Consider the following 55,724-nt stretch of genomic DNA (forward strand, 5'->3'; position numbering starts at 1 on the left):
TCAAGCCAGCGTCATTTAGGCGCTGGCTTGGTTTTTCGGCCTTCTAGGCCGCGCTTCAAGCCACCCCTCTTAGGGGTGGTCTTGACTACAGGAATGGAAAAAGAAACAAAATATTAAAGACTCTTTATGCGTTCCAGCGCTTCTTTGGTGGCCTCATGGGTTCCGAAAGCGGTAAGGCGGAAGAATCCTTCCCCATTTTGCCCAAAACCAGCGCCCGGGGTTCCGACCACCCCTGCTTTTTCAAGGAGAAGATCGAAGTAATCCCAGGAAGCCATACCTTCAGGACACTGGAGCCAAATGTAGGGGGAGTTTTTGCCGCCGGTAAAGTAGATATCCATTTGGGTGAGGGCTTCAGCGATCATCCTTGCATTTTCCATGTAATAGGAAATGTTTTCCTTAATTTGCATCAGGCCCTCGGGGGTAAACACGGCTGCAGCGCCCTTCTGGACAATATAGGAAACACCGTTAAACTTGGTGGTCTGACGGCGGAGCCAGAACTTGTTGAGAGACGCACCATCAAATTGCAGCTGCATGGGAACGATGGTATAGCCGCAGCGGGTACCGGTGAAGCCGGCGGTTTTGGAGAGGGAACAAAACTCAATGGCGCATTTTTTAGCCCCCTCAATTTCATAGATGCTGCGGGGAAGGGCAGGATCGCTGACAAAAGCTTCGTAGGCCGCGTCAAAAAGGATCACAGCCTGATTTTTCAGCGCGTAATCCACCCAAGCTTTCAGCCCCTGATGGTCATAGACTGCACCGGTGGGATTGTTGGGAGAACACAGATAGATGATGTCTGCCTTGACATTTTCATCCGGCAGAGGAAGAAAGTGGTTCTCTTTTCTGGCATTCATATAGAGAATTTTCCGCCCGTCCATGATGTTAGTATCCACATAAACCGGATAAACTGGGTCAGGTACCAGCACCGTATTATCCGGAGAAAACAGGTCTAAAATATTGCCGACATCGCTTTTGGCGCCGTCGCTGATAAAGATCTCTTGCGGTTCCAGAGAGATGCCCCGTTTGTCATAGTAGCCGCGGATAGCATCTTTCAAGAAATCATACCCCTGCTCCGGCCCATAGCCGTGGAAGGTATCCGCCCGGCCTTGGTCATCACAGGCGGACTTCATAGCGTCTACTACGGCAGGGCAGAGGGGCCTTGTCACGTCGCCGATGCCGAGACGGATGATTTTCTTCTCCGGATGGGCGGAGGTATAAGCGGTTACCTTCTGATTAATGGTGGAAAACAGATAGCTGTCTTTGAGATTCAAATAATTTTGATTCATTTTCATTGTGGTTCTCCTTTTTGTCCAGGATTTTGCAGCCGGTCGGCCGCTGCGACGAATTCACGGAATAGGGGATGGGCCCGGTTGGGACGGCTTTTAAACTCAGGATGGTATTGGACCCCTACAAAGAAGGGGTGATTGGAAAGCTCTATTGCCTCCACCAGACGTCCGTCAGGGGAGGTACCGCTGATGGTTAGCCCAGCGGCTTCCATCTGATCCCGGTAGGCATTGTTAAATTCATACCGGTGCCGGTGCCGCTCTCCGATTTCAGCTTTGCCATAGGCTTCCTTCATTTTGGTTCCCTCTTTGATGACGCAGGGATAGCGGCCCAGACGCATGGTACCGCCCTTGGGGAGATTCCCTTGCTGATCCGGCATGAGATCGATGACATAATGCTCACTATCCTCCGAAAACTCCCGGGAATGGGCGCTTGGAAAGCCTGCTTGGTGCCGGGCATATTCGATGACAGCGATCTGCATGCCAAGGCAGATGCCAAGGTAGGGGATTTTTTGTTCCCGTGCGTATTGGGCGGCGGTAATCATCCCCTCAATGCCCCGATCCCCAAAGCCGCCGGGAATGATAATCCCAGAGACACCGGCGAGTATTTTGGCGACATTTTCCGGTGTGATCTTTTCCGAGTCCACCCATTGAATGTAGACTTTATTCCCTGTTTCATAACCTGCGTGGGAAAGGGCTTCCACCACCGAAAGATAGGCGTCATGGAGTTTAACATATTTGCCGACAAGGGCAATGGTAACCGGACGGGTGGCGTTTTCAATGCGGGTGAGCATCTGCTGCCACTCGGTCAGGTCACAGGGCTCATCAGCTAGATGAAGCTTGCGGCAGACGATCTCGGCCAGATGATTGTGCTCCAGCATGATAGGCGCTTCATAAAGGACAGGAAGGGTGAGATTTTCGATGACGCATTCGGGCTCCACATTACAAAACAGGGCAATTTTTTGCTTGATGCTCTTTTCAAGCGGCTCGTCGCACCGGGCGATGATGATATCCGGCATGACGCCGAAGGACTGCAGCTCTTTGACAGAATGCTGGGTGGGCTTTGATTTGTGTTCACCGGAACTTTTGATATAAGGAACCAGGGTCACATGGAGAAAGAGACAGTTATCCCGCCCTACCTCATGGGAAACCTGGCGGATAGCCTCCAAAAAGGGCTGGCTTTCAATATCGCCGGTAGTGCCGCCGATTTCGGTGATGACCACGTCAGCATTGGTCTTTTTACCAACAGAGTAGATAAAACTTTTAATTTCATTGGTGATGTGGGGGATGACCTGGACCGTTTCCCCTAGGTAGAGACCTTTCCTCTCCTTGGTCAGCACATTCCAGTAGACCTTGCCGGTGGTCAGGTTGGAGTAGCGGTTGAGGTCCTCGTCGATAAAGCGCTCATAATGCCCCAAATCCAGATCGGTTTCGGCGCCGTCTTCGGTAACGTAGACCTCCCCATGCTGATAGGGGCTCATGGTACCGGGATCCACATTGATGTAGGGATCCAGCTTCTGGGCGGCCACCGTCAGGCCTCTGCATTTGAGCAGCCGCCCCAGAGACGCCGCTGTAATGCCCTTGCCAAGGCCTGAGACAACGCCGCCGGTGACAAAGATATATTTGGTCATGCCTCCACAACCCCCTCAAATACTTTTTCACATTCCCCGGTCATATAAACGGTCTCGTCTGTGTAACAGATGGTGAGCTGGCCGCCTTTGAGCAGGACCGTAATATCCTCCCCCTTCTTGCAGTAGCCGTTGAGGACACAGGCCACCGCGGCGGCGCAGGCGCCGGTTCCACAAGCCCAAGTTTCCCCGGAGCCACGTTCCCAGACCCGCATCTTAATGGTGTTTTCTCCGACTACCGTGACAAATTCTGTGTTGACCCGCTCGGGGAAAAGAGGATCATATTCAAATTCCGGCCCAACCTTATCAATGTCCAAGGTATCCAGATTATCCCGGAAGACCACACAATGGGGATTTCCCATGGAAACGCAGGTGATCCGCTCCTCTCTGCCGCCGATCGGGACGGGATGGTCTATGATGACGTCCCCTTCCAGATTCACAGGGATTTTTTGCGGATCCAGCTCAGCAGGCCCCATATCCACCGTGACAGAATCCACCACCCCGTTTTCTACATAGAGACGGAGCTTCTTGATGCCGCTGAGGGTTTCGATGGTCAGCTCCTGTTTGGGAGCAATGCCGTGTTCGTACAGGTATTTTCCTACGCAGCGGATGGCGTTGCCGCACATCTTTCCCTCGCTGCCGTCTAGGTTGAACATCCGCATTTTTGCATCAGCCACCTCGGACGGGCAGATGAGCACCACCCCGTCACCGCCGACTCCGAAGTGCCGGTCGGAGAGATAAACGCTGAGGGATTCGGGAGCTACTACATCCTGTTCGAAACAGTTGAAGTAGATATAGTCGTTGCCGCAGCCCTGCATTTTTGTAAATTTCAGTTTCATACGTTCCCTCCTCATATGATTGATGTCCACAAGTTCCGTATTCTGTTGGCTGTAACGGCTAATCAAGGAGTCAGCCAACGCGTTTGCAGTATCGATAGAGGTTAGGCATGCGATGGCCCGTTCCACAGCCTTGCGGCGGATTTTTACGCTGTCCCTGGCTGGCAGGCGCCCTTTGGCCGAAGTGGAGATGATATATTGGATCTTTCCGCTTTCCAAAAGGGTCATGGTGTTGTCTTCGGATTCGTGTATTTTATTCACTTCCTGTACCTGCATCCCTGCCCGTTCCAGTACTTTCGCCGTGCCTTTGGTAGCATAGAGATCAAAGCCTAAAGCCGCGTATTTTTTCGCCACATCCACGATTTCCGCCTTGTCGGAATCCCGTACTGTGATGAAAACGCCGCCCTGTTTATACATTTTGTAGCCTGCCGCGCAAAGCCCTTTGTAGAGAGCCTCGCTGAGGGACTTTCCGATCCCCAACACTTCGCCGGTGGACTTCATTTCAGGGCCTAGCTGGGTATCTACATCGCTGAGTTTCTCAAAGGAAAAGACAGGAACTTTGACCGCTACATAAGGCGGTGTTTTGTAAAGGCCGGTACCATAGCCCATCTGGGAGAGGCGCTCACCCAGCATGGCTCTGGTGGCGAGCTCTACCATGGGAACTCCCGTGACCTTGCTGATGTAGGGCACGGTGCGGGAGGCCCGGGGATTAACTTCGATGACATAGATTTTGCTGTGATAGATGACATATTGGATATTGACAAGTCCTCTGGTTTTCATGGCAAGAGCCAGCTGGCGGGTAAAGTCGATGAGCTGCTCTTTCAGCCTGCCGCTGACATTCCAGGCAGGGTAGACGGCGATAGAATCGCCGGAGTGGATGCCGGCTCGCTCAATGTGCTCCATAATACCGGGGATGAGAATATCCTCCCCGTCACAGATGGCATCCACCTCAATCTCCACCCCCATCAGGTATTTGTCAATGAGGACAGGGTTTTCAATATTATGGGAGAGGATGATCCTCATATACTCTTCGATGTCCGCGTCGGAGAAGGCGATGATCATGTTTTGTCCCCCTAGCACATAGGAGGGACGCATGAGCACCGGATACCCTAGCCGATTGGCAGCGGCAAGGGCCTCCTCGGTGTTCATCACCGTATCACCTTTGGGGCGCTGGATATGAAGACGTTCCAATAGCTCATCAAAGCGCTCCCGGTCCTCCGCCATGTCGATGCTGTCAGCCGGCGTACCTAGGATATTGACTCCCTGGCCGACCAAGAAGTTAGTCAACTTAATGGCGGTGCCGCCGCCAAAGGCCACCACTACGCCCATGGGATTTTCTGTCCGGATGACGTTCATCACATCCTCTGGGGTCAGAGGCTCAAAGTAAAGCCGGTCGGCAGTATCGAAGTCGGTGGAGACGGTTTCTGGATTGTTGTTGATGATGACCACCTCATAGCCTGCCTTTTTCAGGGTCCAGACACATTGGACAGAAGCGTAGTCAAATTCAATCCCTTGGCCGATGCGGATGGGACCGGAGCCCAGCACCACCACCGTTTGCTTGGAGCTTTTCCTCTCCTCCAGCAACCGTTTTGCTTCGCAAGCCTCGTCATAGGTGGAGTAAAAATAGGGAGTCTGCGCCTCAAACTCAGCGGCGCAGGTGTCGACCATTTTGAAAGAGGCCAAGAGGAAACAGGGAATCTTCTGGCCGCTGAGGCTTTCGATACGCTTGTCGGGATAACCCAGGCGCTTGGCCTCCCGATAAAGGTCCTCATCCAGAGTTTTGGTGCGCAGAGACGTTTCCATCTGTGCCAGGTTTTTCAGCTTATATAAAAACCATAGGTCGATCTTTGTGATATTATGAATTTCTTCCGGAGTGATGCCGCGCATCAGGGCCTCGAAGATGGCAAAAAGCCGCTCGTCGTCACAGTCATAAAGCTTTTGATGAACCTCTTGGGTGGATAGCGCGGCGAATTTCTTCATCCGCAGGCCGTCTTGGCCGATTTCAGCACCCCGAACCGCCTTCATGATGGCTGCCTCAAAGGTCTGGGCGATAGCCATCACTTCGCCGGTGGCTTTCATCTGGGTGCCTAGAGTCCGCTTGGCGTAGACGAATTTGTCAAAAGGCCATTTGGGGAACTTGACCACTACATAATCCAGCGCCGGCTCAAAACAGGCGTAGGTTTTCCCGGTCACCGCGTTTTTAATTTCATCTAGGGTATAGCCGATGGCGATTTTCGCAGCCACCTTGGCGATGGGATAGCCGGTGGCTTTAGAGGCCAGCGCCGAGGAACGGGATACACGAGGATTGACCTCGATGACGGCATATTCAAAGCTGGTGGGATGCAGCGCAAACTGGCAGTTGCATCCTCCTTCAATGCCCATGGCGTCAATGATAGAAAGAGCGGCGCTGCGGAGCATCTGATATTCCTTATCGGAAAGGGTAACCGCCGGCGCGATGACAATGGAGTCGCCAGTGTGCACTCCTACTGGATCAAAGTTTTCCATACTGCACACGGTGATTACGTTACCGGCGGAATCCCGCATTACTTCAAATTCAATTTCCTTCCAGCCGGCGATGCATTTTTCTACCAGGATCTGGTTGATGGGGGACTGGCGCAGGCCATTCCCAGCGATTTCTTGAAGCTCCTCCGGCGTATTTGCAATACCGCCGCCGCTGCCTCCCAAGGTAAAAGCAGGGCGGACAATGACGGGATAGCCGATTGTTTGCGCAAAATCCAAAGCGGAATCTACATCGTTGACCACCTGGGAGGGGATGACGGGCTGGCCGATCTGCTCCATGGTATCCTTAAATAACTGCCGGTCTTCCGCTTTATCGATGGTTTCCGGATTGGCCCCCAGAAGCTTGACACCGTGGGACTGCAAGAATCCCTCTTTTGCCAGCTGCATGGAGAGGGTCAGTCCTGTCTGACCGCCCAGGGTGGACAATAGGCTATCTGGATGCTCCTTTTCGATGATCCGTTTGATGGTATCGGTGGTCAGCGGTTCCAGATAGATCTGATCGGCCATCACCTTGTCGGTCATGATGGTGGCAGGGTTGGAGTTGACTAATACCACCTCCAAGCCATCCTCTTTTAGGGCGCGGCAGGCCTGGGTGCCGGCATAGTCAAACTCCGCCGCCTGACCGATAACGATAGGGCCGGAGCCGATGACCATTACTTTTTTAATATCCTTTCTCAGCGGCATATTATCTTCCCCCTTCCATCATCTTCATAAATTCGTCGAACAAAAATCCCGTGTCCAGGGGACCGGCAGATGCCTCCGGATGAAACTGCACCGAGAAAGCAGGCATATCTGTGTAAGAAATCCCTTCGCAGGTGCCGTCGTTGGCATTGACATAGGAGAGGGCAGCATTTGGGGGAAGGGAGCCGTTTTCTACTGCATACCCATGGTTTTGACTGGTGATATAGACACGGCCGGTTTGCAGGTTTTTGGCTGGCTGGTTGGCACCTCGATGTCCATAGTGGAGTTTGTGGGTTCTAGCTCCTTGGGAAAGCGCCAGTAACTGATGGCCTAGGCAGATGCCGAAGGTAGGAAGTTTCGCCTCGCAAAGCTTTTTCAGCTGCGTGATGATCCCGGTGTTTTCCATGGGATCGCCGGGGCCATTGGAAAGCATGATGCCATCGGGCTTTGCCGCTAGGATATTCTCCGCAGTGGCGTCATAGGGCATACGGATCACCTCACAGCCCCGTTTGATCAGTTCCCGCTGGATGTTTTCTTTGGCGCCGAAGTCCCAAAGTACCACCCGGTGCTGTGGGTGGGCCGGAGTGAAAGTCTCAGCCTGTTGGCAGCTCACCGATGCCACTGCGTGGGTCACACGGTAATCCTGCACGGCCTGGGAATTGCACTGACCAAGGTCATAAACAATCTCTCCATTCATAACACCGTGTTCACGGATGACCTTGGTCAGCTCCCGGGTGTCGATACCATAAAGCCCTGGAATGCCGCAGGCTTTTAAAAAGGCGTCAAGTTGGCCCTCGCTGCGGAAGTTAGAGGGAACTTGACACCAGTCGCGTACAATATATGCGGTTAAAGAGGGCCTTTTGCTCTCAAAATCGGAGGGAATGACCCCGTAATTGCCGATGAGAGGAAAGGTCTGTACCACCATCTGTCCATAATAGCTGGGGTCGGTCAGTGTTTCCAGATAGCCAGTCATCCCGGTGGTAAAGACAGTTTCCCCAACCACTGGCTTGACGGCTCCAAAGGCCTTCCCCTTGAATGTCTGTCCATTTTCCAACACAAGATATGCGTTTTGCGCCATAACGATCCTCCCCTGTATACTAAGCTGCATTCCCGTTTTAGTTTTCATAACGGGATACAATTTCTTTTGCGATTTCCTTACGTGTCACCCTGCGATCCATGGCCTCTTTTTCAATGGCGCGATGGGCCTCAGGCTCCGTCATATCCAAATACTGGATGAGCAGACATTTAGCCCGGTCTACCAGACGGATCTCTTCAATTTTTCCACGAAGCTTACTGTTTTCTTTTTTTAGTCCCAACATACGCCGCCGGGAAGCAGCCATGAGTTTGATGGACTGGAAAAAAAGCTGGCGGCTGATGGGCTTTTCCACTACAAAAACACCGGCGTCCTCTACCTTCTGGGAAACAAGGTCTGCCCGCTCAGATTTGCAGAGGATAATCACGCCTGCTCCGCTGGACTCCGCCACAAATACAGCCAATTCATGGCCGTATTCATCGCTCAGTGGAGCATTGATGACCACCAGGTCAAAGCTAGTCTCCAGCAACAGACGCCTGGCATCTCCACCACTGGCAGCGGTGGAGATGGAAGTGATACCGCTCATCTTGAGAAGCTCTGCCAGAAGCTGGGTACCCTTACAGGCAGTTGTCACAATCAGAGCACTTTCCATGGATCCACCGCCTTTCATCAGTCTGTGTCATATAAGAATACCTTAAATCTGTAGGAAATATTGATCCTGTTCATAAGCGTGTTTATCCAGCGCCTTTTTATATCCCAGATATTCAGCCTCTTTTTGTTCCATATATTTTTCAATTGTGGCCTGGGGCAGGACTTCTGCCACAAAGCTGCTATTTTTCGCAAGCTGCAAGGCGGACCAAAGATCCCCTGGAAGCGTTTCAAAGGTTTTGGCCTGCTCCTTCATCACATCGAACAGGTTCAGGTTGGTGGGGGCACATAACTTCTTCTTCTGAGCAATCCCCTCTAATCCCGCCGCAATGAGCAGGGAATAGGCGAGATAGGGATTGCAAGAAGGGTCAGGAGAGCGCAGCTCGATTCGGCTGTATTTACCTGTGGCCGCCGGGACCCGGATCAGCTGGGAGCGGTTTTGATGGGACCAGGTCAAGTACCTGGGAGCCTCAAACTCCCCAAAGCGGGCATAGGAATTGGTCAGGGGATTGAGAAAAGCAGTGATTTCAGGAATCCGATCCATGATCCCTTGCAAAAAGCTCTCCGCTTCTTTGGAATGCCCTGCCTCATTGGTTTTAAAGATATTCCGGCCATTTTGGGAAAGGGACATGTTAATATGCAGCCCATTTCCACTCTTGTCCGGGAAGGGTTTGGGCATAAAGGATGCAAAAAGCCCGTTTTGCGCCGCGATATTTTTGACCACTGCCCGGAAGGTGACCAGATCGTCCGCCGCCTCAAGGGCATGGGAATACTGAAAATCGATTTCGTTTTGCCCCGGCCCCTGTTCATGGTGGGAGCTTTCCGGCTGAATCCCCATTTCCTCTAAGGTCAGGCAGATTTCCCGACGCACATTTTCCCCCTTATCCAGGGGAGCGATGTCGCAATAGGTGCCATGATCATGGGGAATCATGGTGGGGTTGCCGTCTTCATCCCGCTCGAAAAGGTAAAATTCACATTCAGAGCCGATTTTGCAGACATATCCCATATCCGCGGCCTTTTTTACCGTCCGGCGCAGAATGTCCCGCCCAGAGCCCTCAAAAGGGGTGCCATCAGGCCGGCGGATGTCGCAGAAGAACCGGACAACCCGTCCTTGGGAGGGGCGCCATGGAAGAACGGCCAGGGTGGCAGGATCCGGAACCAGAAATAGGTCGGACTCTGCCACATCCATAAACCCACGGATGACCGAAGCGTCAAAGGAAATACCAGTTTCAAAGGCGCGGGGAAGTTGGGCGGGCATAATGGAGATGTTTTTTTGCTTTCCGAAAATATCGCAGAAGGCCAGACGGATAAATTTGACGTCGTTTTCTTCGATGAACTCCAAAACCTCGGTCATGGTCTGGGTCATGTAAATTCCTCCTTGCATCTCCCCGTGAGAGGAGGTGGTTAATTGGGTGTATATAGCCGCTGATAGGGATTTTTGGTATTAGGGGTGAGCACAAAGAAGCTGCTCTTCATAATGTGGTCTTCATCCTCCCCAAAGGCCGTGCAAAACTCATGAACCAGGGGCCGGATTTCGTCTAGATCGTCCTGGGTCGCCTGAGACGCTTGAACCTGGGCTGGCAGATCGGCGGGCAGGGTTTTACAACGGAGAAAAATCTTGCCACCGTGCATGCCAGTGCCGCAGAAGTATCCAACAGGTACCTGAGCATCGCAGTGGAGACCCAGGATCACAATAATACCGCCAGCTTGGTATTCTCCCAGAAAGCTGCCGGCCCGGCCGCCCACCACCAAAGCGGGGATTTTGTCTTGATATTCCTTCATGTGGATGCCAGCCCGGTAGCCGACATCGCCATGGATAAATATTTTTCCACCCCGCATGGCGTAGCCTGTGGCGTCTCCCGCCTGGCCATCCACGTAGATAGCGCCGTCGTTCATGGTATCGCCGGTGGCATCCTGGACATTGCCGCGCACTGTAATGGTGGAACCATCCAGATAAGCGCCTAAAGCATTGCCTGGAGTGCCCTCAATGGTAATATCCTTCCCGGAAAGGCCGCTGGCTATATACCGTTGGCCCATACAGTTTTTGATGGTGATTTTTTTATCTTGCGCAGACCTGATTTCCTCGCCTAACGTCTGAAAATGTTTGCCTTGGCTGTTGATCGTCATTTTGGTTCCCTCCCCAGCATTTCTTCCCGGTCTTTTCTGGAGAAAGCCATCAGCTGCGGTTTCTCCCGGAGCAGATCAAAGTCCACGGTGTCTAGAGGCACCTGATTGCGGATCATGGCGGTATAAATACCGGCTCTGGCCACATCTCCGATGAGGATATAACCCTTGAGCAAGCCATCTTTTGTGACAAGCCGTTTGTAGGTGCCGGTACCGGACTCAATATAGCTTTCCCCGTCATAACTGCCGGCTGTGATCATGTGCAGTCCAAAGAATCCAATAGCGTTCATGGGAATGGCTTTGTCATAGGGCTTTTCCCCGCCTACCATGTGGATGCCAGCGCTCTCCCCCTGCATATATGCGGCAGGAAGGAGGGCCAAAACCCGTCGCTCACCACTGGTGATGTCAAAGCTTTCGGTGCAGTCTCCCGCCGCGTAGATATCTGGCTGGGAGGTTCGACCGTCAGCATCCACCTGGATTCCCCGGCCGACATGGATGCCAATATCTTTGGCAAGCTCTACGTTGGGCCGGACGCCGACGGCGATGACAAGCAGGTCAAAATCAACGGCCCTACCGCTGGAAAGATAGGCCCTGTTTTCCTCAAATCTTGTCACACTATCCGAGAGGATGAATGTAATGCCATGTTCCTCAATGTGGGCTTTTACAAGATCAGAGCCCTGTTCGTCCAGAATACTGGGCAAGATCCGATCAGCCAGATCCACCACGGTAATACTTTTCACCAGCCGTTGGATGCCTTCGGCGCATTTGAGGCCAATGAGGCCGGCGCCCATAATGAGCACCCGGGTTTCAGGCGTAACAGCAGCCTGGATGAATTTGGCGTCATCTAAAGATAGGAATGTGGATTGATAGGGAACGGTATCCAGCCCCTGAATGGGAGGAATGAAGGGAGTGGAACCTGTCGCAATTAACAGTTTATCATATTTTATCAGACTCCCATCCTCCAGTAAAACATTTTTTTCGTCTTTGTGGATGGCTTTGACGGTTTTCCCTGCCATAAAGGTGACATGATTGTCCTGATAAAAGCTTTCCGGCCGGTAGAGCATCCCTTGTTCTGTCGTTTTCCCATACAAGAGATAGGAGATCAGCGGACGAGAATAGGTAGGATAGGGCTCTTTTGAAATCACGGTAATAGAGCTTTCTTTATCAGATTGCCGGATGCCCTCAATACATCCCACCGCTGCGGCAGAGTTTCCAATGATGACAATATCCATGCTTTGCTCACCTCTCTTCAAACACAATGGCCTGGTTAGGGCAGCCTTTGACGCAGGCAGGGCTGCCGGTGGAGTTATTCAGGCATAATTCACACTTTTGGATGACGCTTCCGTCATCTGACGGCATTACTGCGCCATACGGGCAGGCCATAATGCAGGTATAACATCCCACACATTTGTCCTGATCCACCTGGATGACGCCGTCATGGATGGATAGGGCGCCGGTGATGCAGCTTTTGACGCAAAGGGGCTCCTCGCAATGGCGGCAGCCTACAGCAAAGCTGACGCCGTTTCGCTCCTCAATGCGGATGCGGGGGTTGATCTTTACATCCCGCAGCGCCACCGCCATATCCCTTTCTCCAGAGTTGGCGAAAGCGCAGTAGTATTCGCACAGATGGCATCCAAGACACCATTTTTCATTCACATAAATTCGTTTCATATGGCAGCCTCCCTCTATTCTCCGGCGTGTTTAATCCCTAAGATGGACAGCTCTTTTTCGGTGAGGCCCACCCCCCGGAGCATGAGACGGTTGCCGCGCAACGCTTCAATGGAGTTGATGCCCATGCCGCCCATGATTTCCTTAATTTCGTGATTCCATGCGGTGACTAGGTTAACAAGACGCTGGGATCCAATATCCGGGTTAAGCCGCCGAACCAGATCGGGACGCTGGGTAGCAATGCCCCAGTTGCATTTTCCTTGCTGGCAGCTGCGGCACAGATGGCAGCCTAAGGCAAGCAGGGCGCTGGTTCCGATATAGACCGCGTCGGCGCCTAAGGCAATGGCCTTGACAATATCGGCGCTGGAACGGATGGAACCTCCCACCACCAGGGAGACATTGTTGCGGATGCCTTCGTGACGGAGCCTTCCGTCAACGCTGGCCAAAGCAAGCTCAATGGGAATCCCCACATTGTCACGGATGCGGGTGGGAGCAGCACCGGTTCCGCCCCGGAATCCGTCGATGGCGATAATGTCGGCTCCGGAGCGGGCAATACCGCTGGCAATAGCCGCCACATTGTGAACTGCGGCGATTTTGACAATCACCGGTTTGGTGTAGCCGGTGGCCTCCTTTAGGGAAAAGACCAGCTGTCGCAGATCCTCAATGGAGTAAATATCGTGATGAGGCGCAGGAGAGATAGCATCTGTGCCTTCGGGGATCATCCGGGTTTTGGAAATGTCACCCACGATCTTCATGCCGGGAAGGTGTCCGCCGATTCCCGGCTTGGCACCTTGGCCCATCTTAATTTCGATGGCGGCGCCTGCCGAGAGGTAATCCTTATGTACGCCGAAGCGGCCGGAGGCCACCTGAACGATGGTGTTAGGACCGTATTGATAGAAATCCTCATGAAGTCCGCCTTCACCGGTATTATAATAGGTACCCAGGGCTTTGGCGGCACGGGCTAGGCTCTCGTGAGCATTATAGCTGATGGAACCATAGCTCATGGCGGAGAACATAACAGGCACCTGTAATTCCAGATGAGGCGCAAGGTTGGGGATGATGTTGCCCTCTTGATCCCGTTCTACCTTCTGCGGCTTTTTGCCCAAGAAAACCCTGGTTTCCATTGGCTCCCGGAGCGGGTCGATAGAAGGATTGGTGACCTGGGAGGCATTGAGAAGGATTTTATCCCAATAGACAGGGTAATTTTTCGGATTTCCCATGGAAGAGAGAAGGACGCCGCCGCTCCCCGCCTGGCGATAGACCTCACTGATCACCTCTCCCGTCCAGTTGGCGTTGATCTTAAAGGTGTGATCGGATTTGACGATTTTCAGCGCGTGGGTGGGACATAGGGATACACACCGATGGCAGTTGACACACTTGCTGTCGTCAGCCACCATGATATTTTCTTTTTCTCGGTAAGAGTGCACCTCATTGGCACACTGTCGCTCACATACACGGCAGGCGATGCAACGGGAAGGATTGCGCACCACCTCATATTCGGGATACAGATAATCAATGCCCATTATCGCACACCTCCATTTAAGGTAATGATCACTGGCTCTCCGCCTCGGGGCGCCCAGATATTGTCAGGATTGGGTTCTACCACCCGGATAGCGGATTCCTCACTGGCCACATAGACCTTTTCATCTTTTTCGGCCACCACCATAGAGCGGAGCTTGAGCCGGTCATTGAGGGCCATCATGCCGCCTTCAAATCCCAATAGGATAGAAAAGGGGCCGGTGACCAGAAGTCCAGAAAAGGCGCTGCGCAGGAAGGTAAGCTTTTGGCATTCGTTTTCCGGCATTGCCTCAATGGTGGACCAGAAGGGCGCCGCCATCACGCTGGCAATTTCTTCATAAGAGAGTCCCTGTTTGCGACGCAGGTAATCCACTATATAGGTAAGAACCTCTGTGTCAGTTTGGAGGGTGCATTTATAACCATACATCTCTATGTAGCGGCGGTTCGCGTCGTAGGAGGAAATCTCACCGTTGTGCACGATGGAAAAGTCCAGCATGGCAAAGGGATGGGCTCCGCCCCACCAGCCCGGTGTGTTGGTAGGGTACCGGCCGTGAGCAGTCCAGCAGTAGCCCTCGTATTCATCTAAGCGGTAAAACCTCCCCACATCCTCGGGAAAACCAACAGCTTTGAATACCCCCATATTTTTTCCGCTGGAAAACACGTAGGCACCGTCAATATGGGTATTGATGCGGATAACGCAGCGTGCCACAAATTCCCGCTCGTCCAACTGACTGTCTGCGAGCCGGGTGGGTAAAGGATTGACAAAATATCGCCAGATCAGCGGTTCGTCGGTGATTTCAGGGATTTTGCGGACGGGGATTTTGGATAGGTTGACAATATCGAAATGCTGCTCCAAAAAGTGTTCGCATTCCTGCTTGCTAGAAGTGTTGTCATAGAAAACATGAAAGGCATACAGATCCTTGTATTCCGGATAGATGCCGTAAGCGGCAAATCCACCGCCTAGCCCATTGGAGCGGTCATGCATAACGGCGATAGAATCAATGATATCCTCACCGCAAAATCGTTTCCCGTCTTTTGCGAAGATACCGGAAATGGCACAGCCTGACGGAATTCTTATCTGGCCTTCTTTGCGCATATGGTCTCCCCCTTGTTTTTTTATGCTTTCTCTTCCGATCCGGAAGAATAGGAAAGGACTGTCTATAATACAAAAACAAAGGCGTCCATCAAAGCGAACTGGGATCGTGCGAATCAGTACTCTTTGATGAACGCCTTTGTTCATTGGGAATATTATATAAGAACACAGCAGTATTTGTCAACGTTTTTGCAAGAGATTTTTTATTTGCTTGCATACTTTGTAAAAAATAACTATTTTTAAAGAGAGATGGAAAATAAATTTGCAGTTTCTTAGACAAATCATGCAAAAACAACAAATTTTCTATTGACAGTGACCTAGAAGAGGAATATAATGACGCCATAGACAGCAAAGGCGCTGTGGGTGAAAAGCCCGCGGCGCCTTTTTTTGTTGCTTTTCTAGAGGGCAGCAAAAAGCGAATAAAGAGCTAGAAAAAGCATGGGGGTATGTATATGGCAAAAACTTTGATTCCTAAGGGATATAAATCCTGCTTAGGGCTTTATGAGACCCAGACGGCCATCGGGAAGATTAAAACCCGCTTTGAGGAAAATTTAAGCCGAATGCTCCACCTGAAGAGAGTAACAGCACCCCTCTTCGTTGATCCCAAAACTGGGCTGAACGACGATCTCAATGGGGTGGAGAGGCCGGTTAGTTTTGACATCAAAGAGACGGGAGAAACAGCTCAAGTAGTCCATTCCTTGGCCAAATGGAAAAGAATGGCCCTTTACCGGTATGATTTTCGGGTAGGAAACGGCCTTTATACCGATATGAATGCCATTCGTCGGGATGAGGAGATGGATAATCTCCATTCCATCTATGTGGATCAGTGGGACTGGGAAAAGGTGATCGACAGATCCCAGAGGAATTTGGACTATTTGAAGGAAACGGTGGGCCTGATTGTAGATGCCATCTGCAAGACCTTGGATGAGATGAAACGGGACTACCCACAGCTTCCTGTCTTTCTCTCCCGGGATGTCAGTTTTATCACCACCCAAGAGCTGGAGGATATGTACCCAAATCTGAGCCCTAAACGCCGGGAGGACGCTTATGTCAAAGAGCACCCCACTGCATTTATTATGCAGATTGGCGATAAGCTCCACTCCGGAAAGCCTCATGATGGACGGGCGCCAGATTATGATGACTGGCAGCTCAACGGTGACATCCTCTTCTGGAATGAGACCTTGGGCCAGGCATTTGAGGTTTCGTCCATGGGTATCCGGGTGGATTCCCAGAGCCTGGCAGAACAGCTTCAAAAAGCCGGATGTGAAGAGAGGAGATCTCTTCCTTTTCATAAGATGCTGCTGGACGGCAAGCTCCCCCTTACCATCGGCGGAGGCATTGGCCAATCCCGTCTGTGCATGCTGCTGTTGGGAAAAGCCCATATTGGAGAGGTTCAGGTATCCTTGTGGAGTGATGAAATCATCACAGAATGTAAAAAAGCTGGAATTGAGCTTTTATAAGCAAGCAATAAAAACAATAGAAAGACGGAGGGATCATCATGAACAATCTGCCTGAAATTTTTGGTAGTATGGTTTTTAACGATAAAACAATGCGGGAAAAGCTTCCCAAGGAAACCTATAAGATTTTGCGCCGTACCATTGACCAGGGCAAGAAGCTTGACATCAACATTGCCAATATTGTAGCCAATGCCATGAAAGATTGGGCGGTGGAAAAGGGCGTTACCCATTTTACCCATTGGTTCCAGCCTATGACCGGCATTACAGCGGAAAAACATGACAGCTTTATTTCCCCTACCGACGGTGGCAATGTTATCATGGAATTTTCCGGGAAAGAGCTGGTCAAGGGTGAGCCGGATGCTTCCTCCTTCCCCTCCGGCGGCCTGCGCGCCACCTTTGAAGCCAGAGGCTACACCGCCTGGGATCCGTCCTCCTATGCCTTTATCAAAGACGACACCCTATGTATTCCCACGGTGTTTTACTCCTATAGCGGTGAAGCGCTGGATAAAAAGACCCCGCTGATGCGTTCTATGGAGGTGCTCAGCAAACAGGCCCTGCGGATTCTGCGGCTGTTTGGCGACACGGAAACGACGGTGGTCAACACTACAGTCGGGCCGGAGCAGGAGTATTTTCTCATTAACAAAGAGGATTATTTGGCGCGAAAAGACTTAGTCTTCTGCGGTCGGACCCTTTTCGGAGCCATGCCTCCTAAAGGGCAGGAGATGGAAGATCATTATTTTGGCACCATCAAGCCCAGGGTTTCCGCTTACATGAAAGAACTGGATGAAGAACTGTGGAAGCTGGGCGTACTTGCCAAGACCAAACACAACGAGGTCGCCCCTTCTCAGCACGAGCTGGCTCCGATCTTTACCTCCACCAATGTGGCCACCGACCACAACCAGCTGACCATGGAGATGATGAAGAAGGTGGCGGACCGTCATGGGTTGGCCTGTCTACTCCATGAAAAGCCCTTTGACGGTGTTAACGGCAGCGGCAAGCACAACAACTGGTCCCTTTCCACCAACAGCGGCGTGAACTTGCTGGAGCCAGGGGATTCTCCCAGAGAGAACGCCCAGTTCCTGCTCTTCCTAACTGCCGTCATCAAGGCGGTAGACGAATACCAGGATCTTCTGCGGATTTCGGTGGCAAGCGCCGGCAACGACCACCGGCTGGGGGCCAATGAGGCTCCGCCGGCCATTGTATCGATGTTCCTGGGCGATGAATTGTCCGCCATCCTGGATTCCATCATTGAGGGCAAAGATTACCAGGGCATAGCCAAAGAGGAAATGAAGGTAGGCGTCCATATCCTGCCCCGGTTCCCCAAGGACACCACCGATCGAAACAGGACCTCGCCCTTTGCCTTCACCGGCAATAAATTTGAGTTCCGGATGCTTGGCTCTAACTTTTCCATTGCCGGGCCCAACATGGTGCTCAACACCATTGTGGCGGAGGAGCTTTCTCAGTTCGCCGATGTACTGGAGCAGGCCGATGACCTTGCATCCACGCTCAATAAGCTGATCAAAAAGACCATCAAAGAGCACAAACGGATTATTTTCAACGGGAACAACTATGCAGAGGAATGGGTGAAGGAGGCAGAAAAGAGAGGGCTTCTCAATCTCAGGACTACAGTGGACGCACTGCCTCATTACATCGAGCCGAAAAACATCAAATTATTCACCAAACATAAAATCTTTACCGAAAGCGAAATGTATTCCCGTTACGAGATCCTTCTGGAAAACTACTGCAAAACGCTGCACATCGAAGGAAAAACGATGCTGGATATGATAAAGAAAGACATTATTCCCGCAGTAACCGCGTATTGCAAGGAACTTTCTGAGACGGCACTCTCCAAAAAGAGTTTGTGCCCTCAGGTTCCTTGTGTAACTGAGGAGTCCATCGTAACGCTACTTTCCGAACTAAGCAACGGAGTGTTTGAAAAGACCCAGCAGTTAGAAGCCGCACTCTATCATACAGAGCAGATTTCTGACATTCAGGCACAGGCGGAGAGCTATCGGGATGAAGTCATTCCCGCCATGGAAGCGCTGCGAAAAGACGCGGATGAAATTGAGTCCCTGGTGGGAGAAAAATATTGGCCTTATCCCACCTATGGAAAGATGCTCTTCAGCGTCTGATAGCAGAATGCTGGTTTCTATTTTTTGGAGAATGCCATCTTTTCGAGTAGGATAAGAAAATCCTAAATGACAACTTCTATACAATAGATAACATACTCCCCAATTCTCGGGCGGACCTGCTCCTTACCAGGTTCGCCCACTTTCTTTGTCAAAATATGAAAAAGGACAGCTGACAGCTGTCCTTACCAGAGAGATGCTTACATGGATTTTCCCCGGCGGGGGGAATGCGGACCGGGTACAGGCCTCCGGGCCATTGGGCTACAAGAACGGTAGCGGTTTTGCCCCCAATTGTTCCTCGGATTTTCGGGGGAAGGGTGAACCACCTTGTTCATGGTGGAAGCGACACTGAGAAATTGAGAGGTGAGAAACCCCATCTGTTCCAGAAGAATACGGCGTTTGGAGCGATTGGATAGGGTGTTAATGGAATTTTTGAGATGGCCTAGGTTCTCCATAAAGATGGGGATCATGGCGCCTGGTTGTGAGGATGCCAGATGATCTAGGTCAATGCTTTTCAGCTGTCCGGACAGCCCGTTGAGATTGTTCTGGATATGGAGTCGCTTTTGTTGATTGTCGATCTCCGTGACCAATTCGGACATGTGGCGGATGGTTTCCTGCATAGCGGCGATCATCGGAGCAATCAGGGCTTCTATGGAATGTTGGTTCATCAAAAACCTTCCTTTGCCTCAATCTGTGTTATATCTATATGAGAGCAAAGGAAGGTTTATGTTTTTGGGCATAGAAAAAGACGGACTCAACCGCCTTTTTCCGTGATGGATTTTATTTTTGACAAGGTTTCCTCTACCTTGGTGTTGACCTTAGCGTAATCCATGCTGGAGATATAATACCTTTCAATATCATCGTGGATATTTTTGGCCTCTACCAATAGCCGAATGGCCTCATCCAGCATTTCACGGGCCGCCTTGCGGTTGAAACTGATGCGCTGTTTTCGAATTTTCAGCTTGGTCATGTCGGTGAAGCGTTTGGCGTGAATGCGGCGGTAGGGCTCCAACTCCACATTAGTATATCGGTTGGTGGTGATAAAGGCCATGCCGATGGTGGGAATCATCAGATGCTCCAGTTTTTCATAGGGAGAGAGGGGGCAGTAACAAGAGATAATATCCAGTTTGGCGGATAGGGCACTGCTGCGAAGAGCGTGGAGCAGCAAACGGGAGGCAGCACCCCATTCATCGTCAATTAGATAGATGCGGTCGCACATGGTTTTTACAGAATCGGTATATGTAATTAGCCCCTGGGGAGTGATGGTGCTGAGAAAACGGACAGCTTCTGTACCGTGATCTACATCGGTGGCACGAAATTCTTTGGCTGCCAGTCGCCGGGCATAGCGCGCGATTTTCTCCGGGTCGGTACATTCCACCGCAATGCGGTAGGTATCATAGATCAGGGAGGAAGCTGCGGTGAGAAAACGGCAGCAACGGTCGTGGCAGGCGGAGTTCTTAGCGCATAAGTCCACAATCTCCCTCCGATCCCGCTGCAAACGGTCCTCATCCCAGCAGTCGGTGAGATTGACGACCGACTCAAACGCGCCGGGATATTTGGGCTCAATGACATGGGGAGGAGTTCCGTCGGCGATGGATATCTTAAACTTGTTGCTAATAACACCGTCGAGGGAATCGGGATCCGAGGAACAGTGGATTTGTTCCACCAGCGGATCGCCTGCTTCCTGCAGCGCCTGGGCCACCTTTTTCATCAGGCTGGATTTCCCAGTACCGGGACCACCTTTGATGACAAATTTGTGCCAGCCATCCAGAGGGGTGCCTAGCTGGTCAAAACGGGAAACAAAACCTTGAGGTGTATTGGACCCCAAGAAAAAATGGACAAAGCTGCCGCCGTCTTTCATAGTCAAAACCACCTTTTCTCCGCACAGACTGCGCTTGTGTATGCCCGGCATCCGCCTGGCCGCCGTCCCCATGCTGTACGGGAGATGAGAACGGCCTGAAATCGCTGTTTTCTATGTCGAAATCTATACAACACCATGCTATTCAGTTCAAGGCGTTTTTGACACTGGAAGAAGGTGGCTTAGGCGTATTTTCTTCAAAAGGGACAAAGATGGAAGAGACCCTATTTCAAAGGCGGCGGAAAGGAGCTTATTTTCCTGTTTCGTCCCCATAGGTATGCTCGCAAATTTCCCTGACTTTTTCTCGGAGCCCAAAGAAATCCTCCATGGCAGCGGGTTTGCTGGAAGGGTTTCGCAGCAGTGCCGCCGGGTGGTAAGTTCCCATCATTTGAACGCCGCTTTTTTCGAACCAGACGCCGTGCTCCTTGGTCACTTTAAAGTCAGGCTTAATCAGCTTTTGGGCGGCAATACGCCCTAAGCATACGATAATCTTAGGACGCAGTAGCTGAACCTGGTTTCTCAGATAGCCAATACAGGCCTCTTGTTCTTCAGGAAGTGGATCCCGATTTTGTGGAGGACGGCATTTGACGATATTGGCAATATAAATATTCTGCTTTCGGGAAAGGTCTACGGCGAAAAGCATCTTGTCAAGCAGCTGCCCGCCCCGGCCCACAAAGGGCTCGCCGGTAAGATCCTCCTGTTCGCCAGGACCCTCGCCAATCAACATAACTTCGGCCTTGGGAACCCCCACGCCGAAAACAACATGGGTGCGGGTCTCAGAAAGCCCGCATTGTTTGCACTGGAGACAGTGCTCCCGCAGCAGTTGCAGGTCGTTTATCATCGTACTTTCTCCTTTGGCTTTTTGTATTAGTATACCATAACCAAAACAGGAGAAAAATGGGTTGTTAAAATATTGTCAATTGTTGCATTGTGATGTCAAAAAAAGTACAATAAATACGGAAGACAAGCCGTATGAAGGCATGAAGCCGGCAGAGAGCGGCAGGTAAATGCTGCGTACCTATGCTGCCGGAGCATGATGTTCCGGCCAAGGGGATAGAGAAAAATAGCGGCTTGTGTAATGGAGGAATGTACAATGAAAATTTTGGTTGAAACTTCTGCCCGCCACATCCATGTGACACAGCAGGATCTGGAGACACTGTTTGGCCCTGGCGCCGAGCTGTCAGTGAAAAAATATCTCTCCCAGCCCGGACAGTTTGCCACCAACGAGCGCCTGACATTGGTTGGACCGAAAAAATCTATGCCCAATGTGTCTATTCTGGGTCCGGTTCGTACGGCAACACAGATTGAGATTTCTCTCACTGATGCACGTTCCCTGGGTTTGGTTGCGCCGATTCGAGAGTCCGGCGACGTTGAGGGTTCTGCTCCCTGTAAGCTGATTGGGCCTTGTGGTGAGGTTGAGGTAAAGCAAGGTGTGATCGTTGCAAAACGCCATATCCATACCACACCGGAAGATGCGGAAAAATTGGGCGTAAAAGACAAGGAGATCGTCAGCGTAAAGGTGGATACACCGGAAAGAAGCCTGACTTTTGGTGATGTAGTGGTTCGGGTCAGCCCGAAATTTGCTACCGCTATGCACATTGACACCGACGAATCCAACGCTGCAGGTTGCTCTGGTGAGGTCTATGGCGAGATTGTCAAATAGATTAGGTTAAGAGAAAAGGCGCGGCTTTTTGCCGCGCCTTTCTTTCATGGATATAAGAAGCGACATAGATAGGGAAAAGAATGTAGTATAGTTTGCTTTTCGTCTCCTTGACTGAATTTTCTTGTTTTTATAGAAAAATAGAGAGAAAAGAAAAATCCCCACGGCATTCAAACTGCCGTGGGGATTTTTTACATGGGGCTTATTCCAGCTCCATGTGACGAGAAAGAAGGTAAGTGGTGAGAAAGTATTTAGCCACTGCAAATATAACAGCCAAGAGCAAGAAAACACCAATGGCCAGATTGATGTAGCCCACATATTCCGGAACCATTTCCGTAGGAACGCCGTTAGAAAATCGTTGGCCGATGTCCTCAACCCAGCCGGTGCTGGCATAGGCGATGAGCCAGAGAATCCGGCTTTCAACAATGGCGAAAACAAACAAGGTACCGATACCCGCCAAGACCTTCCACCTGCGGCAGAAGGGGAGATGGGCCACTGCGGAAGCACTGTAGAGGGACAAGACCATACCAAAGATGGAAGCCAGACCGCATCCGATGAGAAGGATGATGGTCAAAATAACATTATTTTCCCACCATGCTTTGAGAAGATCCATGACTTGGGGCAGAAGAATCTCCTGGGTGAAGATGCCGCCATGGATTTGCAGCAGCAGAAGGAAGGAAAGGACCATGACAATGATGGTGATCAGGCACCAGATGACCGAGACGAAGAGCCGGGCCAGTACCTGCTGATGGACGGTAGCGGGAAGGGTCATATTGAGATAGCCCTCCCGGCCATAAACCCGTTTGTTAAAGGCGCCAAGTATGCTCATGAGCATGATGACAATGGCGGCGACGATAACGGCAAAGACGCAGATGGAAGCAATATATCCTACTACTTCTAGCTGGGGCAGGTCGACCATCCAGGTGAGAAGGGTGCTGATTATGAGGGCGCAGTAAATCCCTAAAAACTCACGGTAGGTGGATTTAAACTCATATTTCATCAATCTACCTAGCATTTGAATACCTCCCTAAAGAGCTGATCCACTGATTTATGGGTTTTCTCCCGCAGGGCATCGATTTCATCGCAAAGCATGACCTGCCCCTGTTTCAGGAAGATGACGGTGTCAAAAATACGCTCTACATCGCTGATCAGATGGGTAGAGATGATGACGGAGCTATCTTCACTGTAGTTTTTCAGCACCGTATCCAGGATGAAATCCCTAGCGGCAGGGTCAACGCCGCCCAGAGGCTCGTCGAGAATGTATAAGTGGGCATCTCTGGACATCACCAGGCAAAGCTGGAACTTGTCGATCATACCCTTGGACATGGATTTAATCTTCTGCTCGGAATTCAGCCCCAGGCGCTCTAGCATCTGGAAGGATTTCGAGGCGTTAAAATCCCGATACATATCGCTGAAAAGATAGATGGCGTCTTTGGCCCGCATCCAATCGGCAAAATAGTTCCGATCAGGCAGATAGGAGACCAGTGCTTTGGTGGAAGCGCCAATGGTCTGACCGTCAATCTGAACATCGCCCCGATAATTGGTGATGAGCCCGGTCAATATTTTGATGAGTGTGGTTTTGCCGCTGCCGTTAGGTCCCAGAAGGCCGATGATTTGTCCTTTGGGCAGGGTCAGATTTACATCTTTGAGGGCGGCAAAGGAACCGTAATTTTTGGATAGATTTTTGATGGTTGCCGCTGGCATATTCTTGTCATTCATTCTCCTCGTCCTCCTTTTCTAATCTTTCTTCTAGTTTTTCCAGCAGCTGCTGTTTGGTAAAACCTAAGTTCCGCATCTGCTGAATAAAGCTTTCAATCTGCGCTCCGGCAAGCTCTGTTCTGGTCATTTCAATCAACTCCCCGTCATTGGTAATGAATCTGCCCGCTGTGCGTTCGCTGTAGACCAAGCCATCCCGTTCCAGCTCAGAGAGGGCCCGTTGGGCCGTGTTGGGATTCACCGCATAGGTTTGCGCCAGATCCCGAACGGACGGCAGTCGCTGTCCCGGCAAAAGCTCGCCGGAGACAATTCGCCGCTTGATACTTTCAATCAGCTGCAAATAGATCGGTATATTTGGATTAAAGGTTTCCGTCAAAAGAATGACCTCCTTTCCCTTTATGTATTATTGTATTAAGCATCTAATACAATAATACAATGTTTTAGGGATTTGTCAAGGCCTTTTTCAAAAAAAAATACCGGCAGTGGGTGAACACTGCCGGCAGGAAACAGGAAATTATCCCAAACTGTCAAGAATTTCTTTTCCGAAGCGCTTTTTGAGGATGGAAACGGCTTTTTTTTCGATCCGGCTGACATAGGAGCGGGAGATCCCCAGCTTTTTTGCAACCTCCCGCTGGGTCAGAGGGATTCTATTGCATAGGCCATATCTCATAACGATGATCTGCTTTTCTCTCTCATCCAGGGATTCGCCGATATACCTATAAAGCTTTTCGGATTTTAGCTTTAAATCAATGCTGTCGAATACACTGGCGTCATCGGAGACAATATCCATGAGGGTCAGGCTGTTGCCGTCCTTGTCGGTATCAATGGGATCGCTGATGTAGACATCCTGAGCGGATTTCTTTAGGTTGCGAAAGTGCATCAGGATTTCATTTGCTATCCTCTCTTTGAGGGAACAGGGAGGGAAATAGCTGAAGGCATTGGCCATCCCAAAGAATCTGGTCAAACAAATCCATGATTAGCTCTTTTTTTTCTTCGATGGATAGTGAAGCAAGACAACCTTCCAGAGAGAGCAGAGCGGCAGGGGAAGGGCAAGGCTGCAAATCGCGGGTACTGGGTGAGACAGATGTTTGAGAGGAAATTGTGCGCTGGTATTGCCGCAAACACTGTAAGAGTGTGGGGACATCCGCTTTCGTTGTAATGACCGCCTTCCATACAGCGGCGTCCAGGAGAAGCCCAGTGCCGTTTTTACACGGGCACCCAGAGATACCTTCCCGTTCTTTCCGCCGGCAAAGGTAGTAGAAGACAGCCTGGCCTTCCGAAGTATACCGGCCGGTTTTTTTGGCGCGGAGAAGGGTACCGCAGTGCCCGCAGGTAACAATTCCGGACAGGAGAGGCGGAGGAGAAGGGGAAGAAGCATTGCCGCGGGGAGCATGGGCGAGCAGACGCTGGACCTTGACCCAATCTTTGCCTGCAATGAGGGCGGGGTGCTGTCCGGGGGCAACAATCCAGTCTCGGGGCGGACGAATTTGATGAGGACAGCCTTTGACTTGCAGAGTTTTATTGTATACCATCAGGCCATTTTCACCATCATAGAAGGCGGATTCTCCCCATATCCGAGCGCCTAAACTGGAAAAGTAGCGGAAGGTATCTTCATCAGCGGCAGCATAGACAGGATTGGTCAATATCTGGCGCAGGGCAAACCGGCGCAGTGGCTTTCCATTTTTGCTCTGTATCTTATCAAGGCGCATTTTATCTTCCAACTGGGTCAAGCTCTTGCAGGAAAGATATCCCCTATAGACGGCTTTCACAATATCCAGTTGGCTGTCTATCGGCACCAGACGGTAGAATTTACGATTTTTGCCATCCTTGCCTTGGTGTTCCACCATTTGGGAGGAAAATCCGGTAGGGGGGATGCCTCCTAGCCAGCGCCCGGATTTGGCTAGCTCCAGCATATTATCCCGGATGCGTTCGGCAATGGTCTCCCGCTCCAGCTGGGAGAAGACAGATGCAATATACATCATGGCGCGGCCCAGAGGGGAAGAGGTGTCAAACTGTTCCTTGATGGATACAAAAGAAATGGAGAGACGGCTCAGCTCCTCAATTAGACGAGCAAAATCCCCGATGTTGCGGCTGACCCGATCCAGCCGGTAGCAAACAATGGTGGTAAATTTGTGCCTTCTCGCGTCCTCCATCATAGCGAGGAATTGAGGCCGCCTGGTATTTCTACCGGAAAAACCCTCGTCCTCGTAGATCAAGAGATCCTGTGGGTCTACCTCCAAGTGAAGACGGCAGTATTGACGGCACATTTCCACCTGATTTTCCACACTGTCCCCCTGTCCGGTAAATTTGGATTTTCTTGAATAGATGGCCACCGCCGGCCGGCCCATCCAATCGCCCCCTTTCCCCTTATGTTATGCATCATGGCTTGGACGGCATGCGCAGGAGAACAAGCGCATAGAATCAAAAGGGAGGGGAGAGGATCATTGTGGAAGTAAAAGTAAAGATTCTGGGGCAGGAAAAGGGGGAAGAAAATCTAAGTAAGTCATTGGCCCGCTGGCACGGAAAAATCATCCTGAAAAGGATAGAAAAAGCGGAGCTGACCCGAACAGAGAAAATGGATTTGCTCCAGGAGATGATCGATCTGCTAGAAAAAAAGCCACCGTTAGAATAACACTCATTTCAGCCTAAAAAGAAAAGCCCTGCTTTTGCAGGGCTTTCTCGCTTAAGGTTATGTTTTATTTTAGGAATCCTTCAATGATTTTAGCTTCGGCTTCCTGTTCTGTCAGGCCAAGGGTCATGAGCTTGGTGATCTGCTCTCCTGCGATCTTGCCGATAGCAGCTTCATGAATCAGAGCAGCGTCCACATGGTTGGCGGTCAGCTCTGGGATGGCGCTGACCACGCCGTTGTCCATGATGATGGCGTCGCACTCAGAATGACCGGTACAAGCACAGTTGCCATAGATCCGGGAACGGAAGACCTGATGAGATTTACCTCTGGCTACCGACCGGGAGATCAGGTCCACGCCGGAACCGTCTCCGTTGAGCTCCACCTCAAAATCGGTCTCGGCGGTCTGGTCGCCATGGGTCATGATCTTTTCCTTAATGACCAGACGGCTGTCAGCGTCAAGTTTTGCCCGGGTGACACGGCGGGTGGAATCCACCCCCTTGATCTGGACAGTGTCCATCTCCATGACGGCACCTTCGGCCAGTTCAGCATAGGTCTGGGGATTGATGATCCGTTTGCCAGTGCCCTCGCCAATGCCGATATGTTTTTCCAGATAGCGCACATGGGCCCCTTTTTGAAGGAAAAAGCGGTGAATGCCGTTATGCTGGGAAGCTTCTTCCCCTTCGGTATGGACGCCGCATCCCGCCACAATGGTGACATCAGCGTTTTCCCCTACATAGAAATCGTTATAGACCAGATCATCCACATTGCTGTGGGTGATGCAGGCGGGGATATAGACATTTTCATCGTGAGTTCCGGGCTTGATGAGAATATCAATCCCCGGCTTGCCCAGTTTGGATTTGATCTCAATGTTTTCGGTGGATTGGCGGCCGGCACAGCCGCTGTCTTCCCGGATATTGTAAGCGCCGTTGGGCTTATCAAACAGATCGGAAACCAGCCCAAGGAGTTCTTTGGTAATCGTATTCATACAGTTTGCGCCTCCTCCTGTTTGGGGCAGAATTGGCATCTGCTGTCCCCGGAAAGCAGGGTGGGAAGAATCTCATCCCGCGGTCCGTGGGCGGTGATTTCGCCGTCAGCCAGGACGACGATTTCATCAGCGATGTTGAGAATCCGCTCCTGATGGGAAATAATGATGATGGAGCCTTGAATTTCTCGACGGAGCTTTTTAAAGACGTCGATGAGGTTGTTAAAGCTCCACAAATCGATGCCGGCTTCTGGTTCATCGAAGATGGTAAGACGGGTTTTGCGGGCCATCACCATGGCAATTTCGATCCGCTTGATTTCGCCGCCGGAGAGGCTGTCGTTGATCTCACGGTCAATATAATCCTTGGCGCACAGCCCTACATCCCGTAGGTAGTTGCACAGCTGCTCTTCGCTGAGTTTTCCGCCAGCGGCCAGCTCAATAATATCCCGCACCGTAATCCCTTTAAAGCGGACCGGCTGCTGGAAAGCGAAACTAATACCGGCCTTTGCCCGCTCGGTAATATCCATTTGGGTGATATCTTTTCCATCAAAAAGGATACTGCCGGAGGAGGGCTGATAGATGCCGGCAATCACCTTGGCAAGGGTGGATTTTCCACCGCCGTTGGGACCGGTGATAACGATGAACTGACCGTCTTTAACGGTTAAATTCACATTCTTGAGGATTTCTTTTTCCCCAGGAATATCCATGGAAATATTTTTCAGTTCCAGCATTTTTGATTTCTCCTATTTTTGGTTGTATGGGATGAATTTGACGAACATGTGAATATCTTGTGTTTTTATTATACCACGAAAATACAAAAATCAAGATAGTTTGTCTTTTTTTTAACGGTTTGTACACAATTTTAGTATACAAAGGACAAAATACGTGGAATTGGGAGGATAGCTTTTTCTATACAACGTGCCGCATAGGTGGCAAAGCGGGTTCCCTTGGTATAGTCAAAGGTAGAGACTGCCTTAATGAGTCCAATGGTGCCGATAGAAATCAGGTCATCCTGATCCTTGTAGTTGGCGTAGTACTTTTTGATAATGTGGGCAACCAGCCGCAGATTGTGTTCAATGAGCTGATTGCGTGCCTCGGTATCTCCCTGTTTGATTCGCTCAAGGCATTGCTGTTCCTCCTTGGCGGAAAGAGGCTTGGGAAAGGTACCATTGCCGGTGATATGTAAGGCAAAATAAAGAAGGTTGCACAAAGCGAAACAAATCAGGAAAGAATACATAAAACTACCCCATTTCTATTGCTTGATGGTGAAAAAGAACGGATTTCCTTGTATGGGGAAAACAAATGCAACAAGGGCCATAAAGTAACATATGTGCGGACGAAGAATTTTGTGCGTGTCCCGGAAGAAGGAGAAAATTCAGGGGTAAAGCAAAGATAAAAAGCCGGAAATCGCTTGAAAAGGCAAAAAGAAACAGGACGGTATCTGCCGTCCTGTTCAGTCGAATCGCGAAAATTTTTATCTGACTATTATCCGCTCAATAATAACAACCCCAGATCAATCTAAGGCTGACACCGTAATATCAGCTGTCTGTGCCTGGGTCAGGGAGAGAAGGTCCTCCACCCCAAGCTCAATTTGATAGCCGATTTTCCCCCCGCTGACGATGATGGTGGAAAGATTTTGGCAGGAGGCGTCAATCACGGTGGGATAGGCCCTTTTCATCCCAATGGGGGAGCAGCCCCCCCGAATATAGCCGGTGACCTGTAGGAGATCCTTGACATGGATCATCTCCACCGATTTTTCACCAACTGCCCTGGCAGCGGCTTTCAGATTGAGTTCCTTTGCCACAGGAATCACAAAAACATAATAATTGCGCCCGGATCCCTTGGTTACCAAAGTTTTGTAGACCTGCTCTAAGGGCTGGCCCATTTTTTCAGCCACGGCAATGCCATCAATCTTTCCGTCGCTGTGGTCATAGGTGTATTCCTGATGTGGAATATGGGCTTTATCCAAAATTCGCATGACATTGGTTTTATTGCCTGCCAAAGAAATTCCTCCCATTCTTGTTGGTTATTTTGATTATAACCACTTATTTTTTTTGAATAGAATGATACAAGAAATGATAATGATTCCACTCACGCCGATGACAATGGGATAACCTAACATCCAGTGATATTCCGGCATGTCAAAATTCATGCCGTACCATCCGGCAACTAAACTGAGCGGAGAAAAAATAGCGGTAATCACGGTGAAGAGCTTCATGAGGCTATTGAGATTAATATCTACTTGGGCTTGATAAGCTTCTCTAACTTGGGTGACATAGTCCCGCAAATTGCATACATTGGCATCTAAGCGGTCAACCCGTCCCGAAAGAATATGGACAAAACGCAGGTCACGCTTGTCAAGCAGTCCATTGAGATTTTCTTCCATAACGTCAAAGAGGCTGGCAAGCTGTTCGTAATAACGACGAAGTTTCATCAGCTTTTTACGCAACAAAACAATTTCCTTGATACAACTTTGTTTCTTTGAAGTAATAAGCGCCTCTTCTAAATCAGAGATTTCCTGCTCTAAATCTTCCAATTGAGAAAAATCTTCTCTTGTCAGCCGGTCAAAAAAAGTAAGCAATAACTTTTGCACAGATGCAGTTTCTGTTGGAGCTTCATCTAAAATATTATCTAAGAGAGGATTATCATCGCTTGCAAAAACCAAAAAATGAGGAGCAAAATAGATAATTGTGCGATTCATGGGTGCGGTTAGATCAGAAAAATCAGGGACGTTTAGGCAAAAGTAGTCAAAACCATTATGGCTCTCTAACTTAGAAGGACCGCTTTTAGCGTATTCCTGAATAATACGATCAGGAATACCAAGATGGCTACCATAAACCGTTAATTCTTTTAATGTGAGCCGATAAAGGATGTCACCGTTTTGTTGTGGGGAAGGCGGGAAAGCGTCCGCGTCTTTCGCGGTAAAATAGGAAATCATAATGACATCATTCCTTTCAGCCTTATATTGTAGCACGGTAGCTTATCCAGAACAAGTCAATAAAAAGGAGCCTTTGACCTCGGTCAAAGGCTCCTTTAATTTGGTTGCAATTAGAAAGCAGTTCTATAGATTTCAGCAATTTCTTCCACAGAGGTGGGACGGGGATTACCAGGAGTGCAGCCGTCAGCCAAAGCGGCCTCTGACAGGCGAGGAATATCCTCTTCCTTCACACCGATTTCGTGGAGAGTCTGGGGAATGCCCACATCTTTGGAGAGCTGGATGACCGCGTCGATGGCAGCTTGACGATATTCATCCTGGCTCATCTCGTCAACGCCCTGGACACCCATGACACGGGCGATTTCACGGAATTTTTCTCCGGTATAAGGAGCATTATACTTCATGACATAGGGCAGAAGTACGGCGTTGGCAATACCATGAGGAGTGTCATAAACACCGCCCAGCTGATGGGCCATGGAGTGAACAATACCCAGTCCGCAGTTGGAGAAAGCCATGCCAGTCATATACTGGCCGATGGACATGTCAAAGCGGCCGTCAGGATCATTTTCAACAGCCTTGCGCAGGCTTCTGGCGATCAGCTCAATGGCTTTCAGGTTGAGGGTATCGGTCAGCTCCCAAGCGCCGTTGGCAGTATAACCTTCGATGGCATGGGTCAAAGCATCCATACCGGTGTTGGCAGTCAAAGACTTGGGCATGGAGGACATCATCTCAGCATCAACAATGGCCACCACTGGAATATCATGAGGATCGACACAGGGGAATTTTACCTGACGCTCCTCATCGGTGATAACGTAGTTCATGGTCACCTCTGCCGCAGTACCAGCGGTGGTGGGGATGGCAATGATGGGAACGGATTTATTCTTGGTGGGGGAGACACCGGCCAAGCTCTTTACATCGGCAAACTCCGGGTTATTGATGATGATACCGATCGCCTTAGCGGTATCCATAGAAGAACCGCCGCCGATGGCAACGATAAAGTCGGCACCGCTCTTTTTATAAGCTTCCACACCGTTTTGTACGTTTGCAACAGTGGGATTTTGTTTAATATCGCTGTAAATTTCATAGGGGAAGTTTTCTTTGTCCATCAAAGCGGTAACCTTCTGGGTAACACCGAACTTGATCAGGTCTTTATCGGAGCAAACAAACGCCTTCTGAAAGCCCCTGGATTTGATTTCATCCGGAAGCACAGAGATGGCGCCTGGTCCGAAGTGGGAGGTTTCGTTAAGAATCATCCTGTAAATTGCCATGATTGCACTCTCCTTTTTGTTGTAAGATAACTTGAAATAATAGTTTCATTATACTACAAAACCTGTCTGCTTCCTAGGCATATATTGTGAAATTTCAGCCCAAATTTTTGACAAAAATGAAACGGAAAGTTCTATTTGGAGGGATCTTTCTCCCCCTCGCCTTTGATGGCCTGCCAGTACCGGAAAGAGGCCTGCTCAGTTTTATTGTCCCCAAAGACATAGTAATGCTTGTCCTTGATGGGGTCGGGAAGGTACTGCTGGTCAAACCAGTGGTTTTTCCTCTCATGGGGATAGACGTAGCCAATAGCCCGTCCCATTTTCTGGGCACCGGAATAATGTCCATCTTTGAGATAAGCGGGAATTTCCCCAACGCCGCCCTGTTTAATATCGGACATGGCAGCGTCGATGGCCATCATGGCGGAGTTGGATTTGGGTGCGGTGGCCAGAAGAATGACCGCTTCTGACAGAGGAATCCGGGCTTCAGGGAGACCCAGCTGGAGAGCGGCATCCACGCAGGCTTTTACGATAGCAATGGCCTGGGGATAGGCAAGCCCTATATCCTCAGCAGCGGTAACCAGCATCCGGCGGCAGGGAGAGAGCAGGTCCCCTGCATTGAGCAGCCGGGCTAAGTAGTGGACGGCAGCGTCCGGATCAGAGCCTCGGATCGACTTCTGAAAAGCAGAAAGGATGTCATAGTGTTCATCAGCATCTCGGTCGTAGCGCATAGAACTGCGCTGGGAGATGGCTTTGGCGTCCTCTAAAGTGACTTTTCGTATTCCGTCCTCCTCCCGAGCGGAGAGAACGCACAGCTCCACGGCGTTGATGGATTTTCGCACATCTCCACCGCAGGATAGGCTGATGTGCTCCACCACCCCAGCCTCGATGTCAAGGCTCATAGAACGTTCTTGCTCCAGAAAAGAAAAAGCTCTGCGGATGGCATTCTCTACATCCAGGGGGGTCACAGGCTTAAATTCAAAGACGGTAGAACGGGATAGGATAGCGTTATAAACATAGAAATAGGGGTTTTCAGTGGTGGAGGAGATCAAGGTGATGGAACCATTTTCAATAAATTCCAGCAGGGTCTGCTGCTGCTTTTTATTTAGATACTGGATCTCATCTAAATAAAGCAGAATACCGTTTAACCCCTCCAATGTGCCGGTTTGGGCCACAATATCCTTGATGTCGGCGGTGGAAGCGGTGGTGCCGTTGAGCTTATAGAGCTTTTTTCCCGCGCTTTGGGCGATGATACGGGCCACGGTGGTTTTGCCTACGCCGGAAGGCCCGTAAAAGATCATGTTGGGGATTTCCCCCGACTCCACGATACGCCGGAGCACCGCGCCTTTTGCAACCAGATGCTGTTGGCCCACCACCTCATCCAAGTTTTTGGGACGCATCCGGTCCGCCAGAGGTGCGCTCATAGTTTTCTCTCCTCTCCCTGGGGATGATAGAAAGAAACGGGAATCCTGCGGATCCCCGTTTCTGGAAGTTTTTTTCTCAAATTAGCCGTTGGGAAGCAGGTATTTGAGGGCTTTGTCAATGGACTGATCCCAGAAATCCCAGCCGTGCACGCCGGGCCACTCCTCATAGTGGTAGTTGATGCCGAGCTCCTCCATCTTCCTTCTAAACTCTACATTGTAGGGATAGAGGAAGTCCTCCGTACCGCAGCTGGCGTAGATGGGGATCTCCTTGGCCTGGGGCAGTTTGGCATAGTTTTCTGCAATGGCATACAGGTCGTCTTCGGGACCGACCTCCACCTTTTCGCCGAATACACCGGTGATATCGGGATAGGGGAAGAGCTTCCGGCTTTCCTCGTTGAGCATGGAATGCTTCAGATCCACAGCAGAAGAAAATGCTGCCGCGCCGCCATAATTTTCCGGGTTGCGCATGAGCATCTTCAGCGCGCCGTAGCCGCCCATGGAGCAGCCTGCAATAAAGGTATCTTTGGGATCGGCAGAGATGCCGAACATGGCCTTCATCAGACGGGGCAATTCCTCAGAAATAAAGGTATAATAGGGCAGACCATACTTCATATCGGTATAGAAGCTGCGCTGAACCGAAGGCATGACAACACAAAGCTCATACTCCCGGGTATAGCGTTCCAACGCTGTGTAGCGGGACCACTCCAAAAAGTTGCCGGAAAGACCGTGGAGCAGGTAGAGCACCCGAATAGGTTTTCCGGGACGTTTACGGATGCGGTCATGGGGAAGGATGATGGCAAGGTCGGTATCCATATGCATCACTTCAGATTTGATGCAGCCTTTTAAAAATGCCATAGAAAGACCTCCTTTTCTTTATCAGGGAGCATAAAGCGCCCGATTATCCATAGTAATCGATGATATCGCCCTCGTATTCCACATGGTACTCCATGTCGCCTGAACCACCAGGCTGGCCAAAGTGAAGAACACCATACATGATGCCATTTTTGATGTAGACGGCAGCACCCATATCGCTCATATAGTTAGCTGTCATGGAGGAATAGTGCCCGGCGCTGGATTTCCACATATTAAACAGCTGCTGGGCGGTCATGGTGTCGGTTTCAGCGATATTCTCCGCGAAATAGAGGAAATTGTAGCCTGCGGCCAAAGCAGCGGTTTCACCGGTGGTGCCATTGGGCCTGGTGTGTGAAAAGAGGCTGGACAGCTCCACACAGCGGGTATAAGCACTTTGACAGAGGGCAGCGCTGTAGTTATAAGCGGGAAGCCCCAAGCTGGCCCGCTCATTGTTGACCAGAGTGAACAACTGGGAAACAATGTCCGAATCACTGGAAGCAGCCGCTGCAGTAGACGGAGGGGCGGTGGTGGTTGTCTGAGGCGGCGCTGTTGTGGTTGTGGTCGTGGTCACGGTGGTCGTAGTCGTAGTGGTTACTGGTGTAGTCGTGGTCGTGATCGGTTTGGAAGTAGTGGTCACCGGCGTGGTGACATCGGAAGAAGACTCTTCCTGTTGGCCGCAGCCTGAAAAAAGCAGGCAAAGGCCAAGACACAGAGAAACAATGCGAACGGGAAACTTCATAGATTACCTCCAACCGCCCACTGGGGCAAAATCATCTCAATCAAGGGATACTTACCACAGCCCATTTTGCATGAATAGGCTATTTATTCATAGAGAGGATACTTAGCGCACAGGCCTTCCACCGTCTTGCGGATGTTATCAGCCTGGTTCTCAAAGTCGGTAGCAGCCAGATAGATCATGTCGGCGATGACCTTCATGTCTTCCTCCTTGAGGCCGCGGCTGGTAACGGCAGGAGTGCCGATACGGACGCCGCTGGTAACAAAGGGACTCTGGGGATCGTTGGGCACCGCATTCTTGTTGACGGTGATATACACTTCGTCCAGACGATGCTCTAACTCTTTGCCGGTGATATTCATGTTTTGCAGGTCCACCAGCATCAAATGGTTGTCGGTAGAACCAGAAACCAGATGGAAGCCATGCTCAATCAGTCCATCTGCCAGAGCACGGGCATTGCGCACGACCTGTTGCTGATAGGCTTTGAATTCTGGCTTTAAGGCTTCGCCGAAGCACACAGCTTTAGAGGCGATGATGTGCATGAGGGGACCGCCCTGGAGTCCGGGAAAGATGGCCTTATTGATCTTCTTGGCAAGCTCTTCATCATTGGTGAGGATGAGGCCGCCGCGGGGGCCGCGCAGGGTTTTATGGGTGGTCGTGGTGGTCACGTCAGCATAGGGCACAGGGGACTGATGGAGTCCGGCGGCCACCAGGCCAGCGATATGGGCCATATCCACCATCAAATAAGCGCCGCATTCCTTAGCGATCTGGCTGAAGCGCTCAAAGTCAATAAAGCGAGGATAAGCGCTGGCACCTGCCACGATCAATTTGGGCCGATGCTCCAAAGCCAGGCGGCGGACTTCTTCGTAATCGATCATCTGGGTTTCCGGAGAAACGCCATAGGAAACAAATTTATAATATTTACCGGAGATATTAACAGGAGAACCATGGGTCAGATGGCCACCATCAGCTAGGCTCATGCCTAGTACAGTGTCACCGGGGTTTAACAGGGCGAAATAGACAGCCTCATTGGCCTGGGCGCCAGAATGGGGCTGCACATTGGCAAATTTTGCGCCAAAAAGTTTGCAGGCCCGATCAATGGCAATGCGCTCCACATCGTCTACATAGACACAGCCGCCATAATACCGTTTACCAGGATAACCCTCTGCGTATTTGTTGGTGAGCACGCTGCCCATAGCGGCCATGACAGCCGGGGAAACAATATTTTCTGAAGCGATCAGCTCCAGGTTGCGGCGCTGACGCATCAGCTCGTTAGACATCGCTTTTCCTACTTCCGGATCGGAAGCAGAGACAAACCCGATGGTATCCATCATATTGTTGTACATGTTTTCTCTCCTCTCATTCTTCGAAGCTCGGTCTTGTTTCATTATAGTATGCTTTTTCCGCGATTTCAACAGATTCCGGGAGAATCAGCCGGAAAAGGCGACAAAAATACGAGGGATTAGTGCAGAGGAATCAAAGGACATGGGCGGGATATCGGGGAAATAAAGGGCCATCCGCAGTGCATAAATGAGGATAAAAACCGTAGCGAAGAAAATCCAGATCTGCTTTTTACGAAAGAGATAGGTGCGCCCCCACAAAAGGCAAAAAAAGAATCCGGCAGCATAAATGGCCACTAAATAAACACAAGGATTGGCCTTCCAAGCGCGGGCAAAATCCAGATGGAGAAGATGATATGCTCCGCGGGTAACACCGCATCCAGGACAAGGGATGCCAGTGACAGCATAGAAAGGGCACCGGTAGAAGGAGGGCAGGATCAACAGGAGAATGGCTGCCGCTATGATGATGAGCAGCGCTGTTAAAAGACGCCGGGGAAGGGGCTGGCTGTCGATCTTCATAATTTTCTCCTTTCCAGCAAATGAGAAACTCCCCCATCATGGGGGAGCAGATAGTGTCAATCAAAGAGCATGGGCTTATTATGAACCCTTACACTAAGTGCCATGCCAATGGCCATATAGGTGATGAGCACCGAGGTGCCGCCATTACTGAAAAAGGGCAAAGTGACGCCGATGACCGGAAGGATGTTAAGGCACATGCCGATATTCAGAATGCATTGGAAAGCGATCATGGCGAAGACCCCCACACAAATAAAGGAGCCTAAATCGTCCTTGGAATAGCGGGAAATACGCAATAGCCGGACACAGACACCGGTGAGGATGAGGATAGCCGCGATACATCCAAGAAAGCCCAGGGCTTCACCCAAAAAGGCGAAGATAAAGTCGTTGTGCATTTCGGGAATCTGGCGGTACTCGTCTGCAAAAAGCCCCTTGCCGGTGAGCTGGCCTGAGCCGATGGAAATGCGCCCTACATACTGCTGCCAACCAATATTTTTAATATAATCGGGATTATCTGGATTAAACAGATAGAGGATGCGCAGCTTCTGATCATTGTTTAAGACAAAAAACCAAGCAACAGGGGCAGCGACCAAAACAGCGCCAAAGGCTGCCGCAATATATTTCCAGGAAAGGCCGGCGGCAAACATCATAGAAATAAAGATAAATATAAAGATGAGAGCGGTTCCGTCGTCACCCTGCAAATGGATGAGAAAAGCGGGAATTGCCCCATGGATACACAAAAGGATAACATTGCGCAGGCTATTGATCTGAGGCCGTACAAGGGAAAGATGATAGGAAAAGGTCAAAATAAAAGAAAGCTTTAGCAACTCTGAGGGTTGGAAGCTCATGCCGAACGGCAGCTGGATCCAGGCAATGTCATCGGCGCCTTCCCGTCCGGTACCGATGAAGAAGACAAGAAAAACCAGGGCCAAAGCAATAGGAGCGTGGACCTTCCACATTTTGGCCATAAAGTGATAGTCGATTTTTGATATAATGACAGCGGCAATGAGACCAGCCCCTGTGGCCAGGGTTTGGACCAGCATCCCCCGTAATGTACCATAAAACGCATTATTGTAAGAAGCTAGCAATAAAAGCCCCATACAGGAGGCCATCATACAAAAAAGAAGCAGGAGCTTGTCCGTGCTTTTTATATAATCGCCGATTGCGGCGAGAATTTTTTTCATTGGCTTCACCTGCCTAGAAACATTGTAACCGATCTAGAGGAAAAATTTATGGATAAGATATGAATTTACAATCTTCTCCACATATTTTATAAATAAACACTGGAATCGTTAAAGTAAGTCTTATTATAGCGCCCATCAAAGCCAAGTGCAATAAATCTGAGAAACAATCATGGGAATGAATCTTTTCGGAAAAGGGTTCTTATGGTATAATGATAACCAAATTACACTGTGGAAATTGTCCGGCTATATTCTGTGGGAAGAAAAAAGAAAGTGATGCCGGGCAAGAAAGTTAAAAAGCAAGCAGAAAGAGGTGGGGAGTATGCTATCTGATATCGAGATTGCACAGGCGTGCAAGATGCAGACCATTGACAAAATCGCGGAAAAGCTGGGTCTTCATGAGGAAGAATTGGAGCCTTACGGAAGGTATAAAGCTAAAATTTCCGACGATGCCCTTTCACGTTTTTCAAAACGGCCTGATGGAAAGCTGGTTTTGGTGACCGCCATCAACCCAACCCCTGCGGGAGAGGGGAAAACGACCACCACGGTAGGATTGGGACAGGCCATGGAGAAAATCGGGAAAAAAGCGGTGATTGCCCTGCGGGAACCCTCCCTGGGTCCGGTGTTCGGCATCAAGGGAGGAGCTGCCGGCGGCGGTTATGCTCAGGTGGTGCCCATGGAGGACATCAACCTCCATTTTACCGGGGATATGCACGCTATTACGGCGGCCAACAATCTCCTGTGCGCCATCATTGACAATCACATGCAGCAGGGCAACGAGCTGGGCATTGATCCCCGCCGGATCTTATTTAAACGCTGTATGGATATGAATGACCGGGCGTTGCGCAATTGCATTGTGGGACTGGGGGGAAAGGTTAACGGCGTTCCCCGTGAAGATCATTTCCAGATTACGGTGGCCAGCGAGATCATGGCCATTTTATGCCTTGCCACCGACCTTGCCGATCTCAAGGAGAGGCTGGGCAACATCCTCGTGGCCTATAGTTATGATGGTACTCCGGTATACGCCAGACAGCTGCAGGTTGCCGGTTCCATGGCGGCGCTGTTAAAGGACGCGCTGAAACCCAACCTGGTACAGACGCTGGAGAATACACCGGCCCTCATGCACGGCGGCCCCTTTGCCAACATCGCTCATGGCTGCAATTCTATCAGAGCGACCAAACTGGCCCTAAAGCTGGCGGATTACTGTATTACCGAGGCGGGCTTCGGCTCCGACCTGGGCGCGGAGAAGTTTTTGGATATCAAGTGCCGTTACGGCGGTCTGACACCTGCCTGTATTGTCATTGTCGCTACCATGCGGGCGCTAAAATATAACGCTGGCGTTCCCAAGGCAGAGACCTCCATCCCGAATCCAGAAGCTCTTCGTAAGGGCATGGTCAATCTGGAAGCCCATGTGGCCAACATGAAGAGCTATGGAGTGCCGGTTGTGGTTGCCATCAATCGGTTCCTCACCGATTCTGACGAGGAGATTGCCATACTCTCTGATTTCTGCGAGAAAAATGGGGTGGAATTTGCCCTTTCCGAAGTCTTTGCCAAAGGCGGTGAAGGCGGCATTGCCCTGGCGGAAAAGGTGGTAGCTGCCTGCGAGAAGGAGAATCATTTCCACTTCCTTTACGATACGAATCTGCCCATTAAGGAAAAAATTGAGTCCATTGCTAAGAATATCTACGGCGCAGATGGCGTGAATTATACGGCCCAGGCGGAAAAAAACATCAAAGAAATTGAGAGCTTGGGTTTTGCCGGCCTTCCGATCTGCGTAGCCAAGACCCAGTACTCCCTGTCCGATGACCCGGCAAAACTAGGCCGTCCTACGGGATTTTCTATCACCGTCAGGGAAGCAAGGGTGTCCGCAGGAGCGGGATTTATCGTAGTGCTGACTGGGGATATTATGACCATGCCAGGCCTTCCCAAAGCACCGGCGGCCTGTAAAATTGATATTTCCCCAGAGGGGAACATTTCTGGACTTTTCTAAGAGAAAGGCATTTTGCTATGAAACAGTTGATTTCCCACAGCTCTGAAGAGACGGAGCGGATTGCCGAGCAATTCGCCAAAAAGCTCCGTCCCGGGGACGTCGTTGCCTATGAGGGGGGACTGGGCGCGGGTAAGACCGCGTTTACCCGGGGCCTTGCACAAGGTTTAGGCATCAGGGAAGAGGTATCCAGCCCTACATTTGCCCTTGTCAACGAGTACCGAGGGGAACACACCCTCTACCACTTTGACATGTACCGGGTGGAGACATATGATGACCTGTACTCCACAGGATTCTTTGACTATTTAGATGGGGAAGGGATTCTGGCCATCGAGTGGAGTGAAAATATCTATGGCGCCTTACCGGAAGGCACCATCACTGTATCCATCCGGACAATAGGGGAGAACGACCGGGAAATTACCATCGAAGGAGACGACCGCTTTTGAAGATACTAGCCATTGAATCATCGGCCGGCAGCGCCAGCGCCGCCATTGTGGAAGAGGAAAAGGTCCTGGGGGAGTTTTTTACCAACACTCGGTTGACCCACTCCCAAACCTTGATGCCTATGGTGGAGTCTTTGCTCCGGTGTACCGCCATCTCCCTGGATGATATTGACGCTTTCGCCGCTGCAGTAGGACCTGGTTCCTTTACAGGGCTTCGCATCGGTGTGGCTGCCGTCAAGGGCTTGGCAAGAGCAAAGGAAAAACCCTGCATCCCGGTGTCTACCTTAGAGGCTATGGCCTACCATGTTCCGCTGTGGGACGGCGTTGTCTGCGGAGTGATGGACGCCCGGTGCAAGCAGGTGTACACGGCCCTTTTTGCTGTGGAAAACCAGCAGATCAAACGTTTGACGCCGGATGAGGCCATCTCTTTGGAAGAGCTGAAAGGCAGGCTGGCAGCGGTGAAAAAAAAGGTGATTTTGGTTGGAGACGGGGCCCAGCTGTGCTATAATGAATGTAAGGATCTTCCTGGCGTCTGCCTTGCCAGCCCCCAGATGAGGTTCCAGAGGGCTGCCGGGGTAGGAATGCGTGCCTTGGAGCTTGCCCAGGAAGGGCGTAAGGTTACGCCCCAGGAGCTTTCTGTCACCTATCTGCGCCTGCCCCAGGCGGAGCGGGAGCTGAAGAAGAAACAGGCGGCGGGACAAAATAAATCATGCCAGGAATAGGGTAGAGGAGGATAAAAATGAGCGTAAAACCACTCATCATGGACCATCCATTAATTCAGCACAAAATTTCACTGCTCAGGGATAAAAACACCGGATCCAAGGAGTTCCGGGAGATGATTGCCGAGATCACCATGTTGATGTGCTACGAGGCAACACGGGATCTGCCTACAAAAGAAGTAGAGATAGAGACCCCCATTGCCATTGCCAAGACCAAGGTGCTGGCGGGGAGAAAGCTTGCCTTTGTTCCTATCCTGCGGGCAGGCATCGGCATGGTAGACGGCGCATTGGAGCTGGTGCCGGCGGCCAAGGTAGGCCACATTGGCCTTTATCGTGATCCAGAGACCCATAAACCGGTGGAATACTATTGCAAGCTGCCGGCGGATATCGGGGAACGGGAGGTCATTGTTATTGATCCCATGCTTGCCACCGGAGGTTCTGCTGTGGATGCGATTCAGATGATTAAGCGTCGCGGTGCCAAGAATATCAAATTTATGTGCATTATTGCGGCACCAGAAGGACTTGCCGCCCTTACTGAGGCACATCCTGACGTACAGATTTACTGCGGGGCCCTGGATGACCATCTCAACGAAAACAAATACATTGTTCCAGGCCTGGGAGATGCGGGTGACCGCATTTTCGGCACAAAATAAATGACAAACACAAAAAAGCCGGTGGATTTATCCACCGGCTTTTTTGTGTTTTTTCACTTTTTTGTTGTAAAATAACGACGTTAGGCGTATTCTAATTAAAGATAAGATTGTCTGTTATTGGAGGACACATAAGGGTATTTGTGGAGATTTGAAAGACTATTTTCTGCTGTAGGTGAATGACTATGAAAATCAAAGAAAAATGGAAACAAGAGATTCTGCGCTACCTGGCTATGCTGGTAGGATGTTTTTTCTACGCCCTATGCCTAGATCTATTTTTGGTACCCAACCACATTGTGGGGGGAGGCGTTACAGGAATTGCCACCCTGGGCAATATTCTTTTTCAGTGGAATGTGGGTATTGTCTCTATTCTCCTTAATATTCCCATTTTGCTGTTGGGACTAAAAACCCAGGGCCTCCCCTTTATCATCCGCTGTTTTATCACCAATACCATGCTGGGTATTTTTACCGATCTGCTGGCCTTTTTACCCTCGATCACCTATAATCCTTTGCTGGCGGCCATGTACGGCGGTCTGGCCCAGGGAATTGCCATCGGACTTTTCGTCCGATTTTCCATGTCCAGCGGCGGAACGGAACTGCTGGGCCGGGTTATCCACCATGGATTGCCCCAGATCGGCATTCCGGCCTGGATTGCCATTTTAGACGGTATGATCGTCCTTACCGGTGCTATTGTGATGAAAAATCCGGAAAATGTCCTTTACGCGTTGATCTTAATTTTTATCAGCACCAAGGTGAGCGACATGGTCCTCACCGGACTCAACCGGGCAAAACTGTGCTACATCATCACAGAGCATCCGGAGGAGGTGTCCCGCTGCCTGCTTGCCAACAGCCCCCGAGGTGTTACCAACCTGACGGGAAAGGGAATGTACTCAGGAACACCCCGAGGGGTCCTGCTTACCTGTGTCAAAAGCCACCAGCTCACCGAGATGAAAAGATTGGTACGTTCGGTGGATGAGGCGGCCTTTGTCATTGTGAGCGAGACTACGGAGGTTCGGGGAAAAGGTTTCGAAAGCATGGACGCGGATATTTGAAAAGCGGCGGGGGAAATTTTTCCCGCCGCTTTTGGATGATCTGTATGATAACATGGCAGAGGTGGTCAGTTTCGATCTGTTTTGGATGCGGGCGAAAATCTAGGACAAAGCAAAAGGCCCGGAGCGCGAAGTGGCTCTAGGCCTGTGCCGGTGGACAAAACGAAGAGAGTCGAATCTTTACAGTAATCTTTGAAGTGCTAGATTTTTTTGATAATGCAGATAAATCCAATACTCCCTACAGAATCGCTGCGTTTTCGGTATAGTCTGTGCCACACTGCCGCCGAAGCGGCAAACAGAGATTGTACAAATCATCCGCTGTGGCTTCCAGTCTGGCGAATCGGGCCGCCTGGGGGGAGCTTTCTCTTAGTTTGGCCAGGGAGGTGGAGAGAGGCAGGGCACAGGTTTTCCGGGCAGCAGCCAGAATTTCCTTACCCTTCCCATTCATCCCCAACACCCGGAGATAAGGTGGCGGGATTTTGCCATCTTCCCTTGTCAGCCCCGCCAATGCAGATAATACGATCCGCCGGATACGGGCATGGGAATAGCGTTTGGTTTTTACGAGGCTGTAAAGACCGTCCAGAGTAGTCGCGACGCGGACGGCCTGCTCAATCCGATATTCTAACCCTTCCGAAATGTCGGGAAGCCGGGCCAGCTCCTCTGTCGACATCCGGCGCAGCTGGCCTAGGGTGAGAAGCTCTGCGGCCTCTTGGGAGATGGGCATGAGACCGTTTTTTAGCGCCTGCTGGTAGAGAGAGAAGGCTTTTTCTGGAACAAAGCCTACCAGAGCGCTAACTTCCCCTTGGGAAAGGAAACCGCGCAGATAGGAGGCGCTGGCAAAAGAGCCGGAAGGATGCTTGCTGTCATGTTCGGCCCCGGCTCGCAGCGGGGAAACAGGACGCATTTTACTGTTTTGAGAGAGCAACTGCTTGCAGTATTCTATCCCCAGGATGTTATTGGGCTGCGAGAGAAGAGAGGCGGTTTCCAATCCAGCTAAATCCGCTACCGCTTTCTGCCTGGCAGAGGCAAAGGACAGCCCCTGGGCCAGGTGTTTGGACAGAGCTTTTCCAAATTCAGGAGATAGGAGGAGTTGGGCGCAGGCTGAGAGAGAAGCTGCATTTCCACACTCACTGCCAAAGGCCAGGGTATCCACACAGCCCAAAGCGGAGAGGGAAGCTACTCCACCGCAGGCAAAAATTTCAGCGGTGGCAAGGGCATAAGGGAGGGGCAGCTCCAAAACAAGGTCCACGCCACAGAGCAGGGCTGCCCGTGTACGGACCATCTTTTCTAATACAGCACACTCTCCCCGTTGGACAAAGTTGCCGCTCATAATGGCGACAACATGGGTGTATCCCGACTCCCGCAAGGTATGGCAGAGGTAGGCATGGCCATTGTGGAAGGGGTGAAATTCCGCAATGACAGCGGCAACTTTCATCTGAGAGGCCTCCTTATGTCCCTGTAGGGATGAAAAATGTAAAAGAAACGGATAAATCCCGAAAAAAACGGGGGAAACTGCATATTTATTCTTGTATTTTTGAACTTAATGTAATAATATATAAATATATGAGCCTGTGTCAAGAATGGCGGTGATTTTACCGCCGTTTCTTCATTTGGCAAGGGCGTTCCGGTGAGCCCGGAGTGAGTCTTGGAAGAAAGCCGGAATTTGCCGGCGCAAAATATGGAGGTTAGGATTACGTTATGAAGATTCTGGTTATCAATGCGGGCAGCTCATCGCTGAAATATCAGCTGATTGATATGGACGGCGAGCATGTGCTGGCAAAGGGCAACTGTGAGAGAATCGGTGTGGATGGACTGATTACCCATACCACCGCTGATGGCAAAAAAATCAAGATTGAGCGGGCATTTCCCTCCCATAAAGAGGCATTCCTGGCAGTCATTGAAATGTTGACCACCGGTGAGGGCAAGGTCATCAACGACATGAAGGAAATTTCCGCCATTGGCCATCGTGTTCTCCACGGCAGCGAGGTCTACAAGGTATCCACCAAGATTACCGATAAGGTAATTGAAGATATTGCGGCCTTTAAAGACCTGGGTCCTCTTCACAATCCGCCTCAAGCTGTTGCTATGAAGGCATGTCAGGATGTATTCGGCAAAGATACTCCCATGGTGGCCGTATTTGATACCTCTTTCCATCAGACCATGCCGGAAAAGGCATATATCTTCGGCATTCCCTATGAATACTATGAGAAATATCACATCCGCCGTTATGGTTTCCATGGCACCAGCCATCGCTATGTGAGCATGCGCTATGGCCAGATCAAAGGCAAGGTAGAAGGCACCAAAATTGTCACCTGTCATCTGGGCAATGGCTCTTCCATCACCGCCATCAAGGATGGAAAATGTATGGATACCTCCATGGGCTTTACCCCTCTGGATGGCATCATCATGGGCACCCGCTCCGGCGGTGTAGATCCTTCTGTGCTGACCTTCATTGCAGAAAAAGAGAACATCAGTCCTTCGGAAATGAGCGATTTGCTCAATAAGAAATCCGGCTTCCTGGGTATTTCTGGACTTTCTTCCGACGCCAGAGACCTTGTCAATGCTTCCCATGAGGGCAACCATCGGGCAAAACTGGCCTGTGACATTGTCCGCTATCAGATTAAGAAGTTCATCGGTGCTTACGCGGCGGCGATGGGCGGCCTGGATGCGGTTATCTTCACCGGCGGCATCGGAGAAAATTCCGGCGAGCTGAGAGAGGAAGTCTGCGAGGGCCTGGAGTTTCTGGGTATCGAGCTGGACAAAGAGCTCAACGCGAAGACCCGCGGCGAGGAGAAACTGATTTCTACCGGCAAAACCGAGGTCTGGATCATCCCCACCAACGAGGAGCTGCTGATTGCTCGGGACACGAAAGAAATTATTGAAAAATAAGAGACGAAAGAGCGGGGGCGCTGAGGCGCTCCCCTTTTTGTCTGTATGGAGAAAAGCAGGGCTCTGTTTTCATTTTCCTTGTGAAACTCTTGACAGAAAGAACAACTGGTTCTATAATAAAGACAAATTTAACAGTCTGTTTCAGGGCGAGGTGAAATCCCTCACCGGCGGTGACCAGCTTGGTGCTGGAAGTCCGCGAACTCCAGATAGGAGCCGATTTGGTGCAATTCCAAAACCGACGGTATAGTCCGGATGAAAGAAACGACGGCAGTGAGCTGATAGTTCGCCTATGGCGCATGGAATACCATGCATCCTAGGCGTTTTTTATTGCTCTTGTCAAGATTTCCCCCAAACAGACCTCTCAAATTCATTTTTGGAGGTAGTTTTTATGAAAGTCAGTACCAAAAAGATGGCTGTCATGGCCATGCTGGCGGCAGTTTCTGTCCTGCTGGTCCTTATCCACATTCCCTTCCCGCCTGCGCCCTTCCTGGAATATGATCCAGCAGATATCCCTATCCTGATCGGCACCTTTGCTTATGGTCCGACGGCGGGCATCATTATTACGGTGGTCGTTTCTATTATCCAAGGCTTCACCCTCAGCGCTAGCAGCGGTATCATTGGTATTGTCATGCATATTTTGGCTACAGGCAGCTTTGCCCTGGTGGCGGGACTGATTTATCAAAGGAAAAAGACAAGGAAATCTGCTATTTTGGCCTTGGGACTTGGAGTTATTACCATGACGGTGATGATGGCTTTGATGAACCTAATCTTCACACCCATTTTCATGGGAACCCCGGTAGAGACGGTAGCGGGAATGCTCCTTCCTATCATCATCCCCTTTAACCTGATGAAAGCGGCAATCAACGCGGTGGCTACCCTGCTCCTCTACAAAGCGGTCAGCCGTTTTATTAAGGAGGATAGGCCAGAAATCTCTACGAAAAAGGTCGCATCTATTGACACCCAGGTGAAAAAGGGCTAAAATAGAGCCAATATAAAAAAACAACATAGCCTTATCAAGAGTGGCGGAGGGAACAGGCCCGATGATGCCCGGCAACCTGCAATGAAATGCGTAAGGTGCCAATTCCTGCGGCTTTGACCGGAGATGAGGAAAACATGTCCACAGCGCGCCCGGTCATTTGACCGGGCGCTTCTTACTGTCAAGACCCAAAAGGAGTGCCTGTTTAGTACAGGCGCAAATGAAAGATAAGGCTGCATCCAGAAAGGAAGGTAAACATGGCAAAATACCTCTTTACATCTGAATCTGTCACCGAAGGGCACCCTGATAAAATCTGTGACCAAATTTCTGATGCGGTCCTCGATGCCATCCTCACCCAGGACCCAGACGGCCGAGTGGCCTGCGAGACAGCTGTGACCACCGGCATGGTCATGGTTATGGGAGAGATATCCACCTCCTGCTATGTGGATATCCCTAAAATTGTACGGCAGGTTATCGGGGAAATCGGATATGACCGGGCAAAATATGGCTTTGACGCTGACACCTGCGCGGTGTTGACCTGCATTGACGAACAGTCTTCCGATATTGCTCTGGGGGTGGACAAAGCCCTGGAAGCAAAGTCCGGCAGTGCTTCTGATGCTGATGAAACCGGCGCGGGAGACCAAGGCATGATGTTTGGCTTTGCCTGCGATGAAACTCCGGAGCTGATGCCTCTGCCCATTTCTCTGGCCCATAAGCTGGCATATCAGTTGACCAGGATCCGGAAGGAAAACAGAGTTTCTTATCTACGGCCGGATGGCAAGACCCAGGTGACAGTAGAATATGAAGATGGCATTCCCAAACGGGTGGATACCATTGTCATTTCTACCCAGCACAGCCCCAATATTTCTCTGGAAACCATCCGACAGGATATGATCGAACAGGTAATACGTCCGGTGGTGCCGGTACGTCTCTTGGATGAAAATACAAAGATTTTGGTCAATCCTACCGGCCGCTTTGTAGTGGGAGGTCCTCAGGGTGACTCGGGCCTTACCGGCCGTAAGATTATTGTAGATACCTATGGCGGATATGCCCGGCACGGCGGCGGCGCTTTTTCCGGAAAAGATCCGACCAAGGTGGACAGAAGCGGCGCTTATGCCGCGCGCTATGTAGCCAAGAATATCGTGGCGGCGGGACTAGCCAAAAAGTGTGAAATTGAGCTTGCTTATGCCATCGGTGTGGCAAAACCCGTCTCGGTCATGGTGGATACCTATGGCACGGGATCCTATCCTGATGAGGAGCTGGCGAAAGCCGTTGAAAAGGTCTTTGACCTGCGGCCGGCAGCCATCATCCGTGACCTGGATCTGAGGAAGCCGATTTATAAGAAGCTTGCCGCATATGGGCATATGGGCAGAGAGGATCTGCAAGTCAAATTTGAGGAGACGGATAAAATAGACGATTTAAAGGCTTATTTTGCATAACACACTTTTCAAAAAAGGAAGGGGAAACTGATATTTCCCCTTCCTTTTTGATGCTTTTCACCATCTTTTTGTCCCAGACATACCATGGGGTGAGGTGATGAAAATGAATACAGTCTGGCTGATCGCTATCGGGTTTTTGACCCTGATAGGGATAATTGAGGTCATAGAGATGATCAAGCGCTGGGTGATGCGGGGAAAAAACCAGGGCCAGTTTCTGATCTGTGTACCGGTGGGTGGAGAGGAACCTGCCCTGGAATACAAAATCCGCAGTTTGGTCCAGAGGATGAACGAAAGCGATTTCGCAGCCGGAGAGCCGGTATATCTGGTGGATGTGGGAATGGATGGCTACGCCATGGAGATCTGCCGGCGCATGGGAGAACAATACCAGCAAATCCATGTTTGTAACAGCGGGCAGCTCAAAGCTTTGATGGAGTCGGGTTTGATTTGCAAAGAGCAGGGGAATGAGATATAATAAACATAGAAATTACAAGGTCCTGGAGGCCGCGCTTCCAGGGCCGTTTCCATTGGCGGAGAAAATGGCAACGGAGGCAGAAAATGCAGGAGAGGGAACTGACAACGCTGGAAGGCTCGGTGGAAGATATCGTATTTGCAAGTGATGAGACCGGCTTCACTGTGCTGGAACTCAATACCGGGGAAGAGCTTGTCACAGTAGTCGGTCAGATGGTGGAGGTCAGCGAAGGGGAACAGCTGCGTTTGGTAGGAGAATATGTCTCCCACCCCACCTATGGCCTACAGTTTAAGGCGTCTCTCTGTGAAAGGAGCCTTCCCGCCACCGCCAATGCCATCTATAAATATTTAAGCTCCGGGGCGGTCAAGGGGATCGGCCCTGTCATTGCCAAACGGATGGTGGACGCCTTCGGGGATGAGACGCTGGATATTATGTCGGAGCATCCGGAGCGGCTGACCGAGATCAAGGGCTTGACTCCCAAAAAGATAGAATCCATCGGACAGGAACTCAAACGGGTATTTGGAGTGCGCAGTGTAATGATGTTCCTCAGCCGGTTTGGCATCGTTCCTATGGTGGCGGTGAAAATCTGGCGGAAATGGGGAGCCGTCGGTGTGGATGTCATCAAGGCAAACCCTTATGTCCTATGCGCTTATGACATTGGCCTGGATTTTTCTGAGGCCGATGAAATCGCCCGGACCTTAGACTTTGATTCCGACGATACCCTGCGCATCCGGGCAGGGATTGTCTATGTCCTTTCCCACAATCTGCAAAATGGACATACCTGTCTGCCTAAGGACAAGCTCATCTCGGCCGCTGCCCAGCTGTTGGATGTTAGCAGCGATGAGGTGGAAAACGCTATGGTCCTGTCTTTGGAGGAAAACGAGCTGGTGGAGGAAATGCTGGGAGATCGGGTATTTCTTTATCTGCCGGAGCTCTATGGCGCGGAGCGATACATTGCCGGCCGGCTGGTCATGAATATGCGGTTGCTGACAGCGCCGGAACGCAAGAGAGACGGAGATATTCATAAACTGGAGCAACGCAAGGGGATTTCCTATGCTGTCCAGCAGAAAAAGGCCATTACCCAGGCCATGGTCAGCGGCGTCTTTATCCTGACAGGCGGGCCGGGTACCGGAAAAACCACCACCCTTAACGCCATCATTGATCTATTTGAGGAACAGGGGGATACAGTGGCCCTCTGCGCGCCCACCGGACGGGCCGCTAAACGTCTGACGGAATTGACCGGCCGGGAAGCAAAAACCATCCACCGCCTGCTGGAGGTGGACTTTACCGACCCTGGATCCCGGAGTATGGTGAAATTTAAGCGGGGAGAGAAAAATCCGCTGAAAGCAGATGTGGTTATTGTGGATGAAATGTCCATGGTGGACACCCTGCTCTTTGAAGCCCTCCTCCGCGCCATGAAACTTTCAGCAAAGCTGATTCTGGTGGGGGACAGTGACCAGCTTCCGTCTGTGGGAGCAGGAAACGTCCTCAAATCCCTCATTGACAGCGACTGCATCCCTTATGTGCGGCTGGACGAAATTTTCCGCCAAGCCGCTCAGAGCCTGATTGTCACCAACGCACATGCCATTGTGGGGGGAGAAGAGCCGGAGCTTTCTCAGCGGGACAACGACTTTTTCTTTATGGAAAGCCACAGCTATACAAAGACGGCCCAGATGGTGGCGGATCTGTGTGCACGGCGGCTGCCGGGTACCTATGGACTTTCCCCTCTATGGGATATCCAGGTGCTGGTACCCTCCCGCAAGGGGGAACTGGGTGCCATGGAACTCAACCGTCGTCTCCAGGAGACCCTCAATCCCCCCTCCCCTGATAAGACGGAATTCGTTTTTAACGGCATCACCTACCGGGAGGGAGACAAGGTGATGCAGATCCGCAATAATTATGATATGGTCTGGACCCGGGATAATGGAGAAAATGGCAGCGGTGTCTATAATGGAGACATTGGCCAGGTGGTCAAAATTGACCGGGGCAGTCGTATGATGCAGCTGCGCTTTGAGGATCGAAGCTGTTCCTATTCTTTTGATGGGGCAAACGAGCTGGAATTGGCTTACGCTGTTACCGTTCATAAAAGCCAAGGCAGCGAGTTTGAAGCCGTGATCCTTCCTTTGATGCACCCGACCCGGCGGCTTTATTTCCGCAACCTTTTTTATACGGCGGTGACGCGGGCAAAAAAGCTGCTGATTATTGTGGGCCCCAGAAGCGCAGTCAAATTTATGGTAGAAAACAATAAGAAAACACTGCGGTATTCGGGCCTGAAGGAGTTTATCCAGTGGGAAGTGGAGCAGCAGGAGGGGTAGAAAATGAACGGGACAATCGAGCGGCTGTTGTCGGTTCTGTTCTGTAAGCGATGCGCTATCTGTGGCAGGATCATCGGGCAGGAGGAAGAAATCTGCTCCTTGTGCCGCGCCGATCTCCCCACCATCGGCAGCGATATTTGCCCCTTTTGCGGGAGAGATCGGGCAAACTGTGTCTGCGAGGGGGATGAATTTGCCTTTGACGGTGCGGCCGCCCCTTTTTACTATGGAGGGAAGGCGCGGCACCTGATCCATCAGCTAAAATTTTACGGCCAACGGGAGCTGACACCATTGCTGGCCGTTTTCATGGAGACAAGGGTAAAAGAGGCCTTTCCCTCTGAGCAGTTTGACCTGATTGTCCCTGTACCCATGCACAGGTCAGAACGGCGGGAACGGGAGTATAACCACAGCGCCCTATTGGGAAAAGAACTTTCCCGGAGACTTGGCATTCCGCTCAGAGAAAAAGCCATCACCAAGGTGCGGGAAACCAAACGCCAGCGGGGCCTGCCTGCTGGGGAGCGGCGCACCAACCTGTCCGGTGCTTTTTCGGCTTGCTTGCCGGACTGGGCCAAGACAATTTTGCTGGTGGATGACGTGCTGACCACAGGCTCCACAGCGGGGGAGTGCGCCAAGGCGCTGAAGAAGGCGGGCGCCCAGCAGGTCTACTGCATAACCTGTGCCGCTACTGTGTTGGAACATGGAAATGGGACAAAAGAAAATCTTTGAGTCCCCAATCATCGTTCAGGAAATTTACTTGAAAAAACAAAAAAAACTACATATAATAATGGATTGAATATAAACGTTTAAAGATTTCATATAGAGAATAGGGGGACATAACGTGTCATCAATGGATATCGGTATCGACCTTGGAACTACAACAGTCATCATCTATTTTAAGGATAAGGGCGCAGTGCTCAGCGAACCGTCTGTAGTGGCAATCAATCGAAAAACAGATGAAGTAGTGGCGGTGGGAGAAGAAGCCTACCGCATGTTGGGAAAGGCGCCGGACAGGCTGCAGGTCATCAAGCCCATGAGTGATGGTGTCATTTCCGACTATGCGGCTACGGAGGTTATGATTAAATTTTTTCTCCACAAGGTCTTTGGAAACAGCATTATAAAACCTCGGGTGAGCATTTGCGTACCCTCCCAAATTACAGGGGTGGAGTCTAAAGCCGTGGTGGATTCCGCCGTCACCGCAGGAGCGCGGAAGGTCTATTTAATTGAAGAGCCGGTTGCGGCTGCTTTGGGGGCGGGACTGGATATTACAAAACCAAACGGCAACATGATTGTAGACATTGGCGGTGGCACTACCGACATAGCTGTCCTTTCCTTAAATGGAATTGTCACCAAGCAGTCGATTAAGGTTGCAGGCAACAAGATGGATGATGCAATCATCAGGCATATGAAAGATTATCACAACCTGCTCATTGGTGAGCAGACGGCGCGGCACATCAAAACAGAAGTAGGCTGTGCCTATCCCCGTGAGGACAGCAAATCAGTCGCTGTTAGGGGAAGAAATCTGCTCACCGGTCTTCCACAGATGATCGACATCGGTTGGAAGGAAATTTACGGAGCTATCAAAGATCACGTCGCGGAGATCATCCTCAGTGTCCAACAGGTCATTGAGCGGACCCCCCCAGAGCTAGTCGGAGATGTTTACAGTAACGGTATTGTGATGACGGGCGGCGGTTCCTTGCTCTATGGCATGGATACCCTCATTACCGAGCAGACCAAGATCAAGGCACGGGTGGCGGAAGATCCGGTCAACTGTGTGGCCAAAGGAACGGCCATGTCCTTTGATTATCTGGATAAGCTTTACGATGGCTTTGTGGATACAGGAATCAAAATGAAGTAGAAAAAAGCAGCCTACAGGCTGCTTTTTTTATTTTTATGCAAAAATTCTAAGGCCGATAATTTTGATAGTGTTGGACAAAATAATGCCAGGCTGTTCATTTGAGCCAGGAAGGAGTAGGTGCGTTTTGTCTAAGCTAAGTGAGAAAGAATTGGCCATGCTAGAGGATCAGCTTGGATATGAACAGGTGCTTGTCAAAAAATATAAAGCCTATGCCCAGGCCACCGATGACCCCCAGGTCAAGTCAAAATGTGAGCAGATTGCCGCTGCCCATCTCAACCACTATGAGAAGCTGGCAAAGAACCTGCAAAGTTAGGAGGACGTCATGAAAAGACTAGACGAGATAGGAATGAATGACAAAGACAGGATGAGTGATGCTCTGGCCTCCCAGAAATTCATTACTGGTATCTATAATTCCGGCGCCAACGAATGCGAGCATATGGAGCTGAAAAGTGATATCATGGGGATACTCCACGAGGAACACCAAATCCAGCAGGATATTTTCGATGATATGAAAAAAAGAGGCTGGTACGAGAGCAGGGAAGCTGACCCGGAAAAGCTGGAACAGGCCAGAAAAAAATACCTGAGGAAATAGAATAGGCCGGCTGATTATCCCAGCCGGCCTATTCTATTTCGAGGATTTTTTAAACGAATCATGTTTAATATGCATATCCACCTGGTTAAAGGGAATTTCAATTTGATTTTTATCGAATTCTTTCTTTACCTGTTCATACAGGTCGAAATTAAGGTCCCAATAGTGCTTGCTTTCCACCCAGACCCGACAGGCAATGTCCACCGAGTTAGCGGAATGAGAGCAGACGCGGATCATAGGTTCAGGATCCTTCAAAGCCAAGGGATTATTTTCTACAATCTGACGTAAAATCCCTTTGGCTTTTTCTAGATCGGTGTCATAACTGACAGAAAAGATGAGATCCAGCCGGCGTTTTTCCTCGGCAGAATAGTTGACGATGGTAGCATTACAGGCTTGCCCGTTGGGAACAAAAATCCGTTTGTTATCCGGTGTGTTCAAACGGGTATAAACAAGGCCGATTTCACAAACGGTACCAGAGACCGCCTGATCCTCTACCTCAATATAGTCCCCAAGGGTAAAGGGACGGGAAAAGAGAATCAGAATACCGCCGGCGACATTCTTGAGACTGTCCTGAAGGGCGAGGGAAATAGCGAGGCCCGCGCTTCCGAGGACGGTGACGAAGGTAGCGGTGGGGATGCCTAAGGTACTGGCTACTGTAATTAGCAGTAGAATCAATAGGACAATATGCAGGACGGACTGAATAAATCCGTGGAGGCTCACATCCAGCCGGCTTTTTTTAAGGCCCTTGGCAATCAACTTCATCAAGATTTTTATAATGACATATCCCACTGCCAATACGATGAGAGCAGTGACTAAGGTAGGAAGAAAATCTACCAGTTTATCTACAAACTGAGACCACATGGTCGACAGCTTGGAGGTATCTTGTGTCACCGTTTCCACGATTTTTTCTGCGGTGTCTTCCATCATCTTACCTCCCATGATAGTGATAGACGCCCTCACTTTTTGCAAGGCGTCAAAGATTATTTCATATGAGCATTATAATGGGAAAAAAGAACAAAAGCAAACACTTTTCGTCAAAATTGAAGGGCAAGAGGTGAATTTTTAAGAAAGTGTTGATTTTATGGATAGGACGTATTACTCTATAAAAAGGCCTGAGAAATATTTAGCCAAATTTTGCTCCCCATATTTAGTTTATTCTCTCAGCGATAAACTTAATTGGCAAGAATCAGGTACGTCCTGTTAGAAAGACAGCGTGCCTAGAATTAAAGGAGGACGCCGAATGCCATCATTTTATCGAGTGAAAGACGATTTGCTGAAAGGACGCTATGATTCTATATTTTCAGCTTTATATTCGCCCGATACAGTAGAGCGCCAGGTGAAAAGGTACCTAGCTGCCCTAGAACGATTTGCCAATCTTTACGGAGATGAGCGAGAAGTTTTTCTTTTTAGCGCTCCTGGGAGAACTGAGATTGGAGGCAACCATACAGACCATCAATGTGGCAGGGTTTTGGCGGCAGCGGTTAATTTGGATATGATTGCCGTGGTTTCCCCCAACACGGACCATCTAGTGCGGCTGAAATCCCATGGGTACAATATGGACACTGTTTCAATTGATGAACTGGAATTCCAGCAAACCGAATCAGGTACATCGGCATCTATTATTCGAGGAATACTTGCTAGGCTCAAAGAATTGGGACACCATATCAGTGGATTTGATGCCTATACTACTTCCGATGTATTAAAAGGCTCAGGGCTTTCCTCTTCAGCCGCTTATGAGGTGATGATCGGTACCATCCTTAACCATTTGTACAATGGGGGAAGACTTGGCCCTGTTGAGATCGCCAAAATCGGAAAATTTGCAGAAAATGCCTACTTTAAAAAACCTTGCGGCCTGATGGACCAAACAGCCTGTGCCATGGGCGGATTTGTTGCCATTGATTTTAAAGATCCTGAAAAGCCCTTGATTGAGAAAATCAAAGTGGATTTTTCAAAATATCATCATGACTTGTTTATCGTGGATACAGGAGATAGCCACGAGGATCTAACCCAGGAATATGCCCAGGTGATTTCAGAAATGGGAGAGGTGGCGCGGGCATTCGGGAAAAAGGTGTTGCGGGAAGTGGATTTTCGTACCTTTGCCGATTCAATTTACGACTTTCAGGTGGTATTGCGCCAAAAGCTCAGTGACAGAGCGATATTGAGAGCACTGCACTTTTTCGGTGAAAATGAAAGGGTAGAAAAGCAGGCGCAAGCCCTTAAAGAGGGAGACTTTGAACGCTTTAAAACACTGGTAATTGAATCAGGATATTCCTCTTTTATGCGGTTGCAAAATGTTTTTATTGGGTCTAAACCACAGCGTCAGGGACTCAGCCTTGCCTTGGCTATTTCCGAAGACCTGCTTAAGGGTCGCGGAGCTTGGAGAGTTCACGGAGGTGGATTCGCAGGAACGATGCAGGCGTATGTTCCGGAAGATTTGAGCAGAAACTATAAAGTAGTGATGCAGCAAACTTTGGGAACAGGGTGTTGTCATGTCCTTACTATCCGTAGTCAAGGGGCAATGATGGTCCTTCCTCAGGAATTGGCATAAAGGGAAAATAAAATTTGGCAATAATTTAACAAACTGGGGCAGATATTTCGTGTAAAAATGATGGGATTCATCATTGAAAAAAAAGGAAAATTATTA

52 protein-coding genes and 2 riboswitches are annotated in these 55,724 nt (G+C 50.3%); of the genes, 19 read left to right on the forward strand and 33 right to left on the reverse strand.

Annotated features, from left to right (window positions below):
- Positions 1–113 precede the first annotated feature (113 nt).
- The 11 genes from ACZ25G_RS04440 to ACZ25G_RS04490 are packed head-to-tail and all read right to left on the reverse strand — an operon-like array spanning position 114 to position 15,032.
- Complete coding sequence (locus tag ACZ25G_RS04440; protein ID WP_463681676.1) at positions 114–1,289, reverse strand: LL-diaminopimelate aminotransferase; 1,176 nt, start codon at positions 1,287–1,289, stop codon at positions 114–116.
- Positions 1,286–2,911, reverse strand: coding sequence for a CTP synthase (locus ACZ25G_RS04445; RefSeq protein WP_463681677.1), 1,626 nt, complete (start codon positions 2,909–2,911; stop codon positions 1,286–1,288). Before ACZ25G_RS04445 ends, ACZ25G_RS04440 begins: the two co-directional genes overlap by 4 nt.
- On the reverse strand, positions 2,908–6,948 hold the full coding sequence (carB, locus tag ACZ25G_RS04450) for a carbamoyl-phosphate synthase large subunit (RefSeq protein WP_463681678.1): 4,041 nt from the start codon (positions 6,946–6,948) through the stop codon (positions 2,908–2,910). The genes ACZ25G_RS04445 and carB overlap by 4 nt, the downstream gene beginning before the upstream one ends.
- 1 nt (position 6,949) lies before the next feature.
- The gene (locus ACZ25G_RS04455) at positions 6,950–8,023 is read right to left on the reverse strand and encodes a carbamoyl phosphate synthase small subunit (RefSeq protein WP_463681679.1); all 1,074 of its coding nucleotides are present in this window, start codon (positions 8,021–8,023) and stop codon (positions 6,950–6,952) included.
- Between the two features lie 37 nt (positions 8,024–8,060).
- On the reverse strand, positions 8,061–8,630 hold the full coding sequence (locus ACZ25G_RS04460) for an ANTAR domain-containing response regulator (RefSeq protein WP_342680902.1): 570 nt from the start codon (positions 8,628–8,630) through the stop codon (positions 8,061–8,063).
- A gap of 42 nt (positions 8,631–8,672) precedes the next feature.
- Positions 8,673–9,992 carry a glutamine synthetase family protein gene (locus ACZ25G_RS04465; RefSeq protein ID WP_463681680.1) on the reverse strand — a complete coding sequence of 440 codons (1,320 nt, stop codon included), beginning with the start codon at positions 9,990–9,992 and terminating at the stop codon, positions 8,673–8,675.
- A 38-nt stretch (positions 9,993–10,030) separates the two neighbouring features.
- Positions 10,031–10,753, reverse strand: coding sequence for a GltB/FmdC/FwdC-like GXGXG domain-containing protein (locus tag ACZ25G_RS04470; RefSeq protein WP_463681681.1), 723 nt, complete (start codon positions 10,751–10,753; stop codon positions 10,031–10,033).
- Complete coding sequence (locus ACZ25G_RS04475) at positions 10,750–11,982, reverse strand: NAD(P)/FAD-dependent oxidoreductase (protein WP_463681682.1); 1,233 nt, start codon at positions 11,980–11,982, stop codon at positions 10,750–10,752. The genes ACZ25G_RS04470 and ACZ25G_RS04475 overlap by 4 nt, the downstream gene beginning before the upstream one ends.
- Before the next feature lie 7 nt (positions 11,983–11,989).
- On the reverse strand, positions 11,990–12,421 hold the full coding sequence (locus ACZ25G_RS04480) for a 4Fe-4S dicluster domain-containing protein (RefSeq protein WP_463681683.1): 432 nt from the start codon (positions 12,419–12,421) through the stop codon (positions 11,990–11,992).
- A gap of 14 nt (positions 12,422–12,435) precedes the next feature.
- Positions 12,436–13,941, reverse strand: a complete 1,506-nt coding sequence (locus tag ACZ25G_RS04485; RefSeq protein WP_463681684.1) for a glutamate synthase-related protein — start codon at positions 13,939–13,941, stop codon at positions 12,436–12,438.
- Positions 13,941–15,032 (reverse strand): class II glutamine amidotransferase, encoded by a 1,092-nt coding sequence (locus ACZ25G_RS04490; protein WP_463681685.1) that lies wholly within the window; start codon positions 15,030–15,032, stop codon positions 13,941–13,943. The genes ACZ25G_RS04485 and ACZ25G_RS04490 overlap by 1 nt, the downstream gene beginning before the upstream one ends.
- A 449-nt stretch (positions 15,033–15,481) precedes the next feature.
- Between ACZ25G_RS04490 and asnA the strand changes: the two genes are divergently transcribed.
- Together asnA and ACZ25G_RS04500 are read left to right on the forward strand one after the other, a co-directional pair.
- Positions 15,482–16,489, forward strand: coding sequence for an aspartate--ammonia ligase (asnA, locus tag ACZ25G_RS04495; RefSeq protein ID WP_191482368.1), 1,008 nt, complete (start codon positions 15,482–15,484; stop codon positions 16,487–16,489).
- A gap of 38 nt (positions 16,490–16,527) precedes the next feature.
- Positions 16,528–18,618, forward strand: a complete 2,091-nt coding sequence (locus ACZ25G_RS04500; RefSeq protein WP_463681686.1) for a glutamine synthetase III family protein — start codon at positions 16,528–16,530, stop codon at positions 18,616–18,618.
- A 197-nt stretch (positions 18,619–18,815) separates the two neighbouring features.
- On the opposite strand, the gene ACZ25G_RS04505 is transcribed toward ACZ25G_RS04500, so the two are convergent.
- The 3 genes from ACZ25G_RS04505 to ACZ25G_RS04515 all read right to left on the reverse strand — a co-directional run bounded on the left by ACZ25G_RS04505 (position 18,816) and on the right by ACZ25G_RS04515 (position 21,314).
- Positions 18,816–19,283, reverse strand: coding sequence for a hypothetical protein (locus tag ACZ25G_RS04505; RefSeq protein ID WP_463681687.1), 468 nt, complete (start codon positions 19,281–19,283; stop codon positions 18,816–18,818).
- An 86-nt stretch (positions 19,284–19,369) separates the two neighbouring features.
- Positions 19,370–20,476: a hypothetical protein gene (locus ACZ25G_RS04510; RefSeq protein WP_463681688.1), complete on the reverse strand. Its 1,107-nt coding sequence runs from the start codon at positions 20,474–20,476 to the stop codon at positions 19,370–19,372.
- 247 nt (positions 20,477–20,723) lie between these two features.
- Positions 20,724–21,314, reverse strand: a complete 591-nt coding sequence (locus tag ACZ25G_RS04515) for a uracil-DNA glycosylase (protein WP_463681689.1) — start codon at positions 21,312–21,314, stop codon at positions 20,724–20,726.
- Between the two features lie 252 nt (positions 21,315–21,566).
- On the opposite strand from ACZ25G_RS04515, the gene pduL reads away from it, so the two are divergent.
- Complete coding sequence (gene pduL, locus ACZ25G_RS04520) at positions 21,567–22,136, forward strand: PduL/EutD family phosphate acyltransferase (RefSeq protein WP_191510482.1); 570 nt, start codon at positions 21,567–21,569, stop codon at positions 22,134–22,136.
- A 199-nt stretch (positions 22,137–22,335) separates the two neighbouring features.
- Here the strand turns inward: pduL and ACZ25G_RS04525 are convergent, their stop codons facing one another.
- From ACZ25G_RS04525 to ACZ25G_RS04545, 5 genes are all read right to left on the reverse strand, one after another.
- Complete coding sequence (locus ACZ25G_RS04525) at positions 22,336–23,148, reverse strand: hypothetical protein (RefSeq protein WP_463681690.1); 813 nt, start codon at positions 23,146–23,148, stop codon at positions 22,336–22,338.
- Positions 23,142–23,852 carry an ABC transporter ATP-binding protein gene (locus tag ACZ25G_RS04530; RefSeq protein WP_463681691.1) on the reverse strand — a complete coding sequence of 237 codons (711 nt, stop codon included), beginning with the start codon at positions 23,850–23,852 and terminating at the stop codon, positions 23,142–23,144. The genes ACZ25G_RS04525 and ACZ25G_RS04530 overlap by 7 nt, the downstream gene beginning before the upstream one ends.
- Positions 23,845–24,225, reverse strand: coding sequence for a GntR family transcriptional regulator (locus ACZ25G_RS04535; protein ID WP_191482361.1), 381 nt, complete (start codon positions 24,223–24,225; stop codon positions 23,845–23,847). The genes ACZ25G_RS04530 and ACZ25G_RS04535 overlap by 8 nt, the downstream gene beginning before the upstream one ends.
- A gap of 138 nt (positions 24,226–24,363) precedes the next feature.
- A complete protein-coding gene (locus ACZ25G_RS04540) occupies positions 24,364–24,729 on the reverse strand; it encodes a sigma-70 family RNA polymerase sigma factor (protein WP_342680914.1) in 366 nt (121 codons plus the stop codon).
- Positions 24,730–24,736: 7 nt separating this feature from the next.
- Entirely contained in the window at positions 24,737–26,197 is a 1,461-nt protein-coding gene (locus tag ACZ25G_RS04545; RefSeq protein ID WP_463681692.1) for a recombinase family protein, read from the reverse strand.
- Positions 26,198–26,295: 98 nt separating this feature from the next.
- Between ACZ25G_RS04545 and ACZ25G_RS04550 the strand changes: the two genes are divergently transcribed.
- Complete coding sequence (locus tag ACZ25G_RS04550; RefSeq protein WP_463681693.1) at positions 26,296–26,481, forward strand: hypothetical protein; 186 nt, start codon at positions 26,296–26,298, stop codon at positions 26,479–26,481.
- A 64-nt stretch (positions 26,482–26,545) separates the two neighbouring features.
- On the opposite strand, the gene ACZ25G_RS04555 is transcribed toward ACZ25G_RS04550, so the two are convergent.
- The 12 genes from ACZ25G_RS04555 to ACZ25G_RS04610 form a co-directional block, all read right to left on the reverse strand.
- Positions 26,546–27,463 carry a SufD family Fe-S cluster assembly protein gene (locus ACZ25G_RS04555; protein ID WP_191482357.1) on the reverse strand — a complete coding sequence of 306 codons (918 nt, stop codon included), beginning with the start codon at positions 27,461–27,463 and terminating at the stop codon, positions 26,546–26,548.
- Positions 27,460–28,191: an ATP-binding cassette domain-containing protein gene (locus ACZ25G_RS04560; RefSeq protein ID WP_191510479.1), complete on the reverse strand. Its 732-nt coding sequence runs from the start codon at positions 28,189–28,191 to the stop codon at positions 27,460–27,462. The genes ACZ25G_RS04555 and ACZ25G_RS04560 overlap by 4 nt, the downstream gene beginning before the upstream one ends.
- A gap of 131 nt (positions 28,192–28,322) precedes the next feature.
- The gene (locus ACZ25G_RS04565) at positions 28,323–28,697 is read right to left on the reverse strand and encodes a sigma-70 family RNA polymerase sigma factor (protein WP_191510478.1); all 375 of its coding nucleotides are present in this window, start codon (positions 28,695–28,697) and stop codon (positions 28,323–28,325) included.
- Between the two features lie 276 nt (positions 28,698–28,973).
- Entirely contained in the window at positions 28,974–29,462 is a 489-nt protein-coding gene (gene ybaK / locus ACZ25G_RS04570; protein WP_463681694.1) for a Cys-tRNA(Pro) deacylase, read from the reverse strand.
- A gap of 33 nt (positions 29,463–29,495) precedes the next feature.
- Positions 29,496–30,398 carry a magnesium transporter CorA family protein gene (locus tag ACZ25G_RS04575; RefSeq protein ID WP_463681695.1) on the reverse strand — a complete coding sequence of 301 codons (903 nt, stop codon included), beginning with the start codon at positions 30,396–30,398 and terminating at the stop codon, positions 29,496–29,498.
- Between the two features lie 110 nt (positions 30,399–30,508).
- Positions 30,509–31,663 (reverse strand): lactaldehyde reductase, encoded by a 1,155-nt coding sequence (gene fucO / locus ACZ25G_RS04580; RefSeq protein WP_191482352.1) that lies wholly within the window; start codon positions 31,661–31,663, stop codon positions 30,509–30,511.
- A gap of 131 nt (positions 31,664–31,794) precedes the next feature.
- The gene (locus ACZ25G_RS04585; protein WP_463681696.1) at positions 31,795–33,081 is read right to left on the reverse strand and encodes a replication-associated recombination protein A; all 1,287 of its coding nucleotides are present in this window, start codon (positions 33,079–33,081) and stop codon (positions 31,795–31,797) included.
- Positions 33,082–33,162: 81 nt separating this feature from the next.
- Complete coding sequence (locus ACZ25G_RS04590) at positions 33,163–33,936, reverse strand: alpha/beta hydrolase (protein ID WP_463681697.1); 774 nt, start codon at positions 33,934–33,936, stop codon at positions 33,163–33,165.
- A 43-nt stretch (positions 33,937–33,979) separates the two neighbouring features.
- The gene (locus tag ACZ25G_RS04595; protein WP_342680920.1) at positions 33,980–34,672 is read right to left on the reverse strand and encodes a CAP domain-containing protein; all 693 of its coding nucleotides are present in this window, start codon (positions 34,670–34,672) and stop codon (positions 33,980–33,982) included.
- Positions 34,673–34,755: 83 nt separating this feature from the next.
- The gene (gene glyA / locus ACZ25G_RS04600; protein WP_191482348.1) at positions 34,756–36,012 is read right to left on the reverse strand and encodes a serine hydroxymethyltransferase; all 1,257 of its coding nucleotides are present in this window, start codon (positions 36,010–36,012) and stop codon (positions 34,756–34,758) included.
- A gap of 84 nt (positions 36,013–36,096) precedes the next feature.
- Positions 36,097–36,525 (reverse strand): DUF2752 domain-containing protein, encoded by a 429-nt coding sequence (locus ACZ25G_RS04605; RefSeq protein WP_463681698.1) that lies wholly within the window; start codon positions 36,523–36,525, stop codon positions 36,097–36,099.
- Between the two features lie 56 nt (positions 36,526–36,581).
- Positions 36,582–37,706: an FtsW/RodA/SpoVE family cell cycle protein gene (locus ACZ25G_RS04610; protein WP_191509776.1), complete on the reverse strand. Its 1,125-nt coding sequence runs from the start codon at positions 37,704–37,706 to the stop codon at positions 36,582–36,584.
- A 319-nt stretch (positions 37,707–38,025) separates the two neighbouring features.
- On the opposite strand from ACZ25G_RS04610, the gene ACZ25G_RS04615 reads away from it, so the two are divergent.
- From ACZ25G_RS04615 to ACZ25G_RS04635, 5 genes are all read left to right on the forward strand, one after another.
- Positions 38,026–39,693, forward strand: a complete 1,668-nt coding sequence (locus ACZ25G_RS04615; RefSeq protein ID WP_342680923.1) for a formate--tetrahydrofolate ligase — start codon at positions 38,026–38,028, stop codon at positions 39,691–39,693.
- A 17-nt stretch (positions 39,694–39,710) separates the two neighbouring features.
- On the forward strand, positions 39,711–40,136 hold the full coding sequence (tsaE, locus tag ACZ25G_RS04620; protein WP_191482344.1) for a tRNA (adenosine(37)-N6)-threonylcarbamoyltransferase complex ATPase subunit type 1 TsaE: 426 nt from the start codon (positions 39,711–39,713) through the stop codon (positions 40,134–40,136).
- A complete protein-coding gene (tsaB, locus tag ACZ25G_RS04625; RefSeq protein ID WP_191509774.1) occupies positions 40,133–40,855 on the forward strand; it encodes a tRNA (adenosine(37)-N6)-threonylcarbamoyltransferase complex dimerization subunit type 1 TsaB in 723 nt (240 codons plus the stop codon). Before tsaE ends, tsaB begins: the two co-directional genes overlap by 4 nt.
- Positions 40,856–40,872: 17 nt before the next feature.
- Positions 40,873–41,505 (forward strand): uracil phosphoribosyltransferase, encoded by a 633-nt coding sequence (gene upp, locus ACZ25G_RS04630; protein ID WP_191482342.1) that lies wholly within the window; start codon positions 40,873–40,875, stop codon positions 41,503–41,505.
- Positions 41,506–41,687: 182 nt separating this feature from the next.
- The gene (locus tag ACZ25G_RS04635) at positions 41,688–42,554 is read left to right on the forward strand and encodes a YitT family protein (RefSeq protein ID WP_463681699.1); all 867 of its coding nucleotides are present in this window, start codon (positions 41,688–41,690) and stop codon (positions 42,552–42,554) included.
- Between the two features lie 235 nt (positions 42,555–42,789).
- Here the strand turns inward: ACZ25G_RS04635 and ACZ25G_RS04640 are convergent, their stop codons facing one another.
- Positions 42,790–43,986, reverse strand: coding sequence for a tRNA(Met) cytidine acetate ligase (locus ACZ25G_RS04640; RefSeq protein ID WP_191482340.1), 1,197 nt, complete (start codon positions 43,984–43,986; stop codon positions 42,790–42,792).
- 263 nt (positions 43,987–44,249) lie between these two features.
- Between ACZ25G_RS04640 and ACZ25G_RS04645 the strand changes: the two genes are divergently transcribed.
- From ACZ25G_RS04645 to ACZ25G_RS04685, 9 genes are all read left to right on the forward strand, one after another.
- Positions 44,250–45,440, forward strand: a complete 1,191-nt coding sequence (locus ACZ25G_RS04645) for an acetate/propionate family kinase (RefSeq protein ID WP_191482339.1) — start codon at positions 44,250–44,252, stop codon at positions 45,438–45,440.
- Between the two features lie 133 nt (positions 45,441–45,573).
- Positions 45,574–45,708, forward strand: a riboswitch (FMN riboswitch).
- A gap of 120 nt (positions 45,709–45,828) precedes the next feature.
- Positions 45,829–46,419 carry an ECF transporter S component gene (locus tag ACZ25G_RS04650; RefSeq protein WP_342680927.1) on the forward strand — a complete coding sequence of 197 codons (591 nt, stop codon included), beginning with the start codon at positions 45,829–45,831 and terminating at the stop codon, positions 46,417–46,419.
- A gap of 28 nt (positions 46,420–46,447) precedes the next feature.
- Positions 46,448–46,549: riboswitch (SAM riboswitch) on the forward strand.
- 124 nt (positions 46,550–46,673) lie between these two features.
- Positions 46,674–47,855 carry a methionine adenosyltransferase gene (gene metK / locus ACZ25G_RS04655; protein ID WP_463681700.1) on the forward strand — a complete coding sequence of 394 codons (1,182 nt, stop codon included), beginning with the start codon at positions 46,674–46,676 and terminating at the stop codon, positions 47,853–47,855.
- Positions 47,856–47,952: 97 nt separating this feature from the next.
- Positions 47,953–48,327: a hypothetical protein gene (locus tag ACZ25G_RS04660; protein WP_463681701.1), complete on the forward strand. Its 375-nt coding sequence runs from the start codon at positions 47,953–47,955 to the stop codon at positions 48,325–48,327.
- Positions 48,328–48,410: 83 nt separating this feature from the next.
- Complete coding sequence (gene recD2, locus ACZ25G_RS04665; RefSeq protein ID WP_463681702.1) at positions 48,411–50,639, forward strand: SF1B family DNA helicase RecD2; 2,229 nt, start codon at positions 48,411–48,413, stop codon at positions 50,637–50,639.
- A gap of 3 nt (positions 50,640–50,642) precedes the next feature.
- A complete protein-coding gene (locus ACZ25G_RS04670; protein WP_463681703.1) occupies positions 50,643–51,362 on the forward strand; it encodes a ComF family protein in 720 nt (239 codons plus the stop codon).
- A gap of 121 nt (positions 51,363–51,483) precedes the next feature.
- Positions 51,484–52,491: a rod shape-determining protein MreB gene (mreB, locus tag ACZ25G_RS04675; RefSeq protein WP_463681707.1), complete on the forward strand. Its 1,008-nt coding sequence runs from the start codon at positions 51,484–51,486 to the stop codon at positions 52,489–52,491.
- A 124-nt stretch (positions 52,492–52,615) separates the two neighbouring features.
- Complete coding sequence (locus ACZ25G_RS04680; RefSeq protein ID WP_191481681.1) at positions 52,616–52,804, forward strand: ferritin family protein; 189 nt, start codon at positions 52,616–52,618, stop codon at positions 52,802–52,804.
- Positions 52,805–52,813: 9 nt separating this feature from the next.
- Positions 52,814–53,083: a spore coat protein gene (locus tag ACZ25G_RS04685; RefSeq protein WP_463681704.1), complete on the forward strand. Its 270-nt coding sequence runs from the start codon at positions 52,814–52,816 to the stop codon at positions 53,081–53,083.
- A gap of 33 nt (positions 53,084–53,116) precedes the next feature.
- Here the strand turns inward: ACZ25G_RS04685 and ACZ25G_RS04690 are convergent, their stop codons facing one another.
- The gene (locus tag ACZ25G_RS04690; RefSeq protein WP_463681705.1) at positions 53,117–54,004 is read right to left on the reverse strand and encodes a mechanosensitive ion channel family protein; all 888 of its coding nucleotides are present in this window, start codon (positions 54,002–54,004) and stop codon (positions 53,117–53,119) included.
- A 316-nt stretch (positions 54,005–54,320) separates the two neighbouring features.
- On the opposite strand from ACZ25G_RS04690, the gene ACZ25G_RS04695 reads away from it, so the two are divergent.
- Positions 54,321–55,628 carry a galactokinase gene (locus ACZ25G_RS04695; protein WP_463681706.1) on the forward strand — a complete coding sequence of 436 codons (1,308 nt, stop codon included), beginning with the start codon at positions 54,321–54,323 and terminating at the stop codon, positions 55,626–55,628.
- Positions 55,629–55,724 lie beyond the last annotated feature (96 nt).

Source organism: Zongyangia sp., from assembly GCF_965361945.1.

Excerpts from the sequence above, each read along its gene's own strand:
- ACZ25G_RS04615 (WP_342680923.1), top strand. The coding sequence starts at position 38,026 with ATGCTATCTGATATCGAGATTGCACAGGCGTGCAAGATGCAGACCATT.
- ACZ25G_RS04505 (WP_463681687.1), bottom strand. The coding sequence starts at position 19,283 with ATGAACCAACATTCCATAGAAGCCCTGATTGCTCCGATGATCGCCGCT.
- ACZ25G_RS04650 (WP_342680927.1), top strand. The coding sequence starts at position 45,829 with ATGAAAGTCAGTACCAAAAAGATGGCTGTCATGGCCATGCTGGCGGCA.
- ACZ25G_RS04635 (WP_463681699.1), top strand. The coding sequence starts at position 41,688 with ATGAAAATCAAAGAAAAATGGAAACAAGAGATTCTGCGCTACCTGGCT.
- upp (WP_191482342.1), top strand. The coding sequence starts at position 40,873 with ATGAGCGTAAAACCACTCATCATGGACCATCCATTAATTCAGCACAAA.
- pduL (WP_191510482.1), top strand. The coding sequence starts at position 21,567 with ATGAAAATTTTGGTTGAAACTTCTGCCCGCCACATCCATGTGACACAG.
- ACZ25G_RS04610 (WP_191509776.1), bottom strand. The coding sequence starts at position 37,706 with ATGAAAAAAATTCTCGCCGCAATCGGCGATTATATAAAAAGCACGGAC.
- ACZ25G_RS04545 (WP_463681692.1), bottom strand. The coding sequence starts at position 26,197 with ATGGGCCGGCCGGCGGTGGCCATCTATTCAAGAAAATCCAAATTTACC.
- ACZ25G_RS04470 (WP_463681681.1), bottom strand. The coding sequence starts at position 10,753 with ATGACGATCAACAGCCAAGGCAAACATTTTCAGACGTTAGGCGAGGAA.
- asnA (WP_191482368.1), top strand. The coding sequence starts at position 15,482 with ATGGCAAAAACTTTGATTCCTAAGGGATATAAATCCTGCTTAGGGCTT.
- mreB (WP_463681707.1), top strand. The coding sequence starts at position 51,484 with ATGGATATCGGTATCGACCTTGGAACTACAACAGTCATCATCTATTTT.
- ACZ25G_RS04565 (WP_191510478.1), bottom strand. The coding sequence starts at position 28,697 with ATGTATTCTTTCCTGATTTGTTTCGCTTTGTGCAACCTTCTTTATTTT.
- ACZ25G_RS04485 (WP_463681684.1), bottom strand. The coding sequence starts at position 13,941 with ATGGGCATTGATTATCTGTATCCCGAATATGAGGTGGTGCGCAATCCT.
- ACZ25G_RS04575 (WP_463681695.1), bottom strand. The coding sequence starts at position 30,398 with ATGATTTCCTATTTTACCGCGAAAGACGCGGACGCTTTCCCGCCTTCC.
- ACZ25G_RS04465 (WP_463681680.1), bottom strand. The coding sequence starts at position 9,992 with ATGACCCAGACCATGACCGAGGTTTTGGAGTTCATCGAAGAAAACGAC.
- ACZ25G_RS04585 (WP_463681696.1), bottom strand. The coding sequence starts at position 33,081 with ATGAGCGCACCTCTGGCGGACCGGATGCGTCCCAAAAACTTGGATGAG.
- ACZ25G_RS04555 (WP_191482357.1), bottom strand. The coding sequence starts at position 27,463 with ATGAATACGATTACCAAAGAACTCCTTGGGCTGGTTTCCGATCTGTTT.
- glyA (WP_191482348.1), bottom strand. The coding sequence starts at position 36,012 with ATGTACAACAATATGATGGATACCATCGGGTTTGTCTCTGCTTCCGAT.
- ACZ25G_RS04515 (WP_463681689.1), bottom strand. The coding sequence starts at position 21,314 with ATGATAAACGACCTGCAACTGCTGCGGGAGCACTGTCTCCAGTGCAAA.
- metK (WP_463681700.1), top strand. The coding sequence starts at position 46,674 with ATGGCAAAATACCTCTTTACATCTGAATCTGTCACCGAAGGGCACCCT.
- ACZ25G_RS04685 (WP_463681704.1), top strand. The coding sequence starts at position 52,814 with ATGAAAAGACTAGACGAGATAGGAATGAATGACAAAGACAGGATGAGT.
- ACZ25G_RS04660 (WP_463681701.1), top strand. The coding sequence starts at position 47,953 with ATGAAAATGAATACAGTCTGGCTGATCGCTATCGGGTTTTTGACCCTG.
- ACZ25G_RS04445 (WP_463681677.1), bottom strand. The coding sequence starts at position 2,911 with ATGACCAAATATATCTTTGTCACCGGCGGCGTTGTCTCAGGCCTTGGC.
- ACZ25G_RS04560 (WP_191510479.1), bottom strand. The coding sequence starts at position 28,191 with ATGCTGGAACTGAAAAATATTTCCATGGATATTCCTGGGGAAAAAGAA.
- ACZ25G_RS04530 (WP_463681691.1), bottom strand. The coding sequence starts at position 23,852 with ATGAATGACAAGAATATGCCAGCGGCAACCATCAAAAATCTATCCAAA.
- ACZ25G_RS04525 (WP_463681690.1), bottom strand. The coding sequence starts at position 23,148 with ATGCTAGGTAGATTGATGAAATATGAGTTTAAATCCACCTACCGTGAG.
- ACZ25G_RS04510 (WP_463681688.1), bottom strand. The coding sequence starts at position 20,476 with ATGAAAGACGGCGGCAGCTTTGTCCATTTTTTCTTGGGGTCCAATACA.
- ACZ25G_RS04695 (WP_463681706.1), top strand. The coding sequence starts at position 54,321 with ATGCCATCATTTTATCGAGTGAAAGACGATTTGCTGAAAGGACGCTAT.
- ACZ25G_RS04590 (WP_463681697.1), bottom strand. The coding sequence starts at position 33,936 with ATGGCATTTTTAAAAGGCTGCATCAAATCTGAAGTGATGCATATGGAT.
- ACZ25G_RS04480 (WP_463681683.1), bottom strand. The coding sequence starts at position 12,421 with ATGAAACGAATTTATGTGAATGAAAAATGGTGTCTTGGATGCCATCTG.
- carB (WP_463681678.1), bottom strand. The coding sequence starts at position 6,948 with ATGCCGCTGAGAAAGGATATTAAAAAAGTAATGGTCATCGGCTCCGGC.
- tsaE (WP_191482344.1), top strand. The coding sequence starts at position 39,711 with ATGAAACAGTTGATTTCCCACAGCTCTGAAGAGACGGAGCGGATTGCC.
- ACZ25G_RS04455 (WP_463681679.1), bottom strand. The coding sequence starts at position 8,023 with ATGGCGCAAAACGCATATCTTGTGTTGGAAAATGGACAGACATTCAAG.
- ACZ25G_RS04605 (WP_463681698.1), bottom strand. The coding sequence starts at position 36,525 with ATGAAGATCGACAGCCAGCCCCTTCCCCGGCGTCTTTTAACAGCGCTG.
- fucO (WP_191482352.1), bottom strand. The coding sequence starts at position 31,663 with ATGGCAATTTACAGGATGATTCTTAACGAAACCTCCCACTTCGGACCA.
- ACZ25G_RS04640 (WP_191482340.1), bottom strand. The coding sequence starts at position 43,986 with ATGAAAGTTGCCGCTGTCATTGCGGAATTTCACCCCTTCCACAATGGC.
- ACZ25G_RS04595 (WP_342680920.1), bottom strand. The coding sequence starts at position 34,672 with ATGAAGTTTCCCGTTCGCATTGTTTCTCTGTGTCTTGGCCTTTGCCTG.
- ACZ25G_RS04490 (WP_463681685.1), bottom strand. The coding sequence starts at position 15,032 with ATGCGCAAAGAAGGCCAGATAAGAATTCCGTCAGGCTGTGCCATTTCC.
- ACZ25G_RS04475 (WP_463681682.1), bottom strand. The coding sequence starts at position 11,982 with ATGGATATTGTCATCATTGGAAACTCTGCCGCAGCGGTGGGATGTATT.
- ACZ25G_RS04500 (WP_463681686.1), top strand. The coding sequence starts at position 16,528 with ATGAACAATCTGCCTGAAATTTTTGGTAGTATGGTTTTTAACGATAAA.
- ACZ25G_RS04460 (WP_342680902.1), bottom strand. The coding sequence starts at position 8,630 with ATGGAAAGTGCTCTGATTGTGACAACTGCCTGTAAGGGTACCCAGCTT.
- ACZ25G_RS04690 (WP_463681705.1), bottom strand. The coding sequence starts at position 54,004 with ATGGAAGACACCGCAGAAAAAATCGTGGAAACGGTGACACAAGATACC.
- ACZ25G_RS04670 (WP_463681703.1), top strand. The coding sequence starts at position 50,643 with ATGAACGGGACAATCGAGCGGCTGTTGTCGGTTCTGTTCTGTAAGCGA.
- ACZ25G_RS04540 (WP_342680914.1), bottom strand. The coding sequence starts at position 24,729 with ATGCACTTTCGCAACCTAAAGAAATCCGCTCAGGATGTCTACATCAGC.
- recD2 (WP_463681702.1), top strand. The coding sequence starts at position 48,411 with ATGCAGGAGAGGGAACTGACAACGCTGGAAGGCTCGGTGGAAGATATC.
- ACZ25G_RS04440 (WP_463681676.1), bottom strand. The coding sequence starts at position 1,289 with ATGAAAATGAATCAAAATTATTTGAATCTCAAAGACAGCTATCTGTTT.
- ACZ25G_RS04645 (WP_191482339.1), top strand. The coding sequence starts at position 44,250 with ATGAAGATTCTGGTTATCAATGCGGGCAGCTCATCGCTGAAATATCAG.